Origin of the sequence: Synechococcus sp. PROS-7-1 (genome assembly GCF_014279795.1) — a bacterium.
Taxonomy (GTDB): Bacteria; Cyanobacteriota; Cyanobacteriia; order PCC-6307; family Cyanobiaceae; genus Synechococcus_C.
The window spans coordinates 1430747-1484715 of sequence record NZ_CP047945.1 but is presented as its reverse complement, the minus strand read 5'-3'; the positions used below and the strand labels follow the sequence as shown (position 1 = coordinate 1484715).

Sequence of the window (53969 nt, the reverse complement as noted above, 5' to 3'; positions counted from 1 at the left end):
ATAAAAACCGTCGTGACGCACCTTTCCCGATCGTCAGACCGAGGTCGCCATTGGCGAGTCCGAGATCCATCTGATTTTCGCTGCAGAGCACCGGTAGACCTTCAGGCCATCCCGCCGGATCCTCTCCTTGGAGTAGATCGCGATGCAGGGCATCAACACCCCAAGGGCCCCGGCGGCGAGGACAAAGAACGATGAGATCGTCGAGTCGACTGAGCAGTTCTGCGCTGGTTGTGGGGTTGGGTTGGCCCTCTGAGTCGGTGGACAATGCCGCCGTCGCGCGGCTGAGCTCGGCGAGGCGATGTCGCAAGGTTTGGGTCACCGAGTCGGGGATCCGACGTTCATGGCAGATCTGGAGGGCAACATTCGCCTGTTCATCCAGCCCATTGCACGCGTTCCAGAAGGCCTCGTCTCCCGCGTTGCGCAGCAGGCTTCCCAGCCGTGCCAGATCCCCTCTGTTGCGATAGATCTTGTGGAGGTTGATGGCGGCATCACCGAAACGGTGCCGGCGTTCTGGGTGCTGGAGGTGTTGCCAGACCGCTCCAACGCCGATGGGTGGTAGTTGGTTGGCGTCTCCCACAAGCACCAGCTGTGCCTCTCGAGGCAGGGCCGCTAGCAGTGCCTGAGCCAGGTTGAGATCCACCATGGATGCTTCATCAACCACGAGCACATCAAGATTCAGGGGGTGCCGGCTGTTACGGCCGAAGCCTCCCGGGCGCGCTTCCAACAGGCGATGCAGGGTGGTGCAGGGCAGGCCCTTGGTTTGCGGGTCGCTCTGAAGCGCTTCCTCCAGGCGTCGGGCTGCCTTGCCAGTGGGGGCCGCCAGATGGATGCGCAAGGCCTCGCGTTCAGCCATGGCTTGAAGCAGCATCGCCTGCACTGTGCTGGTTTTCCCCGTCCCTGGACCGCCGCTCACCATCACCAGGCGATGGCGTGTGATGGCGTGGACAGCGGCCCGCTGCTCCGCATTGAGCGTCCCGAGCTCTGGCGGATTCACGGCGTTGGCTTGGCCCCCGCTGGGAAGGGTGTGACTGCGATCGATGAGTTCCTTCTCCAGGCACTGCATGGCCTGATGCCATCGCTTCCAGTGCAATTGATCGCCATCGAGAACCATCAACTGGGGCGGATCAGTGAGCCATCCGCTGCGCTCGAGGAGCTCGCGCTGCCCCTCCTCGATGCTCAAGCTTGTTGCTCCCACGCTGAGAGCCGCCGTGAGTTTCTGAACGAGATCCTCGAGCGCCTGGTGATCCGTTGCTGACAGGTTTGCCTCAGGTGGTCGGCGGCGGCGCAGCATGGCCATGATTCCGTTGGCGAGTTGTTGGCTCAGTTGTGCGCCTTCGCTGCGGTTCATGGCTGGGCTCCTTGGAGCAGCTGATTCAAACTTTCCAGCCGCTGCAACGGTGCAGGTTCGAGAATCACGCCGCTCCCCCCCCGCTCGCTGACACCGCGAAGAAAGACGTAGGCGTAGCCGCCGAGATGGCGATCCGGGGAGTAGTCGATCAGACGCCACTGCAGGAAGCGATGCAGGGCCACCAGATAAAGGTGGGCTTGGAGGGGGTAGTGGTGCTGGAGCATCTGCTCCTCCATCGCGGATTGGGTGTAGTGCCGTGGGCCGCAATGCAGGGGCTGTCCACCGTCGTCCCGCTCGCCGATCCAGTTGCTCTTCCAGTCGGCGACCCACCAGCGGGCGGTGGTGGGATCATCCCCATCGGTGAACACCAGATCGATTGAGCCTGTGAGGAAGCCCCGGCTGTGAATGTCCAGAGTCTCCAGTCGAGCGGCATAGTCCGAACCAAACCGCTTGTGTGAGTCCCGGCGGAAGGCACTGGCAAGAGCCGATGCCCGCACAGCTCTGCCCGTATGGGCCACTGGAAGATCGAAGCTGAGTTCATGCAGGCGGCGACCGCTGTGGAGATCAGCCAGGCGCAGAGTGCCGAGGGGGCCGCCAAGGGGTGAGCGGAGGATCGTGTTGACGGCCTTGAGAACGTCATCTTTCAACGTGAGATCCAGGCCGGAACGACTCAGCTCGCGCTCGACGAGTTCGTGGTTGTTGGGTTGTTCGATCGGCTGATCGAAGGGAATCTGCTCCAGGATCCGATGCAGGCAATCGCCTGCTGATGCTCCACGGGGAAACGTGCTGAGAGAGCCATTGCGCGGCAGTGGCTCTCCACTTGGCTGGACGTCTGGCACCTCGGCAGGCCCAAGGTCTGGCGCGCTTGTGGACGGTGCGTCGGTTCTGGCATCCACATCCCGGCCTTCCTCGAGTTCGTGAGGATTGGTGCGATTGCTTTGGTGTGGGCTGGAGGCACTGGCAATCCATGCCGAGTAGCTGCTGCGTCCCCAGGAGCGATCCAGGGCTTCCTTCGGTACCCGTCCGCACTGAAGTGACCGGGGTTGTCTGGATGGGCTCCAGCGCACGTCTGGAGGAATGGCACGTGGGTGATGCAGGCTGATTTGCGGATGGTCCTCGTCAGCAAGTGCTTCCAGCCAGGGATCCAGAGGATTGCCGCTGGGGTTGGCTTCACCGGCACTGAAGAGCACCAAATGGCGTTCAGCGCGGGTGACCGCCACATAGGACAGACGTTCGGCCTCCGCCATGCACTCATCTTCATCGGCGCAGGTGGCTGCGTGGCCGCTTCCCCAGTGCGGATTCAGGGCCACCCTCCAGCTCCCTGAGCGATCACCTGCAGGAAGACGCCACAGTGGCCCTTTCCCAGGAGATGGCGCCTCCCAGAGGTAGGGACAGATCACAACCGGATATTGCAGACCCTTGCTGCGATGCACCGTGAACACGGCCACTGCGCTGGCCACCAGATCGCTGTAAGGCTGGCGCTGTTCCGGAACGTTATCCGGTGGATGCAGGCGCTGCCGGCGCAGCCAGTCAGCTCCGCCTGCAGCATTGAGCCCCTGTCGGTGCATGGAGTCCTGCACCAGGCGTGCGCACTGCTGCAGATCTCCCAGGAGGCGTCCGCGGGTCGACAGGTCTGCCAGAGTTTCACCTTCCAGAAGTTGGGCCAGGCAGCCCATCAGTCCGAGCCGAGGCAAGGCTTCGGCGAGGGCCTGGAGCTGGGCGGCGAACTGGTCGAGTTGCCCGTTTCGATCGCACGCTTCCAGGGTGTCGGCAGGCCATTGCATCAAGGCTCCTGCAGCCAGTCGGCGCAGCCGTTCATTGTCCGCTGGGCGGGCAAGACCATCGAGGAACCATTGCAATTCATCGGCTCCACGGCTGCTGAGCACATCCCCAGGGCTGATCAGTCGGCTGGGCAGGCCCACCCGTGAGAGCTGGTCGCGGATTGCCTCAGCCTGCCGGTGGCGACTGACAAGAACGCAGAGGTCTGCAGGGGTGAGCGAGGTGTCGTTGCCGAGGATCTGAAGCAGCAGATCCGCAGCGAAGGAGGGAATGCTTGCCTCCAGATCGGTTCGACTCCTGTTGCCGCCTGCATCCTCGGGATTGAACGCGAGGATCTGCAACGGTGCCTCGCCTGCCGGCAGCGACAGAGGGGTGCAGCTGGCCTTCGCCGATACCGCGGGTACTGGGAGCTCGGAGTGCTTGAGTCCTGGAGACATTAAGCAGTTCATGGCCTCCATCAGTGGAGGTGTGGTGCGCCTGTTGTCGAGCAGGTCGTCGATGCGATCGACCTGAGCGCGTGCGCTCTTGTAGGTGTTCAGATCGCCACCACGAAAGCGATAGATCGCCTGTTTGGGGTCGCCCACCATCAGCAGAAGATGGTCGCTGGAGGCAAAGGTCTGGTGCAGGAGCTTCCACTGGAGGGGATCGGTGTCTTGAAATTCGTCGATCAATGCAACCTTGTAGCGGGTCCGCAGGGCTGTGATCCACGGTTGCGACCTGGATGGATCCGTGGGGTTCAGAGCATCGAGAAGGCCGGAGAAACCCACCACTCCGCGACGTTGGCGTCGTTGATCGATCTCGCGCAGTCCGCGCATGAGCAGATAGCGCCAGGTCTGCTCCCCTGGTCCATCCCAGAGCGCAGCGATCGCTTGCATTAGCTCAGGTCGAGGCAGGTTTGGTGAGGTTTCGCCGCATTTGCGGGCTGTTTTGGAGAAGACGCCTGGGTGAAAAAAAGTGCCAAGAATGGCCTGGTTGCGCACGTCTGCGTAACGGATTGGTAGCGATTGCGTGTCGTCGCTTGTTTCAAGCCAGCTGCTCAGCAGGGCGGCGCGATTCTTCGTGGGTTTGCGGCTGTAGGGCTTCGTGTCCTTGCAGCCGAGGCTGTGCCATTCCTGGGCGCAATCGCGAAGGCACTGCTCCAGTTCAGCTCCTTCGCTGCTCCAGAGCTCGCAGAAGTGCAGCCATCGCTGCTTGAGCCAGAGGGGGAAAATATCCCGTAGAGCGTCCTCAGGATTGATGCTCTCGGCGTCTTCGGCGATGCGCACACCGCAATCGCCATCAAGACGCAAGAGTTCAGCCGTCAGGGTGTCTTCTCGCAGTCCTGTCTGCAGGAGCCCGGCGACATCGCCGGGGTCAAGCGAGAGGATCTGTTCGCGCCAGAGGTCATGGGCCACCTCTTCCACCAGGGTCTGAGGGTCATCGTCGAGCGAGAGATCCAGGCTCCTGCCACTCTCCAGGGCTTGCCGGCGCAAGGTGCGCCGGCAGAAGCCATGAATGGTGGTGATATCGGCTCGTTCAAGCGCTTCGAGAGCTTCAAGAAGCAGGCTGGCCTTGTTTCTGCGCCCTGCTCGATCGCGGCCATGCTCCTCCAGCCACTCCTGGAGAACCGCATCGCTTGCCGTTGCCCCGTCATCGTCTCCCTGTTCAAGACGCAGGAGCCCTTGAAGCGCTCCGTCGAGTCGCTTGCCGATGCGGTCACGCAGTTCATCAGCTGCTGCTTCTGTGAACGTCACCACAAGAAGTGCATCGAGCTTGAGCTCTCTTTCCACCACAAGCCGCATCACCAGATGGGCCAAGGCAAAGGTTTTGCCGGTGCCTGCGCTGGCCTCCAGCAATCTCAGCCCCGGGGTGAGCGGGTAGCGGTTCGGCTCGAAGCGGATGGTGCGGGCTTCCCCTTGACCTGTCATTGGCTTCTGGCCTCGAGAAGCGGGGCATACAGGCTGTCGAATGCGCTGTCGAACCCGGGGCTGTTGAGGAGAGAGTCCGCATCACAACCGTCACCGAAACAGGCCTGGAGATCACCTCGATCCCGTTCGGCCCAACGCTTGATCCCGCCATGCCAGCAGGTGCTGAAGGCGCGGTCGGCAACGTCTCTCCCTTTGGCCAGGGTGATCGCTCTGGCCAGTCCGCTTTCCGGGGGGATTGGCCAGCAGATCCGGAGCCCCTCATCAGCCAGTGCAAACAGGTCGCTGAGCAATCCATCAGCCTGCTGCGGCTCCATCGGCATCCAGCGCATGGCGACGGAGAACGTCTCGGCTTTGCTGCTGCTATCCCCGCGGCAGATCACCACGGTCGGAGAGCATCGGCCCTCCCGCTGGTTGAGAAGGTGTTTGAACCAGCCCTCGAGCACGGTGCGGGCCTGAAGTTTGGAGGCGCTGATCATCACAGCGGTCTCCCCAGCCTTTGGTAGTGGCGCAATCGCCAGCCCCTCCCATCGCGGAGGTTGCTGCAGGGGTCCGAGACTGAACAGGGTGGTCTGCAGGTTTTGCCAACGCTGTTCCAGGCGGCTGTCGTCCAGCGCCGCCCCAGCCCCGGGTGGTAGCAGCCCCCGGCCGCAGCTCCAGCGCAACCAGTCTCCGGACTTGGAGGTGTCCCACCGGGCCTCAGAGTTTCTCGTGAGCCCATCGAGTTCATCACGCAAGCGCTCGGTGATCACGGCGCGAAGGGCGCGTTCGGGTAGGGCCAGTGGAGATCGATCTTCAACGGCATCACACCACTCCCCAGCTTCGATGCCCCGCTGCCGGAGCCAAGCCCGTTGGGGAGCCTGCAGCCAGCGTTCCAGCTGTTCCACTTGGTCGCTGTTCAGCGTGTTGGCCTGCGCTGCCGCGGGTTTCGCTTCCAGGGTCCAGTGAATGGGCAGGGCGAGACCGAGGGGGGCATGGCCTGGGGCCGGGCGTTGCGGATCGTCGAGGCACTGCCTGGCCTGAAGCAGGCGACGATCACAGCTCAATGCGTCAGTTTTGGTAGGGATGAAGTTGGCTGCGTCCAGAGGGTTGGCCGGTGGTTCGATCAACACCTGAGCCATCGCCTCCTCGCTGAGCTCCTGGCGCAGCAGGCTGAGCCACTGCTGCACGGGCGGACAGGGCGGCAGCGTGTCTCCGCGTCGTTCATCACGGCTGCTCCAGCTGATCAACAGGTGCTGACGGGAGGAGAGCAGCGCTTCGAGCAGCACGTAGCGATCTTGATCTGTACTGCTTGGATCCCCAAGCCTCCGCTGCCGCTCCAGCAGATGAAATCCCGGGCGTTCCCGTGTACGAGGAAAGGAGGCGGCATCCAGCCCCATGAGCACGATGACCCGATGGGGAATGGCACGCATTGGTTCGAGGGCGCTCACGGTCATGGCACCGCTGCGGTGGCCGAAGCGGCCACTGTCCGCCGAAAGTGCTTCCTCGAGAACCGCGATCACCACAGTGGTTTCCAGGTTGAGTTCGCAGTGGCCTGCCTGCAGCACCCAGCCGTCCAGGCATTGCTGGATTGCTTGCAGTTCCCAGTCCCAGGCACCACCGTCGCCGAAGAGATCAGAGAGCAGCCGCCGCAAGCGTTCCACCCACACCGAGCAGCTTCCGCTTTGGCGCAACTGAGCGATCCATCGTGCGATTTGATCCAGAAGCGGCCACCAGCGCTCGAGCTGCTGAAGGCTCAGATCCGCTAAGGCGGGAGCACAGGTGCCGAGTGCCAGGCCAGGCTCATCGGGGAGGATCAAGCCGATGAGCCAGCGATCCAGGCACCAGCGCAGGCTGTGGGTGTCATCGCCATGGCGTTCCTCATGATCAAGTCCCCAACGGAAGCCGCTGCGTTGCAAGGCAGCGGTGATGTCCATCGCCTCCTGGGCTTCGAGACCCTGAAGACTGAGAAACGCCGGATTGCTCATCAGTGCTTCCAGTCCTGTGGCCGTGAGACGCTCCGCACTGAGCTGAAGCAGGGTCATGAAGGCCTGCTGCAATCCAGGGCTGTTCTGCTGACTGCGGTCAGTGAGGCGCCAGGGCAGATCCACTCCGGTGGCGTCCTGGTCAGAGAGCACTGAGGCCAGCAGCGGGGCATAACGCTCAACATCAGGCGTCATCACGAGGATGTCCCGTGGTTGAAGCGTGGGATCGTCGGCCATCCAGTGAAGAATGTGATCCCGCACCAGCTGCACTTCCCGCCAGGGACCTGCACAGCCCATGAACAGCAAGGAGCGATCGGAGCTCTGGCGCTGCAATGGAACTTGTTCGGTGCTTGCAAGCTGCCGTTGCAGTTGCTCCAGCAAGGACCCCTGCCGGCCTTCTGAAGCTGCCATCGCCACCGGATCGGCAAACAGATCAGCCTGGTCCGTGTTGCTGAGCAGGCAGTCGCCACTGCCCTCCAGTAGCAGCTGGAATTCCCCTCCCATGCGACCGAGGATGGCTTCCAGTTTCGGGGCCTCGATCAGCCAGGTTCCATCAGGCGATGCGGTCCAGTTTTCGCCCAGTCGGCGCCGTCGTTGCGCTGATCGCTCCCACAGATCCGGACAGGGCGTGAGCAAATAAAGCTCCACCTGTATGACCCCGGCTAAAGCCTGAAGTAGATCAATCTGCACGGGTGCGAGATTGCTGAGACCGAACAGCCTCAGACGCTTCGGCAGCGGTGTGGCCGGCGCTTGTCCCAAGCGCAGTCGATCAACGGCCCGTTGAACCTGTAAGCCGAAGGGATCGTTTGGAAGGAGCGCAGCGAGCGCACGCACGAGCAGGGGCTGCCAGCGCAGAGTGTCCGGGAGGTTTCCGCCGTCGTCGCCGGCCAGCCAGCCAGCGAGTTCCTGAGGTCGGTAAAGCGCGTAATCATCCACCGCGTCTGCCAGTTGGCGGGCGAGCAACCACTGTTCCCGCGACAGAGCCTCGGATGCCGTCCGGTGACTGTCCCACCACTGCCTGAGCTGCTTAGCCTCCTCGCGTTGCATCAGTTGTGGCAGCACAGCGAGCACGGTCCAGACCAACCGTTCGGCTCGCCAGGGATCATCAATGGGAGCCTCCGTGCTGAGCACGGCTTGCACCAGTTGGCGGAGACGGCTCCCGGGAAAAGGAAAGCGCACGAGAGCGCTGATTCCGTTGATGCTGGCCAGCCGTTCGCCAAGCCAACGGCTCGTAGGCCAGGTGTTGACCACTACCTCCACCTGTTCGAAAGGCTCGGGAGGGTTGAGATTGAGATCCTGGGCGAGGAGCTGAGCTAAGAGCTCGGCTCTGTTGCTGCGATAAATCCTTAGCAAGGCAGCCCTGTGGCCAGTTCTCTTTGCTGAGCAGGACTCTCAGAGATGACTCTGGGTCCATGCACCTGAACCACCGCATCGGTTTCAGGACAAAAGGCCGAAAGCAGGCCGCCGTAGACGGCGCCGGTGTCGATCATCACGATGTGGCCTTGGCACTCAACAGCTGGTCGAGGGGTATGCCCGACAATGACCCTGCCGTGACGCCCGTTGTAGTGATCCCAGAAGGGTTCACGGATGTGCAGGTCTGGGCGCCCGGAGTCGTCAAATCCTGCGTGAGTGGCGACCCATCCCTCGCCCTGGAACACGTAAGGAAGCTGTTGCAGACGCTGCAGCCACTGGCGCGAGAGGCCATCCCCGAGCTGGCGGTAGGTGTCGATCGTCAAGAGGTCTCCATGCCCGCTGGCGGGGGACTGCTCAAGCCCCTGGATCAAGCTCTGCTCATGGTTGCCGCACAACCAAGTGGCCCGTCCTCCGCAAACCAGCTCCCAAACCAGATTCATGCAGTCGGCAATGGCTGGACCTCGGTTGATCACATCACCGCAGAACACCAAGTGGTCGTTGTGCGGCAGAACAGTCACCAAGCTGACCAGGGCTTCGTGGCATCCGTGTACATCACCGATGACCCAGTGGTGCCCCTGAACGGCTGCCATCGCCATAAACAATCTCAAGCGATTCTGACCGCTGTGGCTGGTCTTGGCAGCGAAGGTGGTTACGGTGGGCGGCTTTCGTAACGCGTTATGGATCCTCGTTCGCTTCCGGTGGTCCGTCGGGTCGCCTTGTTGGTTCAGGCTCTTGATGGAGCGAAAAAAACAAACGAGGCCCTGGCACGCTGCCGTGACGGTGAGGAAATGCTTGATGTTCTCTTGGGGGCGTCCCAGAAGCTTGGACTCGGCCTGACGCGTGAGCAGTTGAGCAACACTCCGCCCATTCGTGACTGGGTGTGGTGGAAAAACAAGGAGGCGCCGATCACGATTGGGCGTTAAACGACGTGTTGAGGAAGTGTGTCTAAGTTTCGGGGAGTGGTGAGGATTTGAGTAGTGGTACGAATCATTTCCATCCTTTTTGCTGGTTTCTTGGGCTTGACACCCTTCAATGCGGCCTTCGCTGCTTCGCCACTGCAGGCATCTTCTCCTCAGGACCACGGATTTTGAATCCATCGTTGATGCAACAGATGGCACGCTGATTGACTTTGGCTGCTAATGATTTTATCTAGATTGTCTTTTTGAGTTAGTGAAGCGTTATTCGTAAAACTTTCTCGGAAGCATTGAGTTTCTCTTGTGGGGTGATCAGGGAGTGAGTTGGATCTCAACCCTGCTTCTGGCAGCAGCTTGCTTTGTCTGCAAGCGAATAGAGAACCCCGCCAATTGGATGGGATTTGAATGCTTGCTAGGAGATGGATGACGACAACAGCGCCCTCTGATTTGCCTTGCGGATCTTGTATCGCTTTTGGCTCTAAGGTTTCAGGCTTCCTGAACGGTGGCGACTACCATTCAGACGTGTAAAGCTTAGTATAGGTTTTGTAGGTTGTTTCATTGTCCAGTCCTGAGATTGCGAGATAGGTCACGCCTAGTTTTTGGTCACATCCAATTTCTACCACCATGAAATCGTCGTTATGGTAAGCCGTTACGTATGCCATTCTCTTTTTTTTGTCAACTTCAAGTGATTTGTTGAATCCATTCGCATTGAGCAAGGCCTTTGCCCCTCTGATGCACTCTTCCACGTTTCCTCCATAGCCAAAAACACCTGTGTAGAGATGTGGTCTTGCTTCGGCTGGATTCGAAGTGACTAGTGCTGCACCAATAACAGCAGCAGGTATGAAGTTGAAGAGTTTCATGTGAGATTTGCGTGCGTGAAGGCCATCCCTAGAGGCGTCCCCATCATTGCAAGGATGCAAAACCCCCATCTGGGTTGCAGGGCTTGACTCCAGCTGGTTGGATCAGGCGTTGGGCAGGTGATGCTCCAAGCAATGGTGTCGAGGAGACGGTTCAGCCTTGCCGTTGCGATCGTCGGTCGATTTTGCTTTGTATTGCTACCACTATGCATAGACGGCTATGGAGTCTCGATGGTTGATGAGGTGGTTCGCCAGCGCGCTCTGCAGGCGCTGCGACGAAAGCGCAGTCTGAATCAGCAGTTGCGTCTTTATTTCATTGTTAATGCCATCCTTGTTCTCGTTTGGTTGGGCAGTGGTCGCGGATCCTTCTGGCCGATTTATCCGATCGCCTTTTGGGGTATTTCTTTGCTGATCCAGGGATGGAGTATCAGTCACCCTGATCGGGAGTTCAGCGAGGAGGAGATTTCTCGGGAGATCGAGCGCTCCTGAAGGATGCCACGGCCCCACGGCTAAATCAGCGAATCAATAGACGCTTTTCTTGAGGATTCAAACGTGAAACACTCGTTTTAAATGGGTGATGGGATTGGTTTGGTCACCCCCACGCAAAATCCAACGTTCCGTACTGCCGCTTCTTAGTAAGGCCCGGAAGTCTTCAGCCTCAATCAGAATACCCAGCTCAACCGATAGTCGAACAATTTGTTCTGGAGTGTTAGCGATATAGAAATTCCTCTGAACGTCCGGGTCGTCTTCAACTTGCAGGCATAGGTGATCCAAGGCGTCCAGTAGGGGTTGTGGGGTCTTGTCCGTCTTGCCCTCCAGAGGCAAGCCCCAACAGTACTCAGGCAGCAGCCCCCCTTTGCCCATTCAGGCCTTTCGGCAACACATGGGTGACCAGATCAGCGTTGACCCAACGGACAACACCCGTGTCCACATCAGCGATTTGGAACAGCGTATAAATGCTTGGATCCCTCGCTCCTCCGTTGCAGTGGAGCACAAGTCCCATCCACCAGTCTTTGTCTTGCGCTTCTCCTAGCAGGGAGTCATGTCTGACGATCACGGTCATGCCTGGCTTTAAACCAAGGAAGATTGGACGGTGCTCAGGGTCAGGCAGCTTTGGGAGCGGGGAGCACTCTTCGGGCATTGCGCTGGTACAGATGTACTTACGCTAGCGAGGAGGGGCTTTTGTTGGTCAGCCTGCCGACCGACTCGGTGGCGATGACGATCGATCAGGCCAAGCAAACTCGAGATTGTCGATATCGTGACTCTCAAGGCCAATCAAGTTGCCTATAAAGATAGGGTCAGGTAATTTAATTCACCCAGTTTCGTTTAATTGCGACGTCGAAATTTCACTGGATCGAGGAACTTGATTGCGTGATTTGGAGAAACTTATTGGTCTTGTTGTTGAGTTTTGCTGGGCTGTTCTTTCGGTACTGAGTCGTATAACACCACATCGAGTTCACCAATCCAGGCCACGATCGCGATCAGCCCAATGATCGATCCTAAAGCCAGTACCAGTCGGTTCACGGTCATGGCTTGATTGCTCTGTAAAAAAGAACGGAGAGGGTGGGATTCGAACCCACGGATGCTTTCACATCGCTGGTTTTCAAGACCAGAGCCATCAACCACTCGACCACCTCTCCCGACGCAACCCTCACAGAGGATTGAGTGTCCATCTTAAAGGAGTCCCTTTGCAGGGACTCCTCCGGAGTGCTCAGGAGTTCGGCTTGGCCAGCGGCAGCAGACACTTGTCGGAATCGCAGCCGGCAGGACCCGCCTCGCTGATCTCACCCATGTCGTAACGCTGCAGGGCTTCGAAGAAGTCCGAGCTCACGCGGCGCTGAATGACCTCGTTCTGCATGCGTTCATAGGTGTCGGCATCAATGGGCTCGAAGGGGAGCCGAGGGAACGTGGCATTGGCGTCGAAACGGGCCAGCAGAGCTGCTGAGATATAGCCGTCGCCGTTTTCGATGGTCTTGTGGAGAGCATCGGTGAGAGTTTCGATCTCGTGCTCACGGAACTCGATGGTGGCTGAGGTGTTGTGCGCGGTGTAGTGCGTTTGAACCTGCATGTAGAAGTCGAACTGCGCCATGGCTGAGAACGCGTTGATGTCCACAGCATCGGCACCGGGAAGATTGGCCCAGCTCACTTCAGTTGGGATCTCCACCAACCATTCGGTGCAGCGGGGATCGAAGGGATCATCCAGCAGGCGGCCCTGATCATCTTTGTCAGACTGAGAAGGCACCACGGTGTAGCCGTAGTCCATGCAAGCCATGGCCACGGGGTCGTTCTTGCGGAAGGTGATCCGGCGGATGAAGCGCTGGGCCTTGGGGGGGTGCCAGCCGGGTGCTGCACCGGTGAGCAGGCTCTTGGTGCCTGCGGGTTGCACGGTTGTGCAGCGATTGGGGCGACGCAGGCCATGGCGGTCGCAGTACTCCCAAACGGCCTCATTCACCGTGGCTTTCCAGCGGGTCAGATACTCGGCTTCACGGCGTTTGAAGTCCTGACCTTCTTCGGTGTTGGGGCGTCCGGCTTCCCACCACTGCAGCCAGGGGGTGCCGAAGGCATGCACAAAGAAGTCGAACAAGCCGGTGAAGCTCACGCCCACAATCGGATCCCAGGCACGGCTCTGGCGGTAGCGCTCCACTTCGAACTGATGGTTCAGGAGACAGGCCACTGACAGCGCACCTGCGCGGAAGGCATCGCGCTGGCCTTCGTCATCGCTTGGGTCGATTTGGTTGAGGTGGATCTCCGCCAGGTTGCAGTGGAAATCGGCACCGAGAATTTCGCCGCATGGATTGAGACCGTATCGGCCAAGGCGATGCTCCAGTTCGGCAGCATCCATGGGCCCGTGGTGAAGATCGAGCCAGCGGCCGGCCTCGTCCCGGCCTTGATCGCAATAGATCTCGATGAACTCCCGGCGCAGTTCCGGTGTGTTGAGGAGATCGGCGTTTGAGCGTGCGATCGCCTCAGGTGCGAACTGAATGGCACCCTCGCCACTGTGGAATTGGCGCGTCACAGCCTCCAGCAACACCTCGCGTGTGGGACGCGTGTGGTAAACCCGGGTGTGATTGGCCATGCGCAAGGCGTCCCGTTCCGGATCGATGCGCCAGTTGCCGTCGTCATCCTGTTGCCAGAGATTGTCCTTGGCACCGGCTGCGCTGGAGTCGTTGGAGGCGAACTGACGCATGCCAGCGCTGCGGCGAATGTTGCCGGCGACGATGGTGACAGCGGCTTCATCGATGAGCAAGCAGCACTCAACAGAGGTGAGTTTGCGGCCGACCGCTTTGCCGAGAAGCCGAGCAACCCTCCCGTACAGGTCCTTGAGCTTCACCGGATTGGCCATTCCGCCGAAACCCTTGAGGGTTTCGCCGACTGGACGGACATCGGACAAATCCACTTCAACCTTGACGGTTTTTCCTGCAAACCGTTGATCACTGCTGAGTTCCAGGAGTAGTTGGTAGCTGTCGACCCAGCCGCGACGGGTGTCACCAACCTTGATAGAGACAAGGTCCTCGTTGATGGTGTGGCTGGTGTGCTCTTGGCGCTGACCTGCGGGGGTGACGCCGATGTCGGAGACGTTGAGGATTTCGATCGGGTTGCTGACCACCGGCAGACGGTTGATCAGATGGGGCTCAATGATGGCGCCAGTGCCACAGCCCATCATGGCCAGGTCCATCATCAGGCCGAAGGCTTCCCAGTCCACGAGATTGGTGGATGTGCAGTTGTAGGCGCCTGAAAAGTTTTCTTGTTGCTCGATCCAAGGTGTGCCGCCGATCCACAGCCAACGTCCGGATGGGAGCGCTTTCTTCTCGGCCTGCATCCGAGCCATCAACTCCATTTCCTCGGACGTGAGGCTGCCGAGCTTCTCCAGTCCACCAAGGTTGCGTGCGCCGACCTGCGTCCAGCTTTCCCGGCCCACGCTGCTGCGACGGCTGTAGGTCCGATAAAAAACGGGATTGGCGGCGGGGGCAGTCGCTGGGAAATCGCCATTCCCAGACAGCGTTGTTTTGGTGTCCGAGCTGACGCTGCGGCTTGGAGTCAGGGTCACAGGAGTTGGGGTCAGTGCCCGCACCCTAACGCCAGCAATGGGGGCAGCAAGGGGGTGACGGCACCACCCGCAGTGTTCGGGGCGGGGTGGCGTCGGCCTTGGCAGCATTGGCGTCGTCTCTGCTACTGCTCGATGCCGAAGCAACTGCGCATTCCCGCTGGCTTGTCTTCACGGCCGGGGCGCTTTTTGCTGATGGTCTGCCTGTCTTGTTTGCTGGGCCTGTCGCCGGTTCTGGGGCGGCCTCAGGCTCCTGGAGCGCTGTCTGGAACGATGCCTGCGGGAGATCAGTTGATTCCGATCGAGCAGCAGCCCTTTTATCCCCAGCTCCAGCGCGATGCCGATGACTGGAGCGATGTGGTGTTGGACCAGGTGGTTGGGGATAGCCCTCGATCCACTCTTTTGAATTTCTATGCCGTGATGGCTGAGGTGGGGCAACGGGCCGACCGACTCGGGCAGGCCCCTGACTCAAGTCGTCGTGGAGGTTCGGCGAGACAGGAGCAGATTGACGACACTGATCTGCTGTTCAACCTGGCGGTGAAAGCGCTGGATGCCAGTGCTTTTCCTGAGAGCGTGCGCTCCGATATGTCTGATGAGGCGGCGATTCAGCTCAAGCATGTGCTGGATTACGTGTTTTCCCACAGTCGCCAGCCCATTGAGATTCCTGATGTGGCAGGAATGAAACAGCGCAACGACTTGCGGTCGACCCCGACGGAATCCTGGCGGATCCCGGGCACGGCCATCACCCTGACCTCTGACCTTGAGCGGGATCCTGAAAACGAGAGTTTCTATTTCTCCGCCGCAACGGTGGCGTCCGCTCGCGAGATGTACGACGAGATCCGCGATATTCCCGTGATCGCGCAACCCTTCGCCACGCCGAGGTTCTATTCGGATTTCATCTACACCCCTGGCTATCTCATTCCCCCCGACTGGTATCTGGCGCTGCCACTGCAGTGGCGCCGGGTTCTCGAGTGGCCCATCGGTGACCAGACCCTGTTTCAGGTTTTCAGTGCCGCGGTTTTTATTGGCCTGTATGGATTACTGGCGTTGTGGCTCATGAGCCTGCTGATCAACACCTACCGGGGTGATTCATTGAACAAGAACGAGGATCTTGAGCTCTACAGCAGGGATGAGTTGGCGTGGAAACGGGTGTTCATCATTCTCCCGTTGTTGCCTCTGACCTATTTCATCGAAGAGCTGATCGATAACATCCTCAATTTCACCGGTTTTCCACTGGTGGTGGTCATTTATTCGTTTTATGTGATCTGGTATCTGGCCGCCAGTGTTCTGGTGTTTTTCCTCTTTGAGGCCTTCGGCCGGAGCGGTGCAGAAACATTGTCCCGCTGGCGGGGGAGTGATTCACCCATCCGGCTTCGCAGGATCAACAGCCTGGTCATGCCCATCAGTCGCGCCGTTGGCATGTTGGTCTCCGTGGTGCTGATCTACCGCCTCCTACTCCTGCTCGGGCTTCCCTCCAGCACGGTTCTCGCCTTCTCGGCCGTGCCCGGTTTGGCCATCGGTTTGGGTGCTTCCAAACTGCTGGGCAATCTGTTCGCTGGACTCTCGATTCAAACGGACAGGCCACTGCGCGTTGGTGAATTTTGCGAGGTGGGAGGCAAGCTCGGGTTCGTGACAAAAATCGGTTTGCGGTCCATGGAGCTGCAGACCCTGGAGAGTCGCGTCACCATCCCAAATTCGGTGGCAGATGAAGCCACCATCATCAACTTCTCCCGCAGAGGACTCAGCCGGGATCGTCCGCCGACGCAGGGGCTGGAGGTGCGCCTCCCCATCCGTGATCCTCTGTCGCCTTATCAACTCGAGGAGCTGTTGCGGCAGGCCCGCAAGTTGCTTCAGCGGTCGTCATTTCAGGGTCTGCTAGCTGCATTGCATCAGCCAGTGGTGAGCCTCGGCCCCGCCGACGATGGCACCAACGAACTGATCGTGTTCGTGATGGTGGAGCTGCATGGTTGGGAAGCCTTCTTGCGCGTACGGGAAACCTTGATGCTTGCCCTCGAGGAGTTGCTCGAGCGGGTTGATCTCTCGGAAATCGTGGTGGGTGTCGCTTACAGCACCACCTCCGAGCAGCTACAGCGAATTCCAGAGCTGTTGCGTTCCGTGGTGGCTGAAGATCCACAGCTGAACTACGAAGCGTGCCGGCTCGTGCGCATTTCGGCCTTCAGCTACGACCATGAGCTCGAAATCTCGTCCACGCACGATCTGCATGACGATTTCGAAGACAGCATGCACCGTCTCAACCGCCGCATCCTCGCCATCCTGGCCGCCAACGGCATTGAGATTCCCTTCCCCACCCAGACTCTCGAACTGCATTCCACCGACTCGACGCCATGATCCCGCGCACGCCTGAGCCGGAGCTCATGAACGAACCGCAACAGGTGCAGGCCTATGCGGCAGCGGACTTTGAATCCAGCGACCAGGCTCTGGTGGAGTGCATCGACCAGCTGCTGTTCGATTCGGGGCGTCGATTCGCGCCTGGGGATTGCTTGGTTGATCTGGGGTGCGGTCCGGGAAACATCAGTGAGCGACTGGCTAGGCACTGGCCAACCTGTGCGGTGGTGGGAGTGGATGCCGCCTCTCAGATGATCGAGACGGCGGAGTCAAGCCGTCGTCGGGCCGGCATCGCTCGCGAGCGGCTCCGTTACGTCGTGGCTCCGCTTCCCTGGCATGGTCTGAACTCTGGGGCGGCTCTGATCGTGAGCAACAGCCTTCTGCACCATCTGCATGATCCGCAGAAACTTTGGAGTTGCCTTCGACCACTTGCAGGCAATCATTGCCTGGTTCTGCATCGCGATTTGAGGCGTCCATCCACGCTGATGGCCGTGGATCAGCTCTGTGACCGCTATGTGGCGGATGCTCCGGAGGTGCTCCAGAGGGACTACAGGGCTTCGCTTCAGGCCGCGTTCACGGTTGAAGAGGTCAAAGCGCAACTGCGGGATGCCCAACTCGATCACCTTCAGGTTCGAGAACTGGAGGATCGTTATCTCGAAATCAGTGGCTGGATCACGGGCTGTCAGTCTGGTCTTGATCAGCCCAGCGCATGAGCACGGAATCAGGTCCACAAGACGGCAAGGAACTTCTGGAGGCGGTGGCCCGTCGCAGAAATTTCGCGATCATTTCCCATCCAGACGCCGGCAAAACCACCCTGACGGAAAAACTGCTCCTGTACGGCGGTGCTATTCAGCAGGCGGGAGCTGTGAAGGCCCGGGGAGAGCAGCGCAAGGTGACCTCCGACTGGATGGAGTTGGAAAAGCAGCGGGGAATCTCGATCACCTCAACGGTGTTGCAGTTCGATTACACCGGCAACACCATCAATCTTCTCGATACACCGGGACACCAGGATTTTTCAGAGGACACCTACCGGACCCTGGCGGCGGCTGACAATGCCGTGATGCTTGAAGATGCGGCCAAGGGTCTTGAGCCTCAGACGCGCAAGCTTTTCGAGGTCTGTCGGATGCGGCAGATTCCGATCTTCACCTTCATCAACAAGATGGATCGTCCGGGGCGTGAGCCTCTGGCGCTTCTTGATGAAATCGAAGCAGAGCTTGAACTGACTCCCTGGGCTGTGAACTGGCCGATCGGCAGTGGCGAACAGTTTCGTGGCGTGATCGATCGGAGAACCCGTGAGGTGGTGTTGTTCAGCCGCGCTGAACGGGGAAAGCAGTCAGAAGAACGTCATCTGTCTCTGGACGATCCAGAACTTCTGGAGCTCGTGGAGTCCGACCTCCTGGATCAGGCGGTTGAGGAGATGGAACTTTTGGACGCTGCCGGAGCGGAGCTCGACCTGGAGCTCGTGCATGCCGGTGAGCTCACGCCGGTGTTCTTCGGGTCTGCCATGACCAATTTCGGTGTGCGTCCGTTCCTCAATGCCTTTCTGGAGATGGCGCAAAAACCGGTGGCGCGTCTCGGTCATGACGGGCCTGTTGATCCTCTGAGCCCAGATTTCAGTGGCTTCGTATTCAAGCTTCAGGCCAACATGGATCCACGCCATCGCGACCGTGTGGCATTCGTGCGGGTGTGCAGCGGCAGGTTTGAAAAGGACATGACCGTTCGCCATGCGCGAACCGGCCGCTCCATCCGTCTCTCCAGGCCCCAGAAGCTCTTCGGTCAGGATCGTGCTGTGGTGGAGGACGCCTATCCCGGGGACGTGATCGGCCTTAACAATCCAGGCATGTTTTCGATAGGGGACACCCTGTATGTGGGGCCCAAGGTTGAGTACGAGGGTATTCCCTGTTTCAGTCCTGAAATTTTCAGCTGGCTGCGCAATCCAAATCCCTCAGCCTTCAAAAACTTCCGCAAAGGGGTGAATGAGCTGAGGGAGGAGGGCGCTGTTCAGATCCTTTATGACACCGACGAGAGCAAGCGCGATCCGATCCTGGCGGCGGTTGGTCAGCTGCAGCTTGAGGTGGTGCAGCACCGTTTGGAGAATGAATACGGCGTTGAGACCAGGCTTGAACCTCTTGGGTACCAGGTGGCCCGTTGGGTGAATGGAGGATGGCCAGCGCTGGAGAAGGTTGGTCGGATCTTCAACTGCAAAACCGTTCGCGACGCCTGGAACCGCCCGGTGTTGTTGTTCAAGAATCAGTGGAACCTCAATCAGCTGAGTGAGGAGCACCCGGCTCTTGAGCTGAGCACGGTTGCTCCTGTCGTGAGTGGCGTCGAGCCGATCAGCCTCTGAACCAAACGTGGATCAGGGCCTGCAGCCAGGTCCTGATGTCGTGGGCAGCAGCCTCGGGCCAAGTGCCTGGTTCAAACACCAATGGCTGGCTTTGAAGCGTGGATGGGGTGCGAGTGAGGGTTTGCATCACAACCTCTAGTCGTCTGCATTCAGTCTTAACCCACCCTTTACTTGTGTCAGGTGCGGCTGTCCGTATCCCCGGATGGTCCTCACGGCAGCAGATTCAAGTCGCCAGACTGCAATCTCTTGTGCGGTGTGGTTTGGACACCCTCTGGCTACTTCGGCCCTGTGATGACGGAGGAACGGACTACGTTTGCTTCCGTGATTGCAGAGATCGCGTGGAGGTGCTCGAGGGCTATCACCTGCCACCGCAGATGCCGTTGATCAAGCATCGCCAGATGCTTCTCAGTGCAGACGTTCCAGGATGTCGTCATCGTTTTGAGCGTCAGCAAGGGTTTCGCCATGGCCCTCCCCTGTTCTGAATCGTCGTTTGATGGCGGTTGATCGACTCGCCTGCTCGTGTTCCTCGATAGCCTGATCGGAGCAGAGAGACCACCGATGGCAGCAGGGCTGAAACCCGGTGACGACACCGACGGACAGGATCCTTATCAGCAGCTGCAAATCCGATCCGATGCCAGTTTTGATGAGGTTCAACGGGCCCGTGATCGCGTCCTCAAGACCTGCGGAGACGATGCTGTAGCCCGCGCGAAGGTCGAGGCCGCTTACGACGCCGTCCTGATGGATCGTCTTCGCGATCGTCAGTCCGGCCGACTGAGCGCGGAGGCAGCGACTGCATCGCGCGTCGAGCGGCAGCAAGGCGAGGGAAGCGTTGTGCAAGCCGCCAATGGACCAGCGGCTTTGCTGACCCGTTTTCGCAATCTTTCGCTCCCCGCTCCTTCTTTCAAAGGATCGGCGATGGTGCCGGATCTCACGCTTGTTGAAGGTCAGGGTCTTGTGGTTCGCCTCTCCCTTGGCGCTCTCGCCCTGCTGCTGTTGCTGTTTGCAGCGCAGACGATCGAACTGCTCCTTGCTTTGGGAACGATCGGGTTGTTCATCAGTCAGATCCGGCGTGGACGCCCTCCCCTCAGTTCCCTGGGGTGGAGTGTCTTGCTGCTGATCCTGGGGCTGGTGGTGGGAGCGTTGCTCAGCGTTGCGGTGGCTGGTTCGGGTCTTCCTTTCACTGTTGAACAGCTGCAAGCACTGCCTGCCCTGCTGCTTCTCCTCGCGGGAACGCTTCTGTTGGCCTGATCAAGCCAGGGTCTTGATCAGCGCCTCAAGCTCAACCTCATCCACTTTGTACACCTCGCTGCAGAAGTGACAGGTGAGCTCTGCGCCTCGATCGGTTTGCAGCATGTCGGCGAGCTCGTGATGGCCGAGCAGAGTGAGTGCTCCAAGGCTGCGCTCTCTGCTGCAAGGGCAGTGGAATGCCACCGGTTGCATCGGTTCGCCGCTTGGAATCGGTTGCGGATCCAAATCGGGAAAAACCTGTTGGATTAATTGCTCAGGATGATCAGCGCAACGGTTGAGCTGATCGCTGAAATCCTGAATCTCACGGCAGCGTTCTTCGAGTAGGGCCACCAAGGCAGGCTCTTCCGCGGCTTTCGGGAGAACCTGCACCAGCAGTCCACCGCTGCTCTGCAAACCGTCACTGTTGATGGTCTCACCCACGAACACGGCGGATGGCGTCTGTTCGGAGTGCAGGAGATACGACGCCACATCCTCACCAATGCAGCCGCTCACCAGCTCCACCGTGCTGCTGAAGGGTTCACCCTTCCCTTCATCTCGCACGACGTGCAGATATCCCGTTCCTGCGGCCGTTGTGAAATCAAAACTGGCCTGGCCGTTGGTTGTCAGAACTGGATCGAGTTCCAGCCCTGGATTGCCCACATAGCCACGCACCCGTCCATCCCGACCGGCGTCCACCGAAAGCCCTCGAATGGGCCCATCCGACCCCAGCCGGAGATTGACCCTTCCGTGGCTCACCTTCATGGAACTGGCCAGAAGCAGCCCTGCACTCATGGCCCGACCAAGCATCACAGTGGTCAGGTAGGACAGCCCGTGACGAGCCTGGGCATACCGGGTTGTGTCGCCGGTTGTCACGGCGACAAGCCGGATTCCTCCCCCCGCTGCGGTCGCCCGCACCAGCTGATCAGCCATGGCCTCCCTGCATCGCAGCGGTCATGGTGACAGAGGGAGCAGATGGCCGTTGCGCAGCTGCCTTTGCTCGCAGTTCCAGCTCAGGAACAGCTCGGGTTCATGGGTTACCACGACCAGAACATGCTGTTTGGACAGGTTGAAGAGCAGATCCAGCACCTCACCACGAACCGACCAGTCCAGGCCCGCGGTGGGTTCATCGAGGAGCAAGACCTCCGGTTTCCTCAGGAGTTGCACGGCCAAGGCCAGCCGTCGTTGTTGCCCTCCACTGAGACGCTCCGGAGCCTGTCGGCTGTCAACCCCGTGCAGTCCAACCTGGCTGAGGGCCTCAATCTGGTTGTCACCACTCAGTCGGCGGTGACCCAGTTTCAGTTCCTGGCTCACGCTCAGTCCCAGGAAGTGGCGTTCAGGGAATTGGAAAACGACACCACAAAGCCAGCGTCGCTGGCGTTGATTCAGAGGTGTTCCCTTCCAGTTGATCGTGCCCGATTGGGCTCCGACCATGCCGCTGATGATCTCCAGCAAGCTGGTTTTCCCACTGCCGCTTTCTCCTGAAATCAGCAGGGGACTGCCCTGTTGTGCAGTCAGGGACACTCCTTCGAGAATGGTTCTTCCTGAAGTTGCCGGTTTGTAGTGGATATCGGTGAGTTCCAGCATTTCCGAAAACGCGCTGCATCCCTTAACAAGGCAAACCCAGCATGGTCGATCCGCCAGAAGCCAGCGATGATGCGGGGGTCACCTGAAGGCCATGCACGTTCGCTTCCGAGAGGTTGATCCCTTCAACTGCTGGCTCTGGCTGCGCTTCAGCGAAATTCCTAGTCAGGGTGAGCGCAACTACGTCGATGGCATCTTTGATAGCTGGTATGTGTTGGGGAGGCTCGGAGGATTCAATGCGGAATCCATGCAGGTGCACGAGGAAGGTGATGAGCTCAGTTGGATGAGTTACGACAATGAGGAGTCCACCTCAGTGATGCCGGCGTTGATGCACAACATGGGTCAACTCGAGTACGAGCAGGATTGGGCTCGTTGCTGGGTTGATCTTGGAACGAGTGATGGGTTTTGCCTTGATGTGCTGATCAACGCCTTGCGTCAACTCGATTCCGATCTGGTGCAGATCGAGGAACTCTTGATTGGAGGCGTGAATGAGGATTGGCCGGTTGAAGACCATCCGGACAGCATTTTTCCCGGAATGACTTGAGCAGCAGTGGCTGAACGACGGCGGCTGCTGATCGACCCCGCCAGGCTGCGCGGTGCTCAGGCGTTGAGCCGCATCGGGCTCACCGCTTCGGAGGCGCGTTATCTCAAGCGGGTGCTCCGCCTGCGGCCCGGTGCTGAGGTGCACGTCGTCAATGGTTGCGGCCAGTTGTTCAGCACTCGACTCACGACCGAGGGGGATCTCGCGCTGGACAGTGATCTCGGCGTGCTGCCTGAGGCCATTGCCGCACCCCAACCACCGTTGGGGCTGGCCGTGTCTGTGATGCGCCGCGGCATGGATGAGGTGATGCGCATGGCCTGCGAGCTGGGGGTGGATCGCTTGCAACCTCTTCAGGCCCAACGCTGTGTACCGCAGGCGGAGTACAGGCCTGATCGCTGGGGGGTGATCCTGCGCGAGGCGGTTGAGCAGTGTGAACGTCTCTGGGCTCCTGAGCTCTTGCCTATTTTGTCCACAGACGATTGGTGGGGCACCCTTTCAGCAGAGAACCTTCGCTTGATCGCGGTGACCCGTGATCAAGCGTGTTCTGATCTGTCAACTGTGTTGGCGGCTCAGAAGTGCTTGCCTGGAGGCTGCTGGATCACGATCGGGCCTGAAGGTGGTTGGACCAGCGCAGAGCGAGAATCCGCTGCCGAGGCTGGCTGGTGTGGTGTTGGTCTTGGCGGCACGATCCTGCGCAGCTCAACGGCCGCAGTGGCTGCAGCCACTGCGCTCTGCAGTTGGAGACGCGAGCTTCAGCGCACCTGACGCTTGTAAGCATCCATGAGTTGGCGCCCCTTGACCCCCATCCGGCGCAGCCGGGCGATGCGCGCGCTCGTTAGCGGTTGCTCGCGAGTCGACCTGGGCCTGGTCTCCTCGGGATTGGCACGATCACTGAGACCGATCCAGCTCAATAAGCCAGTTGCTCGCTTGGTTTTCAACGTCATCTCCGGTGATTAGGCCTGACTCAGCTCTTGAACAGCTCGGAAGCCATCGAGCGGAAATTGGAGAGATTGCGTCCGGGCTTGCGCTTGCCAGGGCGAATTCTGGTGCCGGGCTGCAGAGCTTCCGGAGCAAAGGTGACGTACTCAACGGCAGGACGGGATGCTTCAGCCGCAGCCAGTTCCGCGGCGATGGCCTCGGCGGTGGTGACTGAGGGTTTTGAATCGGTGCTGGTGGACGGCATCTGACCGCCTCCAGCAACTGGTGCTTCTGCGCTGACCGTTGCGACCGATTCCTCGGGGGATTCGGACACGACTCTCACCGTGCCGAGCTGGAGCTTCGGACTTCCAGCCGCCTTCTCCGTATCGAGCTCGAGAAAAAAACCCTTGCGCAGCAGCACCATGCGGATCCGGAGTGACACCACTGGTGATTATCCGCGCAAGCGAAGCCTTCAGCGTTGATGCTTAGGGCAGTGCAACACATGCCATGGTCTTCCCTTCGCCAGATTTGCCAACCCAGCAGCCCATGCTCTGGTTGACGGCGTTGGCGGTCAACGGTGTTCTGATCAGCTTGGCGCAGCGCTTTCCGGTGCTGACGCGCGCCGGGTGGTGTCATGCGGGATTGCTTGGCACCGTGCTGTGGGGATCCTTGGGTTGGCGCGGCTGGCTCGCTGTGGTGGCCTATCTGGTCTTGGGCTCACTGGTCACCAAGCTGGGATTTGCGCGCAAGCGAGATCTGGGCCTTGCCGAGGCCCGGGGGGGACGACGTGGTCCTGAAAATGTCTGGGGTTCAGCCTTCACTGGTCTGGTGCTGGCGATGCTTGTTGCAGCTGGACTGGGATCAGAGCGTTTCTTGCTGATCGGCTTTGCCGCCAGTTTCGCGGCCAAGCTCGCCGATACGTTCGGCAGTGAAATCGGTAAGCGCTGGGGGCGCACCACCCTGCTGATCACCACATTGCGGCCGGTTCCGGCCGGCACTGAGGGGGCTGTGAGTGTGGAGGGAACCCTTGCCAGTGCTGTTGGAAGTTTGTTGATGACCCTGGTGATGGCACAGCTGGGTCTGCTCACTTCGGCATCGTCCGTTGTGCTGGTGGCGGTTGTGGGATTGGTGTCCACGCTGCTTGAGAGTCTCCTGGGGGCCACCGGCCAGGGCCGATGGCCCTGGCTCAGCAATGAATTGGTCAATGGGTTGCAGACGGCCTGGGCGGCGCTGCTGGCGATGGCTGCGGCAGTACTTCTGGGGATGATGCCTTGATGGCCAATTCAGCCCTGCAGCGCAGGTCCTGCAGTGTGTCCCGCAGGATTTTCGAGAGGGTTCGTCGATCCATCCGTTCTCTCTCAGCCAGCTTTCCGAGGGGAACCCCATCGATCCAGTGCGACTTGAGCCAGCGGCGATGATCGGGATCCAGGGCTTGGAGAGCCTCATGCAACCAACGTTGTTGTGGGTCCTGCGCCTCGCTCCCTATGCAGGAAAGCTGGTCGATCCGTTCGCCTGCATCTGTTGCGTCTGCTCGATCTCCCCTTGAGATCGGTGCGTTCAGCGACACCAGGCGTTGATCTTGATGGGCGCTCTTGGCCTGCTGCCAGCGGCGAGGGGTCACTCCCAGAGCGGCGGCAAGATCTGGATCGCTGAAGGGTGCCTGGCCTGCCTGCAGGCGCTGCTCCTGCAGGCGCATGCCACGGCTGTGCAGATCCTTGATCCGCCAGGGAATCCTCAGGGTGTGCAAGCGATCACGCCTGTAATGGAGGATCTGTCCTGTTGCTTTTGGAATCGCGTAGCTGCTCACTCGATGGCCTCGGGAGGGATCGAAGTGGTCCAAACTTTTCACGAGTCCGAGACGAGCTTCCTGGCAGAGGTCGTCGTACTCGCCACCGCCCCTGGGCAACTGTTGATTGGCGGCATGGTGAGCTAGCCCCAGGTGTTGCAACACCAGTCCATTGCGCTTTTGAATCGACTCAGGAATTGGGCGGTGCTGCTCTCGGCGCTGGAGACGTTCGAGCCGGTGGCAGGGCGGGGTTGGTGCGGGGGTGGAGGTCATTCGCGGGCATGGCGTTGGAACCTTTTCACCGTCCGCTGCCTGTGCCTTTGGATGCCTCCCCCCTGGGGATGAACGCGCTTCACCCTTGCGGGGGATGCAAACCCAGATCCCGTTTCAGTGCTTGCCCGTGCGACCGATCAAATAGGCACTGAAGGCCAGCATCAGCACCCCTGCGCAGTACTGCAGGAGTTCGGTGATGGTTTTCACCTCGAAGCTCACCATCAGCTTGAAAGCGGTGACGATCAGGGCAACGATGATCACCTTGGTGAGTTTCTGCTTCAGCCCATCAAGGGATTCGATGTTGAGGAGATTGCGCCGTTCCTGGGAGTTGTCCTGCTGGCGAACATCGATGTCGGAAATAATCAGCTCATAGATGCCGTAGCCGAAAATCAGCAGGGCAATGCCGATTAGGTAAAAATCAATTCCACCCACAACCTTGCCGATTAACAGCGTGCTGTTGGCGTAGGTGAATCGGCCCTGTAACACCTTCGAGAGCACAACGAGCTCTTCGTAGGTGCCGAGCACGAAGCAACTGATGCTGCCTATCAGGCTCATCACCACAGGAATGAGCGTGATCAGGCGAAATCTCCAGATCGCGTTCTCGAAGCGACGCTCCACCCGCGGTTTGCGGATGGATTTGAGGTTGTCACCCATGGTCCCCTGATCTCTCGGTCTTCCTTAGCAGCCAACCGGCCGTCAGGTTGTGGTCTGGGACGCCGGCGGTCGGCGTGGCGGGGTCGGGGTGAGCAGGGCGGGGATGGAGATCGCGATCAAGGCGGAGCCAACCGTGAGCAACACCAGCAGAGGACCGGGCCGTACCAGCGGTTGGCGCTCCATCACGGTGCGACAGCGCGCACAAACCGGAACCGATCCCTTCGGTGGATGCAGGACGATCGCAGGACCGCAACAGCATTCAGGGCATCGGTAGCGGGGCATAGGAAGCGAAACCGGTGGCAGCGCACGCAGGCGTGCAGTGGATTGCGACAATCATGCGTTGCCGCTTGTGGTCACGCCATGCCCCTCAGCTCCTTGGTGCGTCTGCTGCAGACATCGGCGCTGAGTGGTGAGCTGTGTGAGCGGATCGAGCGCTCTGATCGCTTGTTGCTGCGTGGTGCTGGTCGTGTTGCACGCGCTTTGGTGGCCAGTGCCATGGCCCGCCATCAAGACCGGCCCCTGCTGGTGGTGGTGCCCACGCTGGAGGAGGCCGGTCGCTGGACCGCGCTGCTTGAGCTGATGGGGTGGCGTAGTGCCCAGCTCTATCCCACCAGTGAAGGCTCTCCCTACGAACCCTTCGATCCCACCAGTGAAATCACCTGGGGGCAGTTGCAGGTGCTCAGCGAATTGCAGGTGGAGGGGCAGAGCCGCGACCTGGCGATCGTGGCCACAGAGCGCTGCCTTCAGCCCCACCTACCGCCACCGCAGGTTCTCGCTGACCGCTGCCGCACCCTGCGCAAAGGCGACACCCTCGACCTGGAGGCGTTGGCCGTCTCTCTCAGCCAACTGGGTTATGAGCGGGTGTCGACGATCGACCAGGAAGGCACCTGGAGTCGGCGCGGAGACATCGTTGACGTGTTTCCGGTGAGCAGTGAGCTGCCGGTGCGGCTTGAGTTCTTCGGCGATGAACTCGACAAACTCAGGGAGTTCGACCCCGCCAGCCAGCGATCCCTTGATCCGATCGACAGCCTGCGGCTGACCCCGACCGGTTTCAGCCCCCTCATCGCTGAAGCCCTGCGTGAGTCGATGCCCGATGGCCTGGATCAGCTTCTGAGTGAGCAGGCTCTCAATGAGCTTCTCGAGGGTGGCACCCCTGAAGGGATGCGTCGGTTGCTCGGGCTGGCTTGGCAGGAGCCCGCGTCTCTTCTCGATTATCTCCCTGCAGCATGCTGCGTTGCCATTGATGAACGCCGCCATGGACGTTCCCATGGCGAGCAATGGTTTGACCACGCCGAAGAGCACCACGGCGATCTCGGCCTGCCATTGCCAAGGCTTCACCGCCCGATCGATCAGGCCATGGCTTCGGCTGCTGCCTTCCACGGTTTCGATTTGGCGGAGCTCCAGGAGCGCGACGACCACCCCAATGCGTTTGATCTCAACAGCCGGCCGGTGCCGGCGTATCCCAATCAGTTCGGCAAGCTCGGTGAGCTGATCAAGGGTTACCAGCAGGAGAAGCAAGCGGTCTGGCTGCTATCAGCCCAGCCGAGTCGTGCCGTCGCCCTGCTTGAAGAACACGACTGTGTCAGTCGTTTCGTTCCTAATGCAGCTGATGCCGCAGCCATTGAACGCCTGGTCGAGCAGAGCACACCGGTGGCTCTAAAAACCCGTGGTGCCGCGGATCTTGAGGGGCTGCAGCTGCCCGCCTGGCGCGTGGTTCTGATCACTGATCGCGAATTCTTTGGGCAGCAGACACTCACCAGCACGGGATATGTGCGTCGGCGCCGGAAGGCGGCCAGTCGAACGGTGGATCCCAACAAGATGCGCCCCGGCGATTTCGTGGTGCATCGCAACCACGGCATCGGTCGTTTTCAAAAACTTGAGAAACTGGCCATCAGCGGTGAGGTGCGCGACTACCTCGTTGTGCAGTACGCCGATGGCATCCTGCGGGTGGCCGCAGACCAGCTGGGAAGTCTGGGCCGATACCGGGCCAACAGCGATGCTCCGCCTCAGCTGAGCAAGATGGGCGGTACGGCCTGGGTGAAAGCCAAGGAACGGGCCAGCAAGGCCCTTCGCAAAGTGGCGCTCGATCTGGTGAAGCTCTACGCCGAGCGTCATCAAGCGCCGGGGTTCGCCTTTCCTGTTGATGGTCCCTGGCAGAGCGAGCTTGAGGAATCGTTCCCCTACGAACCCACACCCGACCAGCTCAAAGCAACGGCAGAGGTGAAGAGGGACATGGAGAAGTCCCAACCGATGGACCGGCTGGTGTGTGGTGATGTGGGCTTTGGCAAGACCGAGGTGGCGATCCGGGCGATCTTCAAGGCCATCACTGCAGGGCGTCAGGTGGCCATGCTCGCCCCAACGACGGTGCTGGCCCAGCAGCACTGGCGCACCCTCTCTGAACGTTTTGCCCCTTATCCGATCAAGGTGGCCTTGTTGAACCGGTTCCGCACCGCTGGTGAGCGCAAGTCAATCCTCGAGGGATTGAAAAAAGGCACCATCGATGCTGTGGTCGGCACCCATCAGTTGCTCAGCAAAAGCACGGCGTTCGACAAGCTCGGCTTGCTTGTGGTGGATGAGGAGCAGCGCTTCGGGGTGAACCAGAAGGAAAAGATCAAAGCTCTACGCAAGGACGTCGACGTTCTCACGCTGTCAGCAACACCGATTCCGCGAACGCTTTACATGAGTCTTTCCGGTGTAAGGGAGATGAGCCTGATCACCACACCGCCTCCGTTGCGGCGTCCGATCAAGACCCATCTCGCTGCACTCGATGACGAGGCGATTCGCAGCGCGATCCGTCAGGAACTGGATCGGGGCGGGCAGGTGTTCTACGTGGTGCCTCGGGTGGAAGGGATTGAGGACGTCGCTGGTCAGTTGCGTCAGATGCTTCCTGGGCTGAAGCTGTTGGTGGCGCACGGCCAGATGGCCGAGGGTGAGCTTGAAAGTGCCATGGTGGCTTTTAACGGTGGTGAAGCCGATGTGATGCTTTGCACCACGATCGTGGAAAGCGGACTCGACATTCCACGGGTGAACACGATTCTCATCGAGGATGCGCATCGTTTCGGACTCGCCCAGCTGTATCAGTTGCGTGGACGTGTCGGCCGAAGTGGCATTCAGGCCCATGCCTGGTTGTTTTATCCCGGTAATGCCTCCTTGAGTGAGGCAGCGCGTCAGCGTCTGAGGGCGATTCAGGAATTCGCCCAGTTGGGAAGTGGTTATCAGCTGGCCATGCGCGATATGGAGATTCGCGGCGTCGGCAACCTGCTCGGTGTTGAACAGAGCGGGCAAATGGAAGCGATCGGCTTCGATCTCTACATGGAGATGTTGCAGGAGTCTCTGGCGGAGATTCAAGGGCAAGACATTCCTTCAGTGGATGACACCCAGGTGGATCTGCAGGTCACGGCCTTCATTCCTGCGGATTGGATTACGGATGCTGACGAGAAGATGGCTGCGTATCGCGCTGCGGCGGAATGCCTCAGCGGTGATGAACTCGTGGAGCTGGCTGCTCTCTGGGCCGATCGTTATGGAGCACTGCCAGGACCGGTTCAGTCATTGCTGCAACTGATGAATCTGAAGCTTCTGGCCAAGCGCTGCGGTTTTTCCCGCATCCGTCCTGAGAAGCCGAACATTGCTCTGGAGACGCCGATGGAAGAGCCTGCCTTCAGGTTGCTCCGTCAGGGCTTGCCCCAACACCTACACGGCCGCTTGGTGTACCAGGCCGGAACAGGTGCTTCGGCCAAGGTGCTGGCGCGGGGGCTGGGGGTTCTGCCGATGGACAAGCAGCTCGACGAGCTCAAGGGCTGGCTGGAGCAGATGGTGGCTCAGATCCCTGATGCTGACGGATTGACCGCCGAGCAGCGAGAGCAGCAGCAGAAAGCTCAAAACGAGGCTGTTCTGAGCGTCTGAGCCTTAGGGGGCGCTCATGCGGCCAGGAAAATGAGAAGCTTCCGACACATTGCGCAATTCTTCGTTACAGTGATTTTCAGATTCTGGGAACCATGGGCGAATTCGTCGATCCGATCAGTTCCGTAGGCTCCTTCGGCCTGCTATCCAGCCTCGTCGGAGCTGCTGCTCTTGGTGTCTATGCCCTTTGGCAAGATGATTCTCAAAACGACGACGATGACTCCAGCCCTGGTGGCGGCTTGATGCAACCCATTGCTTAAGCCGTAACGTCTTTCTGAGTCAGTCATATCTCGTCAAAACCATCACCCAGTTGGGTGATGGTTTTTTTAATGCGCCGTCCGATGGTGGATGAGTCCCTTGTTGAGGTCCCTCTTCATGCCATCAAGGTGTCAAGCCCTTCTGTTGGGCGGTGTCTCTGTCGTTGTCTTGATGAGTGTTCTGCCCGCTCGCGCGACGTCCTGGGATGCCATCGATGCCCTGCGGGGAAGACTGAGTCGCGCTGGTGTGCGTGTTGTTCAGCAGGATTGTTCTCGTCGCGGTTTGCAGGGCCTGTATCACCCCAGAAGTGACACCCTCGTGGTGTGCCGATCCCATCAGACCCCTGCTCAGGTCTGGGACACCCTGGCCCATGAAGCCACCCATCGCATGCAGCAGTGCGCTGGTGGGCCAATCACCGACCAGCGGCATCACCGATCGATGGCGGCCGCTCTCGTGCGCAATCATCCCGCCGAGATCCGTTCCATGCGTGCCTATCCCAGGGAGCAGCAACTGGCAGAGCTGGAGGCTCGGTACACAGCGAAGCTTCCCCCTCAGCAGGTTCTTCAGCTGTTTGACCGGTACTGCGGATCGCAGGTTCGCGTCTAGAGGCTTGGAGCCAACAGACCCCTTTCTTTTTCCTCAAATCCCATGAATTCACTTCTCATGCAACTTGCCATGGCCGCACTCGGTCAATTCGCTAACGGTGGAAGCGGCATGCCCATGGGCATGCCCGTTGGTGGCTTCCCAGTCGGCGTGGGTGTTCCTGTGGCACCGGTGCTTGGGCCTCGCCGCTCCGGACCTGCCATGCCCCCCGCTGGTCAAACCTCCTCACTCCAACTGGCCTCCTTGGCCACAGTGACCTGCCTGTTGCGTGAAGGTCAGCTCAGCCGGAACCAGGCGCTCACCATGCTCAGCCGTCAGGGTGATGCCTGGGGATGGGATAGCCAGTGGGGACGGCGCATTCCCATCGCTCGGGTTGATCAGGCCATCAGCGCCGCTGGTGGGTGTGCGGCGATGGTGACCCGGATTCAAGAAACAACGCCAACCTCTCCTTATTCAGCCGTTGTTCCAGTCAGCGAACGGCCGCGTTTCGGCGGCAGTCGCAGTGAACAGGAAGGATTCGGTCTTTATCCCTATCGCTGAAGGGCTGACTGCAGATTGGCGCTGCCCGGTTGATAGGCCTGGCCCTGACCGGGCGAGCGGAGAGCCTTGATCAGCGTGGTTTCTGCAGCTCTGTACTGACTGTCCTTCCCTGTTCCCAGCTGTTCGACGGTGAGCGATTGAATTTCCTCTTCGCTCAGTTCGACTGGCACATCGGGGCGAATCCCGTTTTTGTGAATGTCCGTACCCTTTGGGGTGAGGTATTTGGCGATCGTGACGGTGAGTCCGGAACCATCGGAGAGTCCCCGGACCGACTGAACCAAACCCTTGCCGAAGGTTTTCTGACCGACCAGCACAGCTCGGTTGTTGTCCTGAAGGGCACCCGAGAGAATTTCACTGGCACTGGCGGAGCCCTCATTCACGAGCACCACCACGGGGCGGTCCGTGACCGCACTACCGGTGGCGCGACGGACGTCTTGAATCCCGTCGCGTGTTTTGGTGCTGACGATCGTGCCTTCGTCCAACCATTGACGAGCGATATCCACGCTGGCTTCCAAGAGGCCGCCGGGATTGCTGCGCAGATCAAGGACAAAGCCCTGGGCACCTTGCTTTTCAAGGTCTCGGATCGCAGCCCTCATCTCCCGAGACGCTTTGGCATTGAACTGCTTGAGGCGGATATATCCCACCTTTGTGCCATCTGAACCGGAGTTGAGCCGGCTCTCGACGGCGTTGATCTCAATGCGAGCCCGTTTGAGGGGAACAATGACGACTTCCCCTTTGCGGCGCAATCCAAGGGTGACTTCGCTGCCTTCCTGGCCGCGGATCAATTTCACTGCGTCTTCGGTGGTCATCCCCTTGGTGGATTCCCCGTCGATCGAAACGATCACGTCCTTGGGTTGCACGCCAGCCTTCGATGCTGGAGTTCCCTCGATCGGCGACACCACCACGATGTCTTTGGTGTCTTTGTCGAGCGTGATTTGAATGCCCACCCCGGTGAGTTCACCGGAGGTGTCGATCTGCATCTGTTTGAACTCCTTCGGGTCCAAAAAGCGCGTGTAGGGATCGTCGAGGCTGGCCAGCATTCCCCGAATCGCTTCATACGATTCATCCGTGCCTGCGTAACTCTTGGTCAGCAGGTCACGGCGCAGGGTCGTCCACCGTTCTGGAGAGTAGTTACCAGTGGAATCCAGGTAATCGCGATACACGATTTGCCAAACCTGATCGATCACCTCCTTCGGGCTGTCAGTGATCGATGATGACGTTGTACTCGGAAGACCCAGTCCCGGTGCTGCAATCGCCACAGCGGCTGCGATGCCTCCGGCGCCAAGGATCAGCAGCAAGCCTTGGCGATGGGGATGCTCAGGGCTCAGGCGGGGGGTGGGCATAACGTCCTAGAGGACTGATTCCTCAGAGTAACGACATCAGACGGGATCCACCCAGCGTCCGTCGTCCTTGATGAGCTGGATCAGTGCATCAACCCCTTCGGTTTCCGGCACCTTGCGGATCTCATCACGCCCTCTGTAGAGGGAGATGACCCCAGGGGTCTTGCCGACGTAACCGTAGTCAGCATCTGCCATCTCGCCCGGACCATTCACGATGCAACCCATCACGGCGATGTCGAGACCGGTGAGGTGCGAGGTGGCATCCCGAACCTGATTCAGCACTTCTTCGAGATTAAACAAAGTACGACCGCAGCTCGGGCAAGCCACGTATTCGACCATCGTTTTGCGCAATCCCAGGGCTTGAAGGATTGAAAAGCAAACAGGGATTTCTTTCTCGGGTGCTTCGGTGAGTGAAACGCGAATTGTGTCCCCGAGGCCCTCGGCCAGGAGCGTGGCGATTCCGGCGGTGCTTTTGATACGGCCGTAGTCCCCATCACCTGCTTCCGTCACGCCGAGATGGAGGGGGTAGTGAAATCCCTCGCGATCCAGGGTGTCGGCCATCAGGCGGTAGGCCGCAAGCATCACCGGAGCTCGGGAGGCTTTCATCGAGATCACGATGTTGTGGAAGTCGAGTTCATCGCAGAGACGAACAAACTCCATGGCGGATTCCACCATTCCCTCGGGCGTGTCGCCGTAGGTGAACAGCATCCGTTCAGCCAGTGACCCATGGTTGACGCCGATGCGTAGGGCCTTGTTCTGGGTCTTGAGGACTTCCACAAGGGGAGCGAAGTCATCCTTGATGCGCTGACCGATGGCTTCGAATTCTTCACGGCTGAAGTCCTGCCGATCCGGGTCGGGTTTATCGAATACAAACAGTCCCGGATTGATGCGCACCTTGTCCACGTGTTGGGCCACTTCAAGGGCGATGCGAATGCCGTTGTGATGCACGTCCGCCACCAAAGGGACTCCGCAGCCCTGGGCCCTGAGGGCTGCACGAATGTCTCCCATGGCCTTGGCATGAGCCATGGAGGGCGTGGTGACGCGAACGATCTCGCAGCCGGCTTCGGCGAGCCGGCGAATGCCGGCCACGGCACCCTCGATATCAAGGGTGTCTTCATTGATCATCGACTGAACGGCGACCGGGTGCTCACTGCCGATCGGCACGTCGCCCACCATGACGGTGCGGGTCCGACGCCGGTGAATCACCGTGTCGTACCGCTGACTCCGCGCGGTGGCATTGCCGGTCTGAGAAGCGGTGGCCAGGGTGCCGGTCATGGATCGTTCAGGGACCTTGGCCAAACCATGGCATACCTATCCCCCCTGTGCGCTAAGCCTGCGTTTCGCTTCCTGCAAATCCTGGAGGGTGAGTGCCTGAGGGGAACCGGCTTCCCGCGATCGAAACCGCAAGAGATAGGAGGGATGAAACACCGGCATGAAGGCCCTTCCCTCCTGCTCGTGCCACTGACCTCTCAGCTTGCTGATCCCGCTTTTGATCCCTAGCAGCGCCTTTAGAGCCGTTGCTCCAGCCATCAGCACTAAGGAAGGGTTCACGAGCTCGAGTTGTTCCTCGAGCCAGGGTCTGCATTGCCTGATCTCCTCAAGCGTGGGCTTTCGGTTTTGAGGAGGTCTGCACTTGATCACGTTGCAGATGTAGAGGTCTTTGTCCTCATCCAGATCCGCTTCCTTCAGAAGTTCACTGAGGAGCCGGCCAGAACGGCCGACGAACGGAAGCCCCAGGTTGTCTTCATCGGCTCCAGGAGCTTCGCCGATCAGCATCAGATCGGATCGTGGGTTCCCTCTTCCCACCACAACCGTCTGCCTGTGATGAGCGAGATCACAGCGCTGGCAAGCTTCACATCGGTTTTGAAGCGTGTCGAAACCCTTCACATCGCCTCCTCTGGAGCCTCCTTTGCTTGGATGACCAACAGCAAAAAGCGTTGACCCTCGGGATCTTTCAGCCAGCATTCTGCGCCGAAAGATTCCTGGCGGGGTTCTTCCGTGCTGGATCCGCCCAGGGCGATGACTCCATCTCGCCAAGACCGAAGGTCCTCCAGGCTGTTGTTGCTTGTCACCCGCTGAAGGCAAGGTGCCAGAACGGCGCCTGAGGCAGGCCATGGGCGCCGTCGTGACGGCGTGTAGATCTGCAGCGACCCCCCTTCCGGTAAGGGAACGATCCAATGGTGTTCCGCCAGTCCCTTGCGGGCTTCGGTCTGAAGCAGACCGGCATAAAACGCTGCCAGTCGTTGAGGGTCCCGGGCGGCCAGGACCCAGCTGAGGGTGGGCTTTGGGTCTTGCATTTCCCAATGTTCCTTCCTCGGATGAGAGCTTTCCGCATCCGTGCTTGGTTGTCTGTGACACAACATCAGGCAGGATGAGAACTCTCGTACCTGCGCATCCACTGGAGGGGTGCCGCGCCGATGTCACGCCCGCTCTCTTTGTCCAGCCGGGCCGAAGCCCTGCATCCATCGCTCACGCTGGAGATCAACGCGCGGGCCAAGGCCCTGCAACAGGAGGGGCGCGACATTTGCAGCCTCAGCGCAGGCGAGCCGGATTTCGATACTCCCGACTTCATCGTTGAGGCTTCCATCAAAGCCTTGAGAAACGGAATCACCCGCTACGGCCCCGCTTCTGGTGATCCCCATCTGCGCGAATTGATTGCGGCCAAGATCAGTGACGGCAACGGAATTCCCACCACACCAGCTCAGGTTCTGGTCACCAATGGCGGGAAGCAGGCGATTTACAACCTTTTTCAGGTTCTTCTGAATCCCGGCGACGAGGTGTTGATTCCCGCGCCCTACTGGCTCAGCTATCCGGAAATGGCGCGCCTCGCCGGTGCCAGTCCGGTTGCTGTTCCATCGTCTGCTGCGGATGGTTTTCGCCTTGATCTGAATGCTCTTGAGGCCGCCATCACACCGGCCTCCCGGGTGCTTGTTATCAACTCCCCCGGTAATCCAACAGGTCGGGTCCTCAGTCGCGACGAGCTGCTATCCATCGCTGAGCTCGTGCGTCGTCACCCTCGACTCGTGGTGATGAGCGATGAGATCTACGAAAATCTCCTCGACGACGGCGTGACGCACCGCAGCTTTGCCTCTCTTGCTCCCGATCTTCAGGATCGCTGCTTCATGGTGAATGGCTTTGCCAAAGGGTGGGCGATGACCGGTTGGCGCCTGGGGTATCTCAGCGGCCCCGAATCCGTGATCAAAGCTGCATCGGCACTCCAGAGCCAGAGCACCAGCAATGTCTGCAGTTTTGCCCAGCAGGGGGCTGTTGCTGCTCTGACGGGCCCGCGGGACTGCTTGCAGACGATGGCTGAAAGCTACAACCGCCGCCGATCCTTTCTCGTGTCAGGCCTGCAGGCGATGAGTGGTATCACCTTGGTGCCGCCCCAGGGAGCGTTTTATGCGTTCCCTCAGTTGCCAGACGCTTGCGGCGACTCCATGAGCTTCTGTCACAGAGCACTTGAGCAAGAGGGATTGGCGATTGTCCCCGGGGCCGCCTTCGGTGATGACCGCTGTGTACGGGTGTCCTGTGCGGTGTCGCGTGAGACGATTACAGATGGTCTGGCCCGATTGGCCCGTCTGCTTGCTGTGAATTGACGCCCTTTTCGCAGTCGCTGAAGCATCGTTCACCAGAATCTCGTTCATGTCCATCCGAGAACGAGGGGCCGCCGCTCTCCTGGCTTTGTCCTTTTGCCAGTGGGTGGCGGTCCTTCCGTCCATCGCTAAACCAGCGCTTCGCGTCGGTGCCATTCCCGATCAGAACCCCGAGCGCTTGAATCGTCTCTACGGCCAGCTCGCCGATGAGCTGAGCGACCGTCTGAAGGTGACCGTTCGCTACGTGCCGGTGAGCAATTATCCCGCCGCAGTGAGTGCCTTTCGGACCGGAGGCCTTGATTTGGTTTGGTTCGGTGGTTTGACCGGAGTTCAGGCGCGGCTGCAGACCCCTGGGGCCAAGGTTTTGGCGCAGCGGGATATCGATGCCCGCTTTCGCAGTGTGTTCATCGCCAATTCATCAGCTGGTCTTCAACCGATCCAGTCCATCAACGGTCTCGCCAGTTTGCGGGGGAAGCGCTTCACCTTTGGCTCGGAGAGCTCAACGTCCGGACGCTTGATGCCCCAGCATTTTCTGGCGAAGGCAGGGGTCACTCCCAGTCAGTTCAGCGGGGGCCGGGCGGGCTTCAGCGGCAGTCATGACGCCACCATCGCGTTGGTGCAAAGCGGGGCTTACCAGGCAGGTGCCTTGAATGAGCAGGTCTGGACGTCCGCGCTGAAGCAGGGGCGGGTGAACACCGACAAGGTCAGCGTGATCTGGCGAACTCCCGAGTATGTGGATTACCACTGGGTGGCGCGCCCTGATCTTGATCAGCGCTTTGGTTCGGGGTTCACAACCCGTCTGCAGAAGGCGATTCTGGCCATTCAGCCATCCACCCCTCGCCAGGCCACGATCCTCGAGCTGTTCGCTGCTAAGCGTTTCATTCCCGCCGATGCCAGCCAGTACAAGCCGATCGAGACGGTAGGTCGCCAACTCGGCAAGATTCGTTGAGCTCCCTGCTCCAGCTTGAACAGGTGCGGTTGGCCGGCTCTCAGAGAGACCGGCTGATCAGCCTGTCGTTGCGCATCCATCGCGGTGAGCGCGTGGCCCTTCTCGGGCCTAGCGGTGCCGGCAAGAGCTCATTGATTTCCGTGATCAATGGCAGCCTGACCCCGCACCAGGGAACGGTTCTCTGGCGCGGCAAGAGTCTTCGGCAACGCACGCGCCGTCAGCGCTGTGAAATCGGCACCCTTTGGCAGGACCTGCGCTTGATTGAGGAACTCAGTGTTGGGCAGAACATCAATGCCGGCGTGCTGGGCCGGCATGGACTGCCCTGGGCGCTGGCGAATCTTCTGTTCACCATCGGCGCAGCGCCTTGTCTGCAGTGCTTGCGTCAGGCTGGATTGGATCCTCAGGTTCTGGGTCCCGAAGGTCTTGACCGCCCCGTTCAGCAGCTGTCGGGTGGTCAACGGCAACGGGTTGCTTTGGCCCGATTGTTCCGGCAACAACCGTCTCTGCTTTTGGCTGATGAGCCCTTGGCCAGCCTGGACCCAGCCATTGCCGCTGAAGTGCTCGATCGCATTCTGGAAAAGAACGCCGATGGTTCCCTGATCCATGGTGCGGAAGCGGTGGTGGTGTCGCTACATCGCCCGGATTTGATCCATCGTTTTGATCGAGTCCTCGCCCTGCGCGAAGGACGTTTGCGCATCGACGCTCCAGCGACCGCTGTGACGCCTGCAGAACTTGAGGATCTCTACGCACTGTGATGGCGTTGGCCCGACCCAGTGCACCCGCGCTCGCACTGCTGCCAGCTCTGGCCTTGCTGCCGGTGTTGATCACCGTTGTCGCCGGACTTCATGCCGGCGGCGTGGAGATCTTGTTGACATTTCTCGCGGCAGCAGTGCATCCATCCCTGGACCCAGCGCTGCTCACAGCTCTGTTCAGTGCGCTGCAGGTCACGCTGGCGATGGCTCTGGCTGGCTGGAGCCTCAGCTTGGTTCTTGGGGTGCTGCTTGGGTGTTGTGCCTCAGAACGGCTGTTGCAAACGTGGAATTGGCCAACCTGGCCAGCAATGATTCTTCGTCGCACCCTGGCCCTGCCTCGATCGGTGCATGAACTGATCTGGGGACTGCTGCTCCTGCAGGTTCTTGGCTTGCATCCTTCGGTGGCGGTCGCAGCGATCACGATTCCCTATGCGGCCCTGGTGGCTCGCGTGTGGCGTGATCAGCTGGAGGCGCTCGATCCATCCAGGCTTCAGGCTCTGTTGCAGGGTGGTGCCCCCCCCTTGGCAGCCTGTTTCACGGCACTGTCTCCCGCGATGGGCACCGTGTTGATGAGTTATGGCGGCTACCGCCTGGAGTGTGCCTTGCGCAGTGCCACGCTTTTGGGCGTTTTTGGTCTGGGAGGCCTGGGCACTGATCTGCAGCTCAGCCTGCAGTCGCTTCAGTTCAGAGAGCTCTGGAGTGGGCTGTGGATGCTTGGACTCCTCAGTGTTGCTCTCGAGCTGCTGCTCACGCTTTGGCGACGTCAAACTCGCAAGGCCCAGGCTGGCCAGCGACGCCTGTGTCTCTTCCTTGCGGGAACCATTGCGGCGGGGATCGCAGGACGCCTCTGGCTGCAGGTGCTGCTCCCGGATTCCGGCACTGTCGTCTGGCAAGGACTGGCGCTGCCGGACTGGCGCGGTCTCACGCAAGCAGCTGCGGAGATTCCCTGGTTGCCGCTGATTGTTGAGACGCTCCTGCTCACCGTGCTGGCTGCTGGGATTGCGATTGGTCTCCCTCCACTGGCGATGTTGCTGGCCCCCTCGCGGTTTTGGCAGGTGGCTCTCAATCCTGTTTGGGCGCTGCTGCGTCTCATCCCCCCACCGCTCACTGTGTTGCTTCTGCTGCTCAGCAACCGTCCAACCCTTGCGATCGGTGCGCTGGCGCTTGGATTGCACAACGGCGGGGTGATGGGACGCCTGTTGCGCGAAGAACTGGAGCAGCAGTCTGTTGATCAACAACAGGCCATGGCCACCTCTGGAGCGTCAGCACGGCTCGGCTGGCTCTACGGCCTGTTCACGCCGCGCAGCCCTGGGTATCTGGCTTATGGGGCCTATCGCACGGATGTGATTCTGCGGGAGACCGTTGTGGTGGGCCTGATCGGTGGCAGTGGACTGGGTTGGCAGTTGCTGGAATCGCTCAGCTCCTTTCACTGGGATGCTGTTGTGGTGTTGATTGGGGCTTATGCCCTGATCACCCTGCTCGGGGAGTGGTTCAGCGATCAATGCCGGACCCGCTGGCTGCAAAGCTGATCACCCGATATGAGCGACGGAATCCATGCGCCATCCGCGTCAACTGGTGGTGATTGGTGACAGTGGCGTGGTCGGCTGGGGAGACACCGAGGGTGGCGGCTGGTGCGAGCGCTTACGGCGTGCCTGGATGGCGCTGCCCGATGCACCGGTGATCTACCCACTGGGGATTCGCGGCGACGGTCTGGAGTCGGTGTCGCAACGATGGGAAGCGGAGTGGGCCTGTCGTGGTGAGCTGCGTCGCCAACAGCCGAAGGCTTTGCTGGTGGCCGTGGGGCTCAACGATTCAGCCAGGGTTGGTCGTGCCGACGGAAGGCAGCCGCTCGATGCTCAGGCTTTGCGCTTCGGATACGAACAGTTGCTTCACGCCATGACAGCGCGAACCCAGGTGTTTGTGCTTGGCCTGTCGCCGGTGGATGAACAGGTGATGCCGTTTGCCGACTGCCTCTGGTACAGCAACCACGACATCGCTGTGCATGAAGCTCAGATTGAAGAGGCCTGTCTCGAGGTGGATGTTCCTTTTTTGCCTCTCCACGCGGCCATGCTGGCAGAGCCGGGTTGGCTTGGCTGGATTGAGCCCGACGGGATCCACCTCAACAGTGCCGGTCATCACTGGATCGAGCAGCGGGTTCGGTCGTGGGGTGCCCTCCAGCGTTGGGCAGGTCTGGAGTTGCAAACACAACTCACCTGGACCTGATGCCTATCAGAATCGCAGCAGTGATGAGATCGGGCATGCGCATGGTCGTTGTGGTTTTGGCCGCCGCTCTTCAGGTGATGCCAGCCCTGGCGCAGCAGGACCCTGTGACCTGTGAAGCGTTTTCCAGTGGTTTCACCACGGCGGATGGCTGCCTGGATGGCACCCAACCGTCATCGGGACCGATTCCCAAGAATCAGTGGAGTGTGGATTACGACGATGATTTCTGGCCAGACGGTTGGTACGGTCCAGGCATCGGAGAGACCTTCTGACCCGTGGCGAGATGCTGATGCGCTTGCGCTGGCTGCTGCTGATGGTGGGGGTGCTGATCAGTACTGACGCTCATGGTTGGAGCGCGATTGCGTGGGCCCAAAGCTTGGATGAGCTTCAGCGCCAGCGCCTGATCACACCCGCGGTGAGGGATGTTCTTGAAAAGCACGATGCCCAGACTCCATCGCAGCGGCAGGCCGTGCTGGATCAAGCTTGCCGAACCGGTGAATTGTCCCCCTTGGATTGTGATTTCATCGGTCGCGGAATCCGCCGTCGTCGGCGTGATTAATGCGTGCGTTGGCTCTTGAGCAGTTGAGCAAGCTCGCCGAGGGGCCATCCCAGATTTCTGAGATGGCGTAGCAGTCCTTTTGAAGCCTGGAAGTACTCATTGTTGTAGTGGGGCGCGTAGCCGATTTCCTTCAAAGTGAGCATCAGCAGGCGATGTTCCCGTCGGGTTCCCTCCCGCGCTTCCAGTATTTGAAATCCGCGATTCTCCAGGTCGAGGGTTTGTCCCTGGAGGTCTTCACTGAAGCCGAGCTTGATCACGTGGTCGATCTCTCGGTAAGCGGTGAAAACGCGTGCACCCTGGTGATCCTCCAGAAACTGATACCGCTCGGTCACGGCGATCACCGCCTCCATGCACGGGGCCAACAAGGCCTGCTCAAGGGTGGCTTGCTTCAAAGTCATGACAGCGCTCCTCCGGCGGTGAGGCGCTCTTCGCACGCCATCTCGTAATTGCGGATCGCACCAGCAGGGATGGACCCGTTGCTTTTCAGTTGGCGTACCGACAATTCAACGCACTGCAAAACAACACTGGTGAGTTCTCGCCCCTCGCAGAGAGCCCAGCTGCGCAACAAGACATGAAGGCTCGGCGGAACGGAGACCGTCAGCTTCACCTGGTTTTCCCGGGGGACGGCCATGCATCGGGACGGCTGAATGATCTGATCTTAGCTCGGAGTGGCTGCAGGGCAACTCAACGGTGACTCTGGGGTTGCTTGATGGATACTCCGGGGGGGTTTGGTGGATTGTTTGAGAGCGCTGGTGGTTCCGGTCCCCTAGGCAATGAGGCCTACATCAGGACCAGTTGCAGAGACGACGCCACAGCCAGACTCACGCCAACGCCGACGCTGGCTTTGAACAGATCTTTCGCCAGCTGCTTGATGGCTTGCCCAGGCGACGATTGATGCAGTCTTGCCACCAGCGCCAGCTCCCGACCGGCCAGTAAGCCAAGGAACACCCAGGTGGTGCTGAGGGGAATCATCGACATGCTGAGTGCCCTGGTGAACAAAATCATTCCGAATACAAGGTCGATCAATGTTGCGGATCGGATGTCGTGGATGTTGATCTTGCGGCGAATGATGGTTTGGATGGGTCCACCTCCCCAGGCAAAGATCAGGGCGAGGGCCGCGCAGATCACGGCAATGCTTAAAAAGAGTTCCTCAAAGCTCAGTTGCCTCGGCAGGTACACATACAGGCTGGCGGCGTTTTGAATCATCCACTGACACCACAGCCAAGCTGTGCTGAACCACTGCAGGATCAGCCACCGTTCCGGCAGCGCAGTTGAAGATGGTTCAGTGCTGCGGCTGAACCGTTTTTCCAGCAGCCAGAGCCCCAGCCCATAGAGAAGCAAGCTGATCACCAGGGCGAGCAGATACCCCAGTGCTGATGTCTTCACCAGCGCAGTTGTTTGCATCGGTGCAAACGCAGACAGCACCAGAATCGAGGTTCCGATCGGAGCTCCCCACCAGGTCAAAACTGCAATCGTTAGCGGTGGGAATAGATAAAATCAGCTGAATGCCTCCGGTGGAGGGAATGGTCCCAAGCGATCCCAGGCCGGATCGCCGTGATATCGGATCCATCCGAAAATCAGGATTGCTGCCGTTGCCAAGCAGATCCAGAGCACTTGCAACCAGAGCGGTGTTCGTCCCCGATTGCTGACCAGGAATGTCCCGAGGGTCTGGAGGGAATCATTGGCCGTGCAGGCCAGCACGACGAGTACAAAGCCCAAGCCCTGGATCAGTGTGCTTTCCATCCAAAGCTCCGATGTTTAGCGCTCGAAAAGGATGATCCTGTTGTTTGATGGCATCAAGCGAATGTCTTGAAGAGACAGTCCTGCTCCTTGGGCTTCCTTGATGACTGCCTCTTGATCGCGCACCCCCCAGCTGGAATCGCGTTCCTTCAGCGACGTGTCGAAAAGTTGGTTGCTTTCGCTCACATGCTTCCCTTCAGCGCGAAATGGCCCGTAGATCAAAAGTCGACCGCCGGGAGGCAGGTGACGAGCTGAGCCCTGCATGAGGGCCTGCGTGCATTCCCATGGAGAAATATGCAGAAGGTTCACGGCCACAACCATGGCTGGTGCTGTTGGCAGACCACCCACCCAGTCGGGTTCACAGACATCCAAAGCCAGAGGTTGTGGCATGGCAGACGTCAGCCCCGCGTGAGCAATCCAGGAGCTGATGCTGCGGCAGTGGTCGGGGTCGGGGTCGCTGCATTGCCAGGTGATCCTGGGAAATCGATGTTGGAAGGCAACGCCGTGTTCTCCCGATCCGCTCGCCAGTTCGAGGATGAGTCCACCGGCAGGGAGGGCGTCGGCCAGCACGTCTCCGATCGCATGCACATTGCGTTGCGTAGCCGGGAAGAACAGCCGCGCATCATCACTGGAGCTCTCCATCGGACTCATTCGGCGCAGTTGCTGGCCGGGGTTTCGCAGGAGCGGGTGAGCTCTTTGATCCAACCCTGCAAGGCATTCAGCGCTTGTGGCCGAATGCTGTAATACACCCATCGCCCGCTCTGGCGGTCGCTCAGTAATCCCGCGTCTTTCATCACCTTGAGGTGGAAGGACAGGCGCGACTGGGAGAGTGAGAGGGAACTGGTGAGGTCGCAGACGCAGCGCTCACCGGTGGAAAGCTGGTTGAGAACCTGGAGGCGCAGGGGGTCAGACAGTGCCTTGAGAAGGCTGCAGGCCTGCGGTGCACTGAGAGAACGTTGCGTGGCCTCGATGGATGGCATCGGCGAGGCGGCTGATGACTCAACGTTAGCGGTGGTGGTGAAACGCTTCGTGTGATCCAGGCACTTGCGGGATGGCACGCGACTGATCAAATTTATTTGGTGAATGCACGGCACACCTCCATGCGGATCGGCATCAATGGCTTCGGGCGAATCGGTCGCCTCGTCTTCAGAGCGCTCTGGGGACGCCCCGGTATCGAGCTGGTTCATGTGAATGACCCCGCCGGTGATGCCGCGACCGCTGCCCATCTTCTGGAGTTTGACTCGGTGCATGGCCGCTGGGACCGAGATATCTGCAGCAGCGCTGAGGGATTCACTGTGGAGGGTTCCTCTTTGACTTGGTCGCGCGAGAAAGATCCCACCGCAGTGCCCTGGGCCGAGCGCGGTGTGGAGATGGTGCTCGAGGCCAGCGGCAAGATCAAGACCCCGGAGACCTTGAATCCCTACTTCGATCAGTTGGGGCTGAAGCGCGTTGTGGTGGCTTGTCCTGTGAAGGGTGTCGTCGCCGGCGCCGAAGCTCTCAACGTTGTTTACGGCATCAACCATCACCTCTATGAGCCCGATCGGAACCGGTTGGTGACCGCTGCCTCCTGCACCACCAATTGCCTCGCGCCGGTGGTGAAGGTGGTGCACGAGAGCTTCGGCATCGAGCACGGAATGATCACCACCATTCACGACATCACCAACACCCAGGTGCCGATCGATGCGTTCAAGAGTGATCTGCGCCGGGCCCGCTCCGGCCTCACCTCACTGATCCCCACCACCACGGGCTCTGCCAAGGCGATCGCGATGATCTTTCCTGAGCTCAAGGGCAAGCTCAATGGTCACGCCGTGCGCGTACCGCTGCTTAACGGTTCCCTGACTGATGCGGTGTTTGAGCTCAAGCAGAGCGTCACGGTCGAACAGGTGAATGCAGCCTTTAAAGCTGCTGCAGACGGTCCACTGCAGGGAATCCTGGGTTACGAGGAGCGACCGTTGGTGTCTTGCGACTACACCAACGACAACCGCAGCTCAATCATTGATGCGCTCTCCACGATGGTCGTTGACGACACTCAGTTGAAGGTGTTCGCCTGGTACGACAACGAATGGGGCTACAGCTGCCGGATGGCCGACCTCACCAGCTATGTGGTGGGGCTGGACGCGTGAAGCTCTCCGCTCTGCAGCAGTACGGGATTGTGACCGCCAACTACTGGGCGTTCACGCTCACTGACGGCGCTTTGCGCATGTTGGTGGTCTTTCACTTTCACGAGCTCGGATACTCCACACTCGAGATCGCCTTTCTGTTTCTCTTTTATGAGTTCTTTGGGGTTCTCACCAATCTCTATGGAGGTTGGATCGGAGCGCGTTATGGATTGCGGCTCACCCTCTGGGTCGGGACGCTTCTGCAGATTTTGGCGTTGTTGATGCTGGTTCCCGTCGCGGAATCCTGGCCCAAGCTTCTGAGCGTGGTGTACGTGATGGTCGCTCAGGCGATCAGCGGAATTGCCAAAGACCTCAACAAGATGAGCGCGAAGAGCGCGATCAAAACAGTGGTTCCGGAAACGCCGGATGATGCTCAGAAGGGGGAAACGCAGTTGTTCAAATGGGTGGCGATTCTCACCGGTTCCAAAAATGCTCTTAAAGGGGTTGGATTTTTTCTCGGAGGTGTGTTGCTCACAGCACTGAGTTTCAACGCTGCCGTGGCCTGGATGTCTGCGGGTCTGGCGTTGGCTTTTCTCGTCACCCTGGTGTTGCCGGGCGAGATCGGAAAGATGAAGGCCAAGCCAGCGTTTTCGTCTTTGTTTTCGAAGAGCAAGGGGATCAATGTTCTCTCTGCGGCCCGGTTCTTTTTGTTCGGTGCCCGCGATGTGTGGTTTGTGGTGGCTCTCCCGGTGTTTCTCGAAGCCTCCCTTGGCTGGGGGTTCTGGGAAATCGGCGGTTTTCTCGGCCTCTGGGTGATCGGCTACGGCATCGTGCAGGGCACAGCCCCCGGGCTGCGTCGCCTCTGGGGACAGCGTGAAAGTCCTGGTGCATCGGCCGTGCAGTTCTGGAGCGCGGTACTCACGGCGATTCCCGCCCTGATCGCCATCGCCCTTCTTCGTGAGGTCGATGTGACGGTGGCCATCGTCGGAGGGCTGGCGGCGTTTGGAGTTGTGTTTGCGATGAACTCCTCGATTCACTCCTACATGGTGCTGGCCTACACGGATGCGGAGAGTGTGAGCCTCAATGTGGGCTTTTACTACATGGCCAATGCGGCTGGTCGTCTGGTTGGAACGTTGCTGTCTGGTGCGGTGTTTCTGATCGGCGGAACGCCCACCTCAGGAATGCAGGCCTGCCTCTGGACTTCCTCTCTCCTGGTGTTGCTCTCATGGCTCACCAGCCTTCGGCTTCCTGCTGTGCGGAGGTCGGCGGCTTAGCGTCGGGTTAAAGCGCTTCATCCCGCTGATTTGCGGGTTTTTCCACCATGCCCCATCCCGCCCGTCTGGCTGCTCTTCAGGCCATCCAGCAGCGCACGCCAGTGGACTGCGCGCCCGCCCAACCCCTTGAAGACGTTTGGGCTAGCGACGTGTTCACGCTCGCAAGGATGAAAAGTGCTCTGCCCAAGGAGTCCTACAAAGCGGTTCGTCGTGTGATCCGTGATGGCGGGCGTCTTGATCTCGCCGTGGCGGATGTGGTGGCCCAATCGATGAAGGACTGGGCTGTGTCCCAAGGTGCGCACTACTACGCACACGTTTTTTATCCCCTCACCAACTCCACTGCGGAGAAGCACGACGGTTTCATCAGCCCGCAAGGTGATGGTCAGGCGATCCATGAGTTCTCAGGCAAGCTCCTCGTTCAGGGTGAACCTGATGGCAGCTCCTTCCCCAATGGAGGCATCCGTTCCACCTTCGAGGCTCGTGGATACACGGCCTGGGACATCACCAGTCCGGCTTATTTGATGCGTACCCCCAACGGGGTGACGCTCTGCATTCCCACGGTGTTTGTGAGCTGGACAGGAGAGGCTCTTGATAAGAAAACGCCTCTGCTCCGTTCGAATGCCGCCATGAACCGGCAGGCGAAGAGGTTGCTTCGCCTCCTTGGCAACGAAGAGGTGGCTCCTGTGAACAGCTCCTGTGGGGCTGAGCAGGAATATTTTCTGGTGGACACTCAGTTCGCCACCCTCAGGCCTGACCTTCTTCTCGCCGGTCGCACGCTGTTCGGCGCGGCGTCACCCAAGGGTCAGCAATTTGATGATCACTATTTCGGTGCGATACCGGAAAGGGTGCAGGTCTTCATGCAAGATGTGGAGAGTCAGCTTTACAGACTGGGGATTCCAGCAAAGACCCGACACAACGAAGTTGCACCGGGCCAGTTCGAGATCGCGCCAGTGCATGAAGCCGCCAATGTCGCGACGGATCATCAGCAACTGATCATGACCACCTTGCGCAGCACCGCCAAGCGTCATGGGTTCACCTGCCTGCTTCATGAAAAGCCCTTTGCTGGAATCAACGGGTCCGGAAAGCATGTGAACTGGTCGGTTGGCAACAGCACCCAGGGCAACCTGCTGGATCCCGGTCGCACCCCCCACGACAACCTTCAATTTCTGTTGTTCTGTGCTGCCGTAATCCGCGGCGTGCATTGCAATGGTCCCTTGCTGCGTGCGGTTGTGGCGACGGCAGGCAACGACCATCGCCTTGGTGCAAACGAAGCCCCTCCGGCGATCATTTCCGTGTATCTCGGCCAGCAACTGGAGCAGGTCTTCCAGCAGATTCAACGGGGTGAGGTCACAGGCAGCTCCCATGGGGGAGTGATGCGTCTGGGTGTGGATACCCTTCCCGAATTCCCCAAAGATGCAAGAGATCGCAACCGCACCTCCCCCTTTGCCTTTACCGGAAACAGGTTTGAATTCCGTGCTGTTGGCTCCGGCCAGTCCGTCGCTGGGCCCCTCGTGGCCATGAATACCGTGCTGGCTGATTCCCTGGAATGGATCAGCGATCGCCTTGAAGCTGAAATGGGCTCTGGTCAGAGTCTCGAACAGTCGGCGGCGGCGGTGATTCGCCAGATCATGGATCGGCATGGTGCCGCTGTGTTTGGCGGTGATGGCTATTCCGACGCGTGGCATCGGGAAGCGACCGAGGATCGTGGCCTGGAAAATCTCCGCAATACCGCTGAAGCCCTGCCAGTGCTGCGCCGGGAGGAGGTGCGAAGCCTGTTCCAGCGCCACGGCGTGATCTCATCGGTGGAGATGGAAAGCCGCTACGAGGTGTACGGAGAGCAGTACTCCCTCGCCATCGAAGTGGAGGCCAAAGTGGCCCTCTCCATGGTGCGCACGCAAATCAGCCCAGCTGTTCAGAAGCACCTGAGCGCCCTGGCACGCAGCCTGCAACAGCAGCAGTCACTCGGACTTCAGCCTGAAACCCGCGATCTCCACCAGATCGCTGAGCTGCATCGACGTATGGACGACCATGCAACAGCTCTGGCAGGGGAATTGCACCAGTTGCACTGCGGAGATACCGCCGCGGCCATGAACCACTGCTCGGGTGTGTTGCTTCCCCGGCTGCAGCTGTTGCGTGAGGCCGTGGATTCCTTGGAGGAACTCGTGGACGACGATCGCTGGCCCCTGCCCTCGTACCGGGAGATGCTTTTTGTTCGCTAGGACCCAGCTTTGCGAATCCCGATAAGGTGAAGAGTGTGGGGACTTTCGCCTTGCCGCTGAACTCAGTTGCTGACTTACTCGACTGGGTCATCAGTTTTGATGCCAGCAAGGTCCGCTGCGAAGTGGATCTCCTTCGCCGCCGCTATCCAGATGCCACGACCTATGAACTCGCTGAACGTGCATTCAGCGATGCGCGATTGCGTGTGATTACGGCGGGAGCGGCGATGGGGTTGACTGCGAATCCCGTCCTCAGTGTGGCTGGGGCACTGGCGGATCTGTCCGTCACAACTCGGACCCAGCTGTTCGCTGCAGCCTGCGCCGCCGAGCTCCTGATTCCAGGGTTCCTTGAGAGTGAGAACGCTCGCCACGAGTTGCTGTTCCCGGTTTTCGGCTCCAGTGTGATTAGCCAAGTGGGTGTGGAGCTGGGGTTGAAGGCTGCGCATACGGCCACCCGTGAGATGGTGTTGAAACTGATCAACAAGCGCAGCCTCGCTCTGATTAACGGCGTGATGACCAGGGTGTTCGGACGCAGAGTGAGTCAACGTGCTCTGATCACCAAGACGATTCCGCTGGTGGGTTGTGTGATAGGTGGCACCTGGAATGCCGTTGAGGTTCAGTTGATTCGTAACCGAACGCTCCGCTACCTCACGGCACAGGCCATGGAATCCGGTGAGTTCATCGACGTTGAGGCAGTAGCGAGCTGATGGGGAGATTTCAACGACGGCACATTCGGGGTGCCTTGATCCTTGGTGGTGCCTTGATCCTTTCCCCAATGATCCTTGCCCCCAGGGTGGTTGCTGATCCTCACCCCCGGCAGGAGGTCACAGTTCTGACGGTGAACAACGGCCAGGAAGTGCTTGTTGACCTTGCGGGTGAAGGGCGCGCCGTCAGGTTGGCTTGCATTCAGGCACCGCTTGCCGAGCAGAGGCCATGGGCGCAGAACGCTACAGCTCAGCTTCGCCGCTCCCTTATGCCTGGAAGCAGCGTTGTTCTGGAACTAAGGGCCAGGGATGTATACGGCAGAGTTGTGGCTCGCTTGATCGACGATGGGGCTGATGTAGCTGTTCCACTTTTGAAGCAAGGGGCAGTCTTTGCCTACGACGGTTATCTGGGGCAATGCAATGACCTGGATTAAAGCCGTCTTGAGCGTGAAGCCAAAGCCGCCCAGCTTGGGGTCTGGAGCGTTCAAGGAGGCATTGAACGCCCATGGAATCTGATTGAGGCGTCCGGAGGACGTCTGGAGCCTTAATCAGGTCAAACAGTTGTGGTTGACACAGTCGATCTGAACAGGCTGCGTCTAAATGAAAAGAGATTCACGAACGCGATGAGTTACGAGCCTGGCAGCCTGGAATGTCGTTTGCTGATTGATGCCAAGCACCATCTTGAACATGCATTGGCATCCCTGAGCTCCCTTCCACAAAGCGATCACATTCAGCGGCAGCTCAAGGCTGTGCATCAGCAGCTTGAAGGGATGCACGATCTCAAGCGCAAACAACCGCTTCACTCCCCCGTCTGAACCGGTGTTGTTTGAACAGAATGGAGGGACCAATCAGCTCCCTCCATGTTTGAGAACAAAAACCGCCCTGCATGGGTGAATTGGCTCTTTCTTGGAATCTTCTTGTGGTCCAGCTGGCAGCTGGCGGGATTCTGGTTTGCACAGCTCCACGGCTGAAGCTGTGCGTGTGCACGACGCTGTGCCTCAGTGCTTTAGCCCTACTCCCAAGTGACCGTGCAGCGGTAGGTGCTCGAATTCCCTGAGGTTCCAATCACTTCGCAGGATGTGTCCGTCACGCTCTTCCCTTGAGGAACCTTGGCCATTGCACGATTGATCGCAAGCTCTTCGCTGACCCCACCCATCGTCACCGATCCCGCATGGACAACAGTGCTGTTGGAGAGAATCAAGAGCGTCGCAAGCGGTAGGAGTCGTTGCACAGAGTTCATGGCAGTTGATGACTCATTCATTGAGACGTCGTGCATCGATGATCCTGGCAAGTTCCAGTACATAGCCTGCAGTACACCAGCGACCGTGGCTGCGAACTCGGTTTTCAGGATCCGAGCGGATTTCAGCCGTTTCGGCCATCAAGAGGTCAAGTTCTTCTAGCGGCAGTTCGTAGAGATCCTGCAATTCCACCTCCCGACCGAGCAGATGGCTACGGAACCATTTGCGCGTTTGCTCTTGCGCAGGGATTTCATACGGCATGCAATAACTCCGCTAGTCCTTTAGTTGTAGGGGTAGGCATTCGGCACGAAGAACTGTTCGTTGATCGGTGGACGGGTGTAGTTGCCCTGCTCCGGCCGCGGAGGCAGTTCGATTGCTGGAGGTGTCATGTCTTCCCAGGGAACTTTGCTCAGCACATGTCGCAGACAGTTGAGGCGTGCTCTGCGCTTGTCGTCGGCTTCAACGGTGAACCAGGGCGCTTCCGGAATGTTGGTGCGGTTGAACATGGCGTCTTTCGCTTGGGAGAACTCCACCCAACGATTACGGGCCTCCAGATCCATGGGGCTCAGCTTCCAGCGTCTGGTGGGGTCGTCGATTCGCGACTGGAAACGGGCTTCCTGTTCCGTGTCGCTCACCGAAAACCAATACTTCAGGAGCAGGATTCCGCTCCTCACCAACATGCGTTCGAATTCAGGCACGTCATCAAGAAATTGTTCAACCTGTTCAGGAGTGGCGAAGCCCATGACCCGCTCCACTCCGGCACGGTTATACCAGCTGCGATCGAACACCACGATCTCTCCTGCTGCGGGGAAATGTTCCACGTATCGCTGGAAATACCATTGTGTTTTTTGTCGCTCGGTCGGCGTTCCGAGAGCAACGACACGGCAGCCTCGGGGATTTAAGGGTTCTGTGAGACGTTTAATTGTGCCGCCTTTCCCTGCCGCATCTCGACCTTCGAACAGAACGATCATCCGGTAGCCGGTGTCCTTGATCCAGTACTGCATCTTCACCAGCTGGGTCTGGAGTTTCACCAGTTCGGCTTCGTACAGCTTTTTATTCAGCCGTTCGATCTTGTGATTCCGACCTTCGAGCAGGTCGTCCAGCAGTTCTGCCGGACTGTCGAGGTCGTGCTCGCTGCCTGCAAGGTTGTCCATGACGGAATCGGGAAGCTTCTCCCCACTGTCTTTTTTTTTGTCATGGGCCTTGTGCTTGCCCTTGTCTTTGTCCTTATGCGCCATGGTTTGGGAAGCCTCTCCTTCATTGGTGACTGATTCCGAGCGTCACCCTTTCAGTGCAAATGTTTTTCTCAGCTTTGTGGGTGTTCTGAGACTTGGCGATCGGTAGGCAAGGGGAGGCTGAGGCGAATGGCGAAGCGTCCTGGTGGCTGCTTTTCGGAACAGAGATCTCCCTGCAGACACTCCAGACGTCCGCCGTGAAGAGTCGCCACGTGGGAGACAATCGCGAGCCCGAGACCGCAGTGGCCTTGTTGACCACGGGAAGAATCGAGGCGATGAAAGGGCTGAAGCGCTTGCTCCCATTCGCTGGCTGGCATGCCTTCACCTTGGTCCCAGATTTCGATGCTGCAGCGTGAGTCCATGTCACGCAGGCGCAAAACCACAGGGGCTGTTCCGTAAGAGAACGCATTGTCGATGAGATTGGCAACCGCCCTGCCGAGAGCCACCGGTTTCACGGCCATGGAGAGAGGCGTGAGATCCAGATGGAGTTGATCAGCTGGATGACTGCTGGCCACTTCTGCCAGCAGCTGCTCGAGAGGAACCTCGACTGAGGCTTCACCGTCACCGCCTCCTGCAAACAGCAGAAACTGCCCCGTGATCCGCTCGAGGGACTGAAGATCTCCAGCACAGCGCTCTCGGTCTTCCGCCGTGAGCTGAGGCATGGAGAGCCGGAACTGAAGCCGCGTGATCGGTGCCCTTAGATCATGGGCAATACCAGCCAGCATGGTGGCCCGTTCTTGGCGGCTGGTGGCTAGGCGCTGCACCATCGCATTGAAGCGCTCCGTGAGCCGTTGCACTTCCGGCGCACCTCGAGCCGGTACAGCATCCGGCCCACCTCCTTCCCCCACCCTGGCAAGGGCTTTCTCCAGACTTCTCAGCGGCGCCTCGACCTCCACGAGCAGGAACAACCCGCCGCAGATGATGCCTGCTCCAACCAGTGACAGTCCTAGAAGAGTCGGCTCTGGGGGCCAGCGCATCATCGAAGGCACATTCACCTTCAACCAGATGGGCTCCAGGGGGGAAATCAGCTCAATCCAAATGCTGCGTTCTTCCCCAGCTGCGCGGTGGGGGTAGACCATCGGGCAGTGGGACAGCCTTTGACAAAGTTGTTGTTGCAATGCTTCAGCCTGACGTTTGAAGCCTGCCGATGGATCCAAGGTTGATGGTTTGGGCCTCACGGTGACCACAAGATCCAATCCGGTCAGTTCTGCCACCAGATGGGGTGGATATCGCTCCAAGGCCAGTTCTGTGAGCCTGACGTTGAGGGCCAAGTCGCGACCGAGCTGAATGGTCTGAAGCTGCTCCAGCTGACGTCCGAACAGGGCTTGGAAGACCAGCAGACAGAAGGCTGAACTGCCGAGGGCCAGGCTTCCCCATCCCAGCAGTGAGCTGATGCGCTTCTGCCAGGACGGAGATGGCATGGGAGGGAGTTAGCGAGAGCGGGGTTGACCGTCGGGAACAAACACGTACCCATAGCCCCAGACGGTCTGCAGGTAGCGGGGACGTGTGGGGTCAGGTTCCACCAGTTTGCGTACCCGAGAGACCTGCACGTCCATGCTGCGGCTGTCTGTGTCACAACCAGGCCCGCGCGCTAGCTCAATGAGCCGTTCTCTCGATAGCGGACGGTGTGGGTGTTGAACGAAGGATGCCAGCAGACTGAATTCACCACTGGTGATCACCACTGGTTTCCCCTCGCGGGTCAGCGTCCTTGCGGCCAGATCGAGCACGTTGTCTCCGAACACCACATCGCCACCTTCCGCGAGAGGAGTTCCCGCAGGGAGGGAACTCCGGCGCCGAAGAACAGCTTCGATCCGTGCGGAGAGTTCTCTCGGCAGAAACGGTTTGGCGAGATAGTCATCAGCACCCTGTTCGAGGCCGATGATGCGGTCGACGCCCTCGCCGCGGGCAGTCAGCATGACCACTGGCAGATCGTCTCCAGCGTCGCGGAGACGGCGGAGGGCTGTGAGACCGTCGTCTCCTGGCATCATCAAATCGAGAACGATCAAATCTGGCCGCTGGAACTCGAGTCTTGCCTCGAGTTGTTTGACGTCACTGAGGCTGCGCACGTCATAGCCCTGGTCGATGAGGTAAGTGCCCACCATCTGGCGCAGCTCAGGATCATCGTCGACCACCCAGATCATCGAGGAGCGTCCCACCGTTGTTAGTCCTGCAAGAGATGCCCTGATCGTATGGATGCATCAGCACCCTGTCGCCCAGGGATTGACCCTGTCACAGCTGATCAGCGTGCTGTCACCACTCAGACACTCCCTGGCCTCAGGTTGCTCATAACCTGATGGAATGGACTTACCGCTGCCATCACTGAAGATCGGGGCGTTTGGGCTTCTGATCACTCCACTCGCGGTTCTTCCGGTCTGGGCTGAATCCAGGCCCGTTCACTCCTATGGGCAACGGATGGAGGCGTTGTTTATTCGTAGGGATGTGAATGGCGACGGGCGCTTGGAGACTGGTGAAGTGAAGGGTGATCCTTACCTCGAACGCAGATTGCAACGGCGCGATTCTCGGGGCTTCCTTTTGTTGGAAGATCTCAGACCATCAACGCCCCATCCCAGTGGCAGGCGTCTACAGCAACGCTTCCGTCAGGCCGATCGCAACGGCGATGGTCAGTTGGATCGATCGGAATGTCGTTCTTTGCCCTGGCTAAACCGCAACTTCACCAGCTTCGATCTTGATGCGAATGGTGGATTGACACTTGAGGAGCTTTGGATTGTTCAGCGTTCGCTGGCCCCTCGATCACCTGCTCCCTGAGCTCCTCAAGCCTTTCAGCGCTTGATCTTTGACGCTGAGCGCTTCGTTTTCACGTGAGGATTTGTCGTTCCGCGCATGAGCCGGCT

At 59.5% G+C, this 53969-nt stretch carries 59 protein-coding genes and 1 tRNA gene (2 of these 60 running past the window's edge); 28 read left to right on the top strand and 32 right to left on the bottom strand.

The features are described from left to right. The 4 genes in view from SynPROS71_RS08145 to SynPROS71_RS08130 are tightly spaced (each overlapping or abutting the next) and all read right to left on the bottom strand, a layout consistent with a single transcriptional unit that may run on beyond the window. Nucleotides 1-1348, bottom strand: partial view of an ATP-dependent RecD-like DNA helicase gene (locus SynPROS71_RS08145; RefSeq protein WP_255442059.1) — the 5' portion only. It extends 311 nt beyond the left edge of the window; only the first 1348 of its 1659 coding nucleotides appear in the window; it begins with the start codon at nucleotides 1346-1348; its stop codon lies beyond the left edge, outside the window. Further along, nucleotides 1345-5034 carry a UvrD-helicase domain-containing protein gene (locus tag SynPROS71_RS08140; protein ID WP_186594397.1) on the bottom strand — a complete coding sequence of 1230 codons (3690 nt, stop codon included), beginning with the start codon at nucleotides 5032-5034 and terminating at the stop codon, nucleotides 1345-1347. The genes SynPROS71_RS08145 and SynPROS71_RS08140 overlap by 4 nt, the downstream gene beginning before the upstream one ends. Beyond that, nucleotides 5031-8348: an exodeoxyribonuclease V subunit gamma gene (locus tag SynPROS71_RS08135; RefSeq protein ID WP_186594395.1), complete on the bottom strand. Its 3318-nt coding sequence runs from the start codon at nucleotides 8346-8348 to the stop codon at nucleotides 5031-5033. The genes SynPROS71_RS08140 and SynPROS71_RS08135 overlap by 4 nt, the downstream gene beginning before the upstream one ends. Next, nucleotides 8342-8998, bottom strand: a complete 657-nt coding sequence (locus tag SynPROS71_RS08130) for a metallophosphoesterase (RefSeq protein ID WP_186597981.1) — start codon at nucleotides 8996-8998, stop codon at nucleotides 8342-8344. The genes SynPROS71_RS08135 and SynPROS71_RS08130 overlap by 7 nt, the downstream gene beginning before the upstream one ends. A gap of 87 nt (nucleotides 8999-9085) precedes the next feature. Between SynPROS71_RS08130 and SynPROS71_RS08125 the strand changes: the two genes are divergently transcribed. Beyond that, nucleotides 9086-9331, top strand: a complete 246-nt coding sequence (locus SynPROS71_RS08125; protein ID WP_186594394.1) for a hypothetical protein — start codon at nucleotides 9086-9088, stop codon at nucleotides 9329-9331. A 500-nt stretch (nucleotides 9332-9831) separates the two neighbouring features. Here the strand turns inward: SynPROS71_RS08125 and SynPROS71_RS08120 are convergent, their stop codons facing one another. Continuing rightward, entirely contained in the window at nucleotides 9832-10182 is a 351-nt protein-coding gene (locus SynPROS71_RS08120; RefSeq protein WP_186594393.1) for a hypothetical protein, read from the bottom strand. A gap of 228 nt (nucleotides 10183-10410) precedes the next feature. Between SynPROS71_RS08120 and SynPROS71_RS08115 the strand changes: the two genes are divergently transcribed. Continuing rightward, on the top strand, nucleotides 10411-10668 hold the full coding sequence (locus SynPROS71_RS08115; protein WP_186594392.1) for a 2TM domain-containing protein: 258 nt from the start codon (nucleotides 10411-10413) through the stop codon (nucleotides 10666-10668). 349 nt (nucleotides 10669-11017) lie between these two features. Here the strand turns inward: SynPROS71_RS08115 and SynPROS71_RS08110 are convergent, their stop codons facing one another. From SynPROS71_RS08110 to nrdJ, 4 genes are all read right to left on the bottom strand, one after another. After that, a complete protein-coding gene (locus SynPROS71_RS08110) occupies nucleotides 11018-11320 on the bottom strand; it encodes a DUF3104 domain-containing protein (protein ID WP_186594391.1) in 303 nt (100 codons plus the stop codon). A gap of 245 nt (nucleotides 11321-11565) precedes the next feature. Beyond that, entirely contained in the window at nucleotides 11566-11709 is a 144-nt protein-coding gene (locus SynPROS71_RS08105) for a hypothetical protein (RefSeq protein ID WP_186594390.1), read from the bottom strand. A 25-nt stretch (nucleotides 11710-11734) separates the two neighbouring features. Beyond that, nucleotides 11735-11819, bottom strand: a tRNA-Ser gene (locus tag SynPROS71_RS08100). A 71-nt stretch (nucleotides 11820-11890) separates the two neighbouring features. Further along, entirely contained in the window at nucleotides 11891-14227 is a 2337-nt protein-coding gene (gene nrdJ, locus SynPROS71_RS08095; protein ID WP_186594389.1) for a ribonucleoside-triphosphate reductase, adenosylcobalamin-dependent, read from the bottom strand. A gap of 54 nt (nucleotides 14228-14281) precedes the next feature. Here nrdJ and SynPROS71_RS08090 point away from each other — a divergent pair, with 54 nt between their 5' ends. The 5 genes from SynPROS71_RS08090 to SynPROS71_RS08070 all read left to right on the top strand — a co-directional run bounded on the left by SynPROS71_RS08090 (nucleotide 14282) and on the right by SynPROS71_RS08070 (nucleotide 20165). Continuing rightward, entirely contained in the window at nucleotides 14282-16573 is a 2292-nt protein-coding gene (locus SynPROS71_RS08090) for a mechanosensitive ion channel family protein (protein WP_255442058.1), read from the top strand. Further along, on the top strand, nucleotides 16570-17283 hold the full coding sequence (locus SynPROS71_RS08085) for a trans-aconitate 2-methyltransferase (RefSeq protein WP_186594387.1): 714 nt from the start codon (nucleotides 16570-16572) through the stop codon (nucleotides 17281-17283). Before SynPROS71_RS08090 ends, SynPROS71_RS08085 begins: the two co-directional genes overlap by 4 nt. Beyond that, entirely contained in the window at nucleotides 17280-18917 is a 1638-nt protein-coding gene (locus tag SynPROS71_RS08080) for a peptide chain release factor 3 (RefSeq protein ID WP_186594386.1), read from the top strand. Before SynPROS71_RS08085 ends, SynPROS71_RS08080 begins: the two co-directional genes overlap by 4 nt. A gap of 260 nt (nucleotides 18918-19177) precedes the next feature. Then, complete coding sequence (locus SynPROS71_RS08075) at nucleotides 19178-19399, top strand: hypothetical protein (protein ID WP_186594385.1); 222 nt, start codon at nucleotides 19178-19180, stop codon at nucleotides 19397-19399. Between the two features lie 76 nt (nucleotides 19400-19475). After that, nucleotides 19476-20165 carry a CPP1-like family protein gene (locus SynPROS71_RS08070; RefSeq protein ID WP_186594384.1) on the top strand — a complete coding sequence of 230 codons (690 nt, stop codon included), beginning with the start codon at nucleotides 19476-19478 and terminating at the stop codon, nucleotides 20163-20165. Here the strand turns inward: SynPROS71_RS08070 and hslO are convergent, their stop codons facing one another. Together hslO and SynPROS71_RS08060 are read right to left on the bottom strand one after the other, a co-directional pair. After that, nucleotides 20166-21074: an Hsp33 family molecular chaperone HslO gene (gene hslO, locus SynPROS71_RS08065; protein WP_186594383.1), complete on the bottom strand. Its 909-nt coding sequence runs from the start codon at nucleotides 21072-21074 to the stop codon at nucleotides 20166-20168. 21 nt (nucleotides 21075-21095) lie between these two features. Next, entirely contained in the window at nucleotides 21096-21728 is a 633-nt protein-coding gene (locus SynPROS71_RS08060) for an ABC transporter ATP-binding protein (protein WP_186594382.1), read from the bottom strand. A 91-nt stretch (nucleotides 21729-21819) separates the two neighbouring features. On the opposite strand from SynPROS71_RS08060, the gene SynPROS71_RS08055 reads away from it, so the two are divergent. Both SynPROS71_RS08055 and SynPROS71_RS08050 read left to right on the top strand, forming a co-directional pair. Further along, nucleotides 21820-22269, top strand: coding sequence for a DUF3531 family protein (locus tag SynPROS71_RS08055; RefSeq protein WP_186594381.1), 450 nt, complete (start codon nucleotides 21820-21822; stop codon nucleotides 22267-22269). 6 nt (nucleotides 22270-22275) lie between these two features. Next, complete coding sequence (locus tag SynPROS71_RS08050; RefSeq protein ID WP_186594380.1) at nucleotides 22276-23031, top strand: 16S rRNA (uracil(1498)-N(3))-methyltransferase; 756 nt, start codon at nucleotides 22276-22278, stop codon at nucleotides 23029-23031. Here SynPROS71_RS08050 and SynPROS71_RS08045 read toward each other — a convergent pair. After that, on the bottom strand, nucleotides 23019-23210 hold the full coding sequence (locus tag SynPROS71_RS08045) for a hypothetical protein (protein ID WP_186594378.1): 192 nt from the start codon (nucleotides 23208-23210) through the stop codon (nucleotides 23019-23021). The genes SynPROS71_RS08050 and SynPROS71_RS08045 overlap by 13 nt on opposite strands. A gap of 20 nt (nucleotides 23211-23230) precedes the next feature. Then, nucleotides 23231-23626 (bottom strand): hypothetical protein, encoded by a 396-nt coding sequence (locus SynPROS71_RS08040; RefSeq protein WP_255442057.1) that lies wholly within the window; start codon nucleotides 23624-23626, stop codon nucleotides 23231-23233. Nucleotides 23627-23691: 65 nt separating this feature from the next. On the opposite strand from SynPROS71_RS08040, the gene SynPROS71_RS08035 reads away from it, so the two are divergent. Continuing rightward, on the top strand, nucleotides 23692-24459 hold the full coding sequence (locus SynPROS71_RS08035; RefSeq protein WP_186594376.1) for a DUF92 domain-containing protein: 768 nt from the start codon (nucleotides 23692-23694) through the stop codon (nucleotides 24457-24459). Here SynPROS71_RS08035 and SynPROS71_RS08030 read toward each other — a convergent pair. The 3 genes from SynPROS71_RS08030 to SynPROS71_RS08020 all read right to left on the bottom strand — a co-directional run bounded on the left by SynPROS71_RS08030 (nucleotide 24386) and on the right by SynPROS71_RS08020 (nucleotide 26230). Next, nucleotides 24386-25243 carry a sigma-70 family RNA polymerase sigma factor gene (locus SynPROS71_RS08030; protein WP_186594374.1) on the bottom strand — a complete coding sequence of 286 codons (858 nt, stop codon included), beginning with the start codon at nucleotides 25241-25243 and terminating at the stop codon, nucleotides 24386-24388. The two genes, SynPROS71_RS08035 and SynPROS71_RS08030, sit on opposite strands and share 74 nt — an antisense overlap. A gap of 114 nt (nucleotides 25244-25357) precedes the next feature. Continuing rightward, a complete protein-coding gene (locus tag SynPROS71_RS08025; RefSeq protein WP_186594372.1) occupies nucleotides 25358-25897 on the bottom strand; it encodes a YqhA family protein in 540 nt (179 codons plus the stop codon). Nucleotides 25898-25939: 42 nt separating this feature from the next. Further along, the gene (locus SynPROS71_RS08020) at nucleotides 25940-26230 is read right to left on the bottom strand and encodes a hypothetical protein (RefSeq protein WP_255442056.1); all 291 of its coding nucleotides are present in this window, start codon (nucleotides 26228-26230) and stop codon (nucleotides 25940-25942) included. 27 nt (nucleotides 26231-26257) lie between these two features. Between SynPROS71_RS08020 and mfd the strand changes: the two genes are divergently transcribed. The 4 genes from mfd (at nucleotide 26258) to SynPROS71_RS08000 (ending at nucleotide 31198) form a co-directional block, all read left to right on the top strand. Beyond that, the gene (gene mfd / locus SynPROS71_RS08015; RefSeq protein ID WP_186594370.1) at nucleotides 26258-29800 is read left to right on the top strand and encodes a transcription-repair coupling factor; all 3543 of its coding nucleotides are present in this window, start codon (nucleotides 26258-26260) and stop codon (nucleotides 29798-29800) included. Nucleotides 29801-29892: 92 nt separating this feature from the next. Further along, nucleotides 29893-30057 carry a hypothetical protein gene (locus tag SynPROS71_RS08010; protein ID WP_186594368.1) on the top strand — a complete coding sequence of 55 codons (165 nt, stop codon included), beginning with the start codon at nucleotides 29893-29895 and terminating at the stop codon, nucleotides 30055-30057. A 169-nt stretch (nucleotides 30058-30226) separates the two neighbouring features. Then, nucleotides 30227-30661 (top strand): hypothetical protein, encoded by a 435-nt coding sequence (locus SynPROS71_RS08005; RefSeq protein ID WP_255442055.1) that lies wholly within the window; start codon nucleotides 30227-30229, stop codon nucleotides 30659-30661. Nucleotides 30662-30703: 42 nt separating this feature from the next. Continuing rightward, nucleotides 30704-31198 carry a hypothetical protein gene (locus SynPROS71_RS08000; protein WP_186594364.1) on the top strand — a complete coding sequence of 165 codons (495 nt, stop codon included), beginning with the start codon at nucleotides 30704-30706 and terminating at the stop codon, nucleotides 31196-31198. On the opposite strand, the gene SynPROS71_RS07995 is transcribed toward SynPROS71_RS08000, so the two are convergent. The 4 genes from SynPROS71_RS07995 to SynPROS71_RS07980 are packed head-to-tail and all read right to left on the bottom strand — an operon-like array spanning nucleotide 31189 to nucleotide 34835. Further along, a complete protein-coding gene (locus tag SynPROS71_RS07995; RefSeq protein ID WP_186594362.1) occupies nucleotides 31189-32541 on the bottom strand; it encodes a S41 family peptidase in 1353 nt (450 codons plus the stop codon). The genes SynPROS71_RS08000 and SynPROS71_RS07995 overlap by 10 nt on opposite strands. Before the next feature lie 36 nt (nucleotides 32542-32577). Beyond that, nucleotides 32578-33813: a (E)-4-hydroxy-3-methylbut-2-enyl-diphosphate synthase gene (gene ispG / locus SynPROS71_RS07990; RefSeq protein ID WP_186594361.1), complete on the bottom strand. Its 1236-nt coding sequence runs from the start codon at nucleotides 33811-33813 to the stop codon at nucleotides 32578-32580. A gap of 36 nt (nucleotides 33814-33849) precedes the next feature. Then, entirely contained in the window at nucleotides 33850-34503 is a 654-nt protein-coding gene (locus SynPROS71_RS07985) for a uracil-DNA glycosylase (protein WP_370586813.1), read from the bottom strand. Continuing rightward, nucleotides 34422-34835, bottom strand: a complete 414-nt coding sequence (locus SynPROS71_RS07980; RefSeq protein WP_186594359.1) for a VOC family protein — start codon at nucleotides 34833-34835, stop codon at nucleotides 34422-34424. Before SynPROS71_RS07980 ends, SynPROS71_RS07985 begins: the two co-directional genes overlap by 82 nt. A 120-nt stretch (nucleotides 34836-34955) precedes the next feature. Here SynPROS71_RS07980 and SynPROS71_RS07975 point away from each other — a divergent pair, with 120 nt between their 5' ends. From SynPROS71_RS07975 to SynPROS71_RS07945, 7 genes are read left to right on the top strand one after another with little or no spacing between them, the layout of a single operon-like run. Next, nucleotides 34956-36134: a pyridoxal phosphate-dependent aminotransferase gene (locus tag SynPROS71_RS07975; RefSeq protein WP_186594358.1), complete on the top strand. Its 1179-nt coding sequence runs from the start codon at nucleotides 34956-34958 to the stop codon at nucleotides 36132-36134. Nucleotides 36135-36180: 46 nt separating this feature from the next. Next, entirely contained in the window at nucleotides 36181-37080 is a 900-nt protein-coding gene (locus tag SynPROS71_RS07970; RefSeq protein ID WP_186594357.1) for a putative selenate ABC transporter substrate-binding protein, read from the top strand. Beyond that, nucleotides 37077-37835 (top strand): phosphonate ABC transporter ATP-binding protein, encoded by a 759-nt coding sequence (locus SynPROS71_RS07965; RefSeq protein ID WP_186594356.1) that lies wholly within the window; start codon nucleotides 37077-37079, stop codon nucleotides 37833-37835. The genes SynPROS71_RS07970 and SynPROS71_RS07965 overlap by 4 nt, the downstream gene beginning before the upstream one ends. Beyond that, nucleotides 37835-39361, top strand: coding sequence for an ABC transporter permease (locus SynPROS71_RS07960; RefSeq protein ID WP_186594355.1), 1527 nt, complete (start codon nucleotides 37835-37837; stop codon nucleotides 39359-39361). Before SynPROS71_RS07965 ends, SynPROS71_RS07960 begins: the two co-directional genes overlap by 1 nt. Nucleotides 39362-39386: 25 nt before the next feature. After that, nucleotides 39387-40055, top strand: a complete 669-nt coding sequence (locus tag SynPROS71_RS07955; protein ID WP_186594353.1) for a GDSL-type esterase/lipase family protein — start codon at nucleotides 39387-39389, stop codon at nucleotides 40053-40055. Between the two features lie 35 nt (nucleotides 40056-40090). Then, the gene (locus tag SynPROS71_RS07950) at nucleotides 40091-40324 is read left to right on the top strand and encodes a hypothetical protein (RefSeq protein WP_186471359.1); all 234 of its coding nucleotides are present in this window, start codon (nucleotides 40091-40093) and stop codon (nucleotides 40322-40324) included. An 11-nt stretch (nucleotides 40325-40335) separates the two neighbouring features. Then, a complete protein-coding gene (locus SynPROS71_RS07945; protein WP_186594352.1) occupies nucleotides 40336-40611 on the top strand; it encodes a hypothetical protein in 276 nt (91 codons plus the stop codon). Here SynPROS71_RS07945 and SynPROS71_RS07940 read toward each other — a convergent pair. The 6 genes from SynPROS71_RS07940 to SynPROS71_RS07915 all read right to left on the bottom strand — a co-directional run bounded on the left by SynPROS71_RS07940 (nucleotide 40608) and on the right by SynPROS71_RS07915 (nucleotide 43331). Then, nucleotides 40608-41009, bottom strand: coding sequence for a hypothetical protein (locus tag SynPROS71_RS07940; RefSeq protein WP_186594350.1), 402 nt, complete (start codon nucleotides 41007-41009; stop codon nucleotides 40608-40610). The genes SynPROS71_RS07945 and SynPROS71_RS07940 overlap by 4 nt on opposite strands. Continuing rightward, nucleotides 41006-41242 (bottom strand): hypothetical protein, encoded by a 237-nt coding sequence (locus tag SynPROS71_RS07935; protein WP_006041641.1) that lies wholly within the window; start codon nucleotides 41240-41242, stop codon nucleotides 41006-41008. The genes SynPROS71_RS07940 and SynPROS71_RS07935 overlap by 4 nt, the downstream gene beginning before the upstream one ends. A 149-nt stretch (nucleotides 41243-41391) precedes the next feature. Further along, nucleotides 41392-42015 carry a hypothetical protein gene (locus SynPROS71_RS07930; RefSeq protein WP_186594348.1) on the bottom strand — a complete coding sequence of 208 codons (624 nt, stop codon included), beginning with the start codon at nucleotides 42013-42015 and terminating at the stop codon, nucleotides 41392-41394. A gap of 93 nt (nucleotides 42016-42108) precedes the next feature. After that, a complete protein-coding gene (locus SynPROS71_RS07925) occupies nucleotides 42109-42354 on the bottom strand; it encodes a DUF2878 family protein (RefSeq protein WP_186594346.1) in 246 nt (81 codons plus the stop codon). 15 nt (nucleotides 42355-42369) lie between these two features. Beyond that, nucleotides 42370-42993, bottom strand: coding sequence for a DUF938 domain-containing protein (locus tag SynPROS71_RS07920; protein ID WP_186594344.1), 624 nt, complete (start codon nucleotides 42991-42993; stop codon nucleotides 42370-42372). Between the two features lie 5 nt (nucleotides 42994-42998). Next, complete coding sequence (locus SynPROS71_RS07915) at nucleotides 42999-43331, bottom strand: helix-turn-helix transcriptional regulator (RefSeq protein ID WP_186597975.1); 333 nt, start codon at nucleotides 43329-43331, stop codon at nucleotides 42999-43001. Between the two features lie 120 nt (nucleotides 43332-43451). Here SynPROS71_RS07915 and SynPROS71_RS07910 point away from each other — a divergent pair, with 120 nt between their 5' ends. The 6 genes from SynPROS71_RS07910 to SynPROS71_RS07885 all read left to right on the top strand — a co-directional run bounded on the left by SynPROS71_RS07910 (nucleotide 43452) and on the right by SynPROS71_RS07885 (nucleotide 49459). After that, nucleotides 43452-44474, top strand: a complete 1023-nt coding sequence (locus SynPROS71_RS07910) for an ArsJ-associated glyceraldehyde-3-phosphate dehydrogenase (RefSeq protein WP_186594342.1) — start codon at nucleotides 43452-43454, stop codon at nucleotides 44472-44474. Further along, nucleotides 44471-45724 (top strand): organoarsenical effux MFS transporter ArsJ, encoded by a 1254-nt coding sequence (arsJ, locus tag SynPROS71_RS07905; RefSeq protein WP_186597973.1) that lies wholly within the window; start codon nucleotides 44471-44473, stop codon nucleotides 45722-45724. The genes SynPROS71_RS07910 and arsJ overlap by 4 nt, the downstream gene beginning before the upstream one ends. Nucleotides 45725-45771: 47 nt before the next feature. Beyond that, nucleotides 45772-47943, top strand: coding sequence for a glutamine synthetase III (locus SynPROS71_RS07900; protein WP_186594340.1), 2172 nt, complete (start codon nucleotides 45772-45774; stop codon nucleotides 47941-47943). A 50-nt stretch (nucleotides 47944-47993) separates the two neighbouring features. Further along, nucleotides 47994-48647, top strand: a complete 654-nt coding sequence (locus SynPROS71_RS07895; RefSeq protein ID WP_255442053.1) for a hypothetical protein — start codon at nucleotides 47994-47996, stop codon at nucleotides 48645-48647. Nucleotides 48648-48715: 68 nt separating this feature from the next. Further along, the gene (locus SynPROS71_RS07890) at nucleotides 48716-49078 is read left to right on the top strand and encodes a thermonuclease family protein (RefSeq protein WP_255442052.1); all 363 of its coding nucleotides are present in this window, start codon (nucleotides 48716-48718) and stop codon (nucleotides 49076-49078) included. Nucleotides 49079-49267: 189 nt separating this feature from the next. Continuing rightward, nucleotides 49268-49459: a hypothetical protein gene (locus SynPROS71_RS07885; RefSeq protein WP_186594338.1), complete on the top strand. Its 192-nt coding sequence runs from the start codon at nucleotides 49268-49270 to the stop codon at nucleotides 49457-49459. Between the two features lie 197 nt (nucleotides 49460-49656). On the opposite strand, the gene SynPROS71_RS07880 is transcribed toward SynPROS71_RS07885, so the two are convergent. From SynPROS71_RS07880 to SynPROS71_RS07860, 5 genes are all read right to left on the bottom strand, one after another. Then, nucleotides 49657-49884 carry a hypothetical protein gene (locus SynPROS71_RS07880; protein WP_186594337.1) on the bottom strand — a complete coding sequence of 76 codons (228 nt, stop codon included), beginning with the start codon at nucleotides 49882-49884 and terminating at the stop codon, nucleotides 49657-49659. A 13-nt stretch (nucleotides 49885-49897) separates the two neighbouring features. Further along, nucleotides 49898-50143 carry a hypothetical protein gene (locus SynPROS71_RS07875; protein WP_186594336.1) on the bottom strand — a complete coding sequence of 82 codons (246 nt, stop codon included), beginning with the start codon at nucleotides 50141-50143 and terminating at the stop codon, nucleotides 49898-49900. A 20-nt stretch (nucleotides 50144-50163) separates the two neighbouring features. Continuing rightward, nucleotides 50164-51120: a polyphosphate kinase 2 gene (gene ppk2, locus SynPROS71_RS07870; RefSeq protein WP_186594335.1), complete on the bottom strand. Its 957-nt coding sequence runs from the start codon at nucleotides 51118-51120 to the stop codon at nucleotides 50164-50166. 68 nt (nucleotides 51121-51188) lie between these two features. Then, on the bottom strand, nucleotides 51189-52538 hold the full coding sequence (locus tag SynPROS71_RS07865; protein WP_186594334.1) for an ATP-binding protein: 1350 nt from the start codon (nucleotides 52536-52538) through the stop codon (nucleotides 51189-51191). A gap of 9 nt (nucleotides 52539-52547) precedes the next feature. Then, nucleotides 52548-53258, bottom strand: a complete 711-nt coding sequence (locus SynPROS71_RS07860; RefSeq protein ID WP_186597969.1) for a response regulator — start codon at nucleotides 53256-53258, stop codon at nucleotides 52548-52550. A gap of 157 nt (nucleotides 53259-53415) precedes the next feature. Here SynPROS71_RS07860 and SynPROS71_RS07855 point away from each other — a divergent pair, with 157 nt between their 5' ends. Then, complete coding sequence (locus SynPROS71_RS07855; protein WP_186471347.1) at nucleotides 53416-53883, top strand: EF-hand domain-containing protein; 468 nt, start codon at nucleotides 53416-53418, stop codon at nucleotides 53881-53883. Nucleotides 53884-53897: 14 nt separating this feature from the next. Here SynPROS71_RS07855 and SynPROS71_RS07850 read toward each other — a convergent pair whose 3' ends face one another. After that, nucleotides 53898-53969, bottom strand: partial view of a hypothetical protein gene (locus SynPROS71_RS07850; protein WP_255442050.1) — the 3' end only. It continues 339 nt past the right edge of the window; 72 of the gene's 411 nt are visible here — the last part of the coding sequence; its start codon lies off the right edge, out of view; its stop codon occupies nucleotides 53898-53900.

Excerpts from the sequence above, each read along its gene's own strand:
- SynPROS71_RS08140 (WP_186594397.1), bottom strand. The coding sequence starts at position 5,034 with ATGACAGGTCAAGGGGAAGCCCGCACCATCCGCTTCGAGCCGAACCGC.
- SynPROS71_RS08130 (WP_186597981.1), bottom strand. The coding sequence starts at position 8,998 with ATGGCAGCCGTTCAGGGGCACCACTGGGTCATCGGTGATGTACACGGA.
- SynPROS71_RS08125 (WP_186594394.1), top strand. The coding sequence starts at position 9,086 with ATGGATCCTCGTTCGCTTCCGGTGGTCCGTCGGGTCGCCTTGTTGGTT.
- SynPROS71_RS08120 (WP_186594393.1), bottom strand. The coding sequence starts at position 10,182 with ATGAAACTCTTCAACTTCATACCTGCTGCTGTTATTGGTGCAGCACTA.
- SynPROS71_RS08115 (WP_186594392.1), top strand. The coding sequence starts at position 10,411 with ATGGTTGATGAGGTGGTTCGCCAGCGCGCTCTGCAGGCGCTGCGACGA.
- SynPROS71_RS08110 (WP_186594391.1), bottom strand. The coding sequence starts at position 11,320 with ATGCCCGAAGAGTGCTCCCCGCTCCCAAAGCTGCCTGACCCTGAGCAC.
- SynPROS71_RS08105 (WP_186594390.1), bottom strand. The coding sequence starts at position 11,709 with ATGACCGTGAACCGACTGGTACTGGCTTTAGGATCGATCATTGGGCTG.
- SynPROS71_RS08085 (WP_186594387.1), top strand. The coding sequence starts at position 16,570 with ATGATCCCGCGCACGCCTGAGCCGGAGCTCATGAACGAACCGCAACAG.
- SynPROS71_RS08080 (WP_186594386.1), top strand. The coding sequence starts at position 17,280 with ATGAGCACGGAATCAGGTCCACAAGACGGCAAGGAACTTCTGGAGGCG.
- SynPROS71_RS08070 (WP_186594384.1), top strand. The coding sequence starts at position 19,476 with ATGGCAGCAGGGCTGAAACCCGGTGACGACACCGACGGACAGGATCCT.
- hslO (WP_186594383.1), bottom strand. The coding sequence starts at position 21,074 with ATGGCTGATCAGCTGGTGCGGGCGACCGCAGCGGGGGGAGGAATCCGG.
- SynPROS71_RS08060 (WP_186594382.1), bottom strand. The coding sequence starts at position 21,728 with ATGCTGGAACTCACCGATATCCACTACAAACCGGCAACTTCAGGAAGA.
- SynPROS71_RS08055 (WP_186594381.1), top strand. The coding sequence starts at position 21,820 with ATGCACGTTCGCTTCCGAGAGGTTGATCCCTTCAACTGCTGGCTCTGG.
- SynPROS71_RS08045 (WP_186594378.1), bottom strand. The coding sequence starts at position 23,210 with ATGACGTTGAAAACCAAGCGAGCAACTGGCTTATTGAGCTGGATCGGT.
- SynPROS71_RS08035 (WP_186594376.1), top strand. The coding sequence starts at position 23,692 with ATGGTCTTCCCTTCGCCAGATTTGCCAACCCAGCAGCCCATGCTCTGG.
- SynPROS71_RS08030 (WP_186594374.1), bottom strand. The coding sequence starts at position 25,243 with ATGACCTCCACCCCCGCACCAACCCCGCCCTGCCACCGGCTCGAACGT.
- SynPROS71_RS08025 (WP_186594372.1), bottom strand. The coding sequence starts at position 25,897 with ATGGGTGACAACCTCAAATCCATCCGCAAACCGCGGGTGGAGCGTCGC.
- mfd (WP_186594370.1), top strand. The coding sequence starts at position 26,258 with ATGCCCCTCAGCTCCTTGGTGCGTCTGCTGCAGACATCGGCGCTGAGT.
- SynPROS71_RS08010 (WP_186594368.1), top strand. The coding sequence starts at position 29,893 with ATGGGCGAATTCGTCGATCCGATCAGTTCCGTAGGCTCCTTCGGCCTG.
- SynPROS71_RS08005 (WP_255442055.1), top strand. The coding sequence starts at position 30,227 with ATGAGTGTTCTGCCCGCTCGCGCGACGTCCTGGGATGCCATCGATGCC.
- SynPROS71_RS08000 (WP_186594364.1), top strand. The coding sequence starts at position 30,704 with ATGAATTCACTTCTCATGCAACTTGCCATGGCCGCACTCGGTCAATTC.
- SynPROS71_RS07995 (WP_186594362.1), bottom strand. The coding sequence starts at position 32,541 with ATGCCCACCCCCCGCCTGAGCCCTGAGCATCCCCATCGCCAAGGCTTG.
- ispG (WP_186594361.1), bottom strand. The coding sequence starts at position 33,813 with ATGACCGGCACCCTGGCCACCGCTTCTCAGACCGGCAATGCCACCGCG.
- SynPROS71_RS07985 (WP_370586813.1), bottom strand. The coding sequence starts at position 34,503 with ATGCTGGCTGAAAGATCCCGAGGGTCAACGCTTTTTGCTGTTGGTCAT.
- SynPROS71_RS07980 (WP_186594359.1), bottom strand. The coding sequence starts at position 34,835 with ATGCAAGACCCAAAGCCCACCCTCAGCTGGGTCCTGGCCGCCCGGGAC.
- SynPROS71_RS07975 (WP_186594358.1), top strand. The coding sequence starts at position 34,956 with ATGTCACGCCCGCTCTCTTTGTCCAGCCGGGCCGAAGCCCTGCATCCA.
- SynPROS71_RS07970 (WP_186594357.1), top strand. The coding sequence starts at position 36,181 with ATGTCCATCCGAGAACGAGGGGCCGCCGCTCTCCTGGCTTTGTCCTTT.
- SynPROS71_RS07960 (WP_186594355.1), top strand. The coding sequence starts at position 37,835 with ATGGCGTTGGCCCGACCCAGTGCACCCGCGCTCGCACTGCTGCCAGCT.
- SynPROS71_RS07955 (WP_186594353.1), top strand. The coding sequence starts at position 39,387 with ATGCGCCATCCGCGTCAACTGGTGGTGATTGGTGACAGTGGCGTGGTC.
- SynPROS71_RS07950 (WP_186471359.1), top strand. The coding sequence starts at position 40,091 with ATGCGCATGGTCGTTGTGGTTTTGGCCGCCGCTCTTCAGGTGATGCCA.
- SynPROS71_RS07945 (WP_186594352.1), top strand. The coding sequence starts at position 40,336 with ATGCTGATGCGCTTGCGCTGGCTGCTGCTGATGGTGGGGGTGCTGATC.
- SynPROS71_RS07940 (WP_186594350.1), bottom strand. The coding sequence starts at position 41,009 with ATGACTTTGAAGCAAGCCACCCTTGAGCAGGCCTTGTTGGCCCCGTGC.
- SynPROS71_RS07935 (WP_006041641.1), bottom strand. The coding sequence starts at position 41,242 with ATGGCCGTCCCCCGGGAAAACCAGGTGAAGCTGACGGTCTCCGTTCCG.
- SynPROS71_RS07930 (WP_186594348.1), bottom strand. The coding sequence starts at position 42,015 with ATGCAAACAACTGCGCTGGTGAAGACATCAGCACTGGGGTATCTGCTC.
- SynPROS71_RS07925 (WP_186594346.1), bottom strand. The coding sequence starts at position 42,354 with ATGGAAAGCACACTGATCCAGGGCTTGGGCTTTGTACTCGTCGTGCTG.
- SynPROS71_RS07920 (WP_186594344.1), bottom strand. The coding sequence starts at position 42,993 with ATGGAGAGCTCCAGTGATGATGCGCGGCTGTTCTTCCCGGCTACGCAA.
- SynPROS71_RS07915 (WP_186597975.1), bottom strand. The coding sequence starts at position 43,331 with ATGCCATCCATCGAGGCCACGCAACGTTCTCTCAGTGCACCGCAGGCC.
- SynPROS71_RS07910 (WP_186594342.1), top strand. The coding sequence starts at position 43,452 with ATGCGGATCGGCATCAATGGCTTCGGGCGAATCGGTCGCCTCGTCTTC.
- SynPROS71_RS07900 (WP_186594340.1), top strand. The coding sequence starts at position 45,772 with ATGCCCCATCCCGCCCGTCTGGCTGCTCTTCAGGCCATCCAGCAGCGC.
- SynPROS71_RS07890 (WP_255442052.1), top strand. The coding sequence starts at position 48,716 with ATGATCCTTGCCCCCAGGGTGGTTGCTGATCCTCACCCCCGGCAGGAG.
- SynPROS71_RS07885 (WP_186594338.1), top strand. The coding sequence starts at position 49,268 with ATGAGTTACGAGCCTGGCAGCCTGGAATGTCGTTTGCTGATTGATGCC.
- SynPROS71_RS07880 (WP_186594337.1), bottom strand. The coding sequence starts at position 49,884 with ATGAACTCTGTGCAACGACTCCTACCGCTTGCGACGCTCTTGATTCTC.
- SynPROS71_RS07875 (WP_186594336.1), bottom strand. The coding sequence starts at position 50,143 with ATGCCGTATGAAATCCCTGCGCAAGAGCAAACGCGCAAATGGTTCCGT.
- ppk2 (WP_186594335.1), bottom strand. The coding sequence starts at position 51,120 with ATGGCGCATAAGGACAAAGACAAGGGCAAGCACAAGGCCCATGACAAA.
- SynPROS71_RS07865 (WP_186594334.1), bottom strand. The coding sequence starts at position 52,538 with ATGCCATCTCCGTCCTGGCAGAAGCGCATCAGCTCACTGCTGGGATGG.
- SynPROS71_RS07860 (WP_186597969.1), bottom strand. The coding sequence starts at position 53,258 with ATGATCTGGGTGGTCGACGATGATCCTGAGCTGCGCCAGATGGTGGGC.
- SynPROS71_RS07855 (WP_186471347.1), top strand. The coding sequence starts at position 53,416 with ATGGACTTACCGCTGCCATCACTGAAGATCGGGGCGTTTGGGCTTCTG.